A 56,912-nucleotide genomic window follows, 5' to 3' on the forward strand; every position below is an offset into this window, starting at 1 on the left:
ATCCGATCACACGCAGACGCGCCCGGCGAATGCCGCCTCCGTCCCGGCCCCGAGCCCGCCGCGTGGGCCATCCCCACGGGCTCGGGTGACGCGGTGCCGAGGGGCCTCGGCCGCGACGTCCCGACGAAGCCTGCCCAGGCCTCGGGCCGCGGCGCCGGCGATGCGGCTCCCGGTTTACACCCGGAAACAAAAATCCCGGCTTGAAACCTCGATTGCGTCGCGGCGTCACGGCTACAGAGGAACCGGTGGCATGCGACCACCGTGGTACACCAGCCTGAACGCGATCGCGTGGGAGCCGCATGGGCCTCGTCCAGTATGCTCTGAAGTTCCGCATCACGATCTACGTACTAGCCGTGCTGATGATGCTCGGCGGCGCGGCGGCGGTCGTGGTCGCGCCCAAGGACGTGCTGCCCACCGTGGATATCCCGGTGGTCGTGGTGGTGTGGACCTACAACGGCCTGTCGACCTCCGAGATGGAGCGTCGCATCACGACCTACGCGGAGTTCTCGCTCTCCAACAACGTTAACAACATCGCCCGGATGGAATCGACGACCCTGCAGGGCACGGCGATCCAGAAGATCTACTTCGACGGCGCGGTGAGCATCGATCTGGCCATCGCGCAGGTCGTCTCGGCGATGAACTCGATCCGCGCGACGATGCCGCCCGGGGTGCAGCCCCCCATCGTCCTGCGCTTCTCGGCCTCCTCGGTGCCGGTGATCCAGCTCGCGCTCTCCTCCGACCGGGAGAGCCTGACCAAGGTCTTCGACTACGCCCAGTATCGCATCCGCCAGCGCCTGACCCAGGTGCCGGGCTCGACCCTGCCCTCGCCCTTCGGCGGCACCCCGCGCCAGATCATGGTCGATCTCGACCTGCACGCCCTCCAGGCCCTCGGGCTCACGGCGCTGGACGTCACCAACGCGGTGACGGCCCAGAACCTGACGATCCCCTCCGGCCTCGCCAAGATCGGCGAGCAGCAATACCCGGTGCAGCTCAACGCCTCGCCCGAGGCGATCGAGGCCCTGAACCAGATCCCCATCAAGGTGGTGGGCGGCCAGCCGATCCTGGTGCGCGACGTCGCCAACGTGCGCGACGGCGGCCCGCCGCAGGTCAACATCGTGCGCGCGGACGGCCTGCATTCGGTGCTGATGCGCATCTTCAAGAACGGCACCGCCTCGACGCTGGATGTCGTCAACAACGTGAAGAAGGCGCTGCCCGACATCCAGGCCGCCGCCCCCGAGGGCATGAGCCTGAAGCCGCTGTTCGACCAGTCGGTCTTCGTCTCCGCCGCCATCGAGGGCGTGATCCACGAGGCGATCATCGCGGCGGGCCTGACGGGCCTCACCATCCTGCTGTTCCTCGGGTCGTGGCGCTCCACCATCGTGGTGCTGGTCTCGATCCCGCTCTCGATCCTGACCTCCCTGGCGATCCTGGCGGCGCTCGGCGAGACCATCAACGTGATGACGCTGGGCGGCCTCGCCCTGGCGGTCGGCATCCTGGTCGACGATGCGACGGTGGCGATCGAGAACACCTACCGGCTGTTTGAGGAGGGCGAGCCCTTCCGCAAGTCGGTGGTGGAGGGCGCGGCCGGCATCGCCAAGCCGGCGCTGATCTCGACCCTGTCGATCTGCGCCGCCTTCGTCTCGGTCTTCGCCCTCACGGACACGCCGAAATACCTGTTCACGCCCCAGGCCCTGGCGGTCGTGTTCGCCATGCTGACCTCCTACGTCCTGTCGCGCACCCTGGTCCCGGTGCTGATCGACGTGCTGGTGGCGCGGGAATACGACGCCAAGCACGGGGCGGGCACCACGCCGCGGCGGGGACGCGTCGCCCGCGCCCTCGCGTGGATCGGCGGCCCGGTCTTTCGGCTGGCCGGCTGGGTCCGCCACGGCTTCGAGGCGCGGTTCGCGCGCTTCCAACGCGGCTATCTCGGCCTGCTCCACGTCGTCGTCGCCCGCCGCGCCGCGACGCTGACCCTGGTGGCCGTCGTCTTCGCCACCACCGCCGGGCTCTTCGTCTTCGTGGGGCAGGACTACTTCCCGCAGGTCGCCTCGAGCCAGATGACCCTGCACCTGCGGACCCGGCCGGGGATGCGCATCGAGACGGCCGAGCAGGTCTTCGCCCAGGTCGAGAACGTGGTCCGCGAGGTGATCCCCGAGGGCGAGATCGACCAGATCCTCGACAATATCGGCCTGCCGGCGAACAACTACAATTTCGCGTTCTCGGACGGTTCGTTCGTCGCCTATAACGACGGCCAGATGCTCATCAACCTCAAAGAGGGCCACGGCTCGGTGGCGGATTACACCAAGCGCCTGCGCGAGGTCTTACGCGAGCGTTTCCCCGACGTGGTGTTCTACTTCCAGCCCTCGGACATCATCACCCAGATCCTGAACTTCGGCACCCTGGCGCAGATCGACATCCAGGTCTCGGGCCGCAACACCGCCAAGGACCTCGAGGTGGCCCAGAGCATCGTCCGCCGCCTGAAGGCGGTGCGCGGCGCCGTGGACGTGCACCTGCACCAGATCGTCGGCACGCCGCAATTCTTCGTCGACGTCGACCGGCGGCTCGCCTCGGAGCTCGGGCTGACCCAGCAGCAGATCGCCCAAGGGCTGAACGTCTCGCTGTCGGGCTCGTTTCAGGTGACGCCGAACTTCTGGACCGACCCGAAGACCGGCATCCCCTACCAGCTCTGGGTGCAGACGCCGGAATACCGCAACGACTCGCTCACCGCGCTCCAGAACACGCCGCTCCTCGTCAACGGCAATGCGGATGCGCCGGGCGTGCTGACGCTCCTCTCCAGCGTCTCGACCCTGCGCCGCGAGGGGTCGCAGACGGTGATCAACCACGTCAACACCCAGCCGACCTTCAACGTCTACGCAGCGGTGCAGGACAGCGATCTCGGCTCGGTGTCGAAGGCGATCCGCCGGATCGTCGCCGAGGAGCAGAAGGCCCTGCCGGCCCCCGACAAGATCACGGTCCGGGGCCAGATCGAGAACATGGAATCGGCCTTCTTCCGGCTTCAGGTCGGCCTCGCGATCGCGCTGGTAGCGGTCTACCTGCTGATGGCGGTGAACTTCCAGAGCTGGGGCGATCCCTTCGTGGTGCTGGCCGCCCTGCCGCTGGCCTTCTGCGGCATCGTCGCGAGCCTGTTCATCACCGGGACGACGTTCTCGATTCCCTCGCTCTTCGGGGCGATCATGTCGGTGGGCATCGCCTCCGCGAACTCGATCCTGCTGGTGACCTTCGCCAAGGAGCATCGCGAGGCCACGGGATGCGGCGCCGTCGAGGCGGCCCTGCTCGCCGGCGAGACCCGCCTGCGGCCGGTGCTGATGACCGCGAGCGCGATGTTCCTCGGCCTGATCCCGATGGCGCTGGGGACGGGGGAGGGCGGCGAGCAGAACGCGGCTTTGGCCCGGGCCGTCATGGGCGGCATCGCCATCGGCACGCCGGCGACGCTGCTCTTCGTGCCGTTCCTGTACACGCTCCTGCGCCGGGGCGCGGTCAAGCCGCTGGAGGATTACGCGTGAGCCGTTGGCGGGTCTGGAACAGGGATGGCAGGATGAGGCCCGGTTCGGCGATGGGACAGGCGTGATGCATCAGACCCACGATCCGTCCACCATCCCGCCGCCGCCCGGCAAGGCGCCCTTCCTGATCGCGGCCCTGGCCGCCCTCGGCCTGCTCGCCTGGGGCGGCTACGGCCAGATGCAGCGGCGCGCCGCCGCCTCCGAGACCCAGCGCAAGGTGAACAGCTTCGTGCCGGTGGTGCGGACCGCCACCGCGGAGCGAGCCGACAAGCCCATCGACATCACCCTGCCGGGGCAGACCGACGCCTTCGCCAAGGCGGCCCTCTACGCCCGCGCCACCGGCTACATCGCCGAGCGCCGGGTCGATATCGGCAGCCGTGTCCGCCAGGGCGACATCCTGATGCGCATCGCGGCGCCCGACCTCGACCAGCAGCTGGCTCAGGCGGAGGCGCAGACGGGACAGCTCGAGGCCGCGCTCCTGCAGGCCCGGTCCATGGTCGACCAGGCCAAGGCCAACGTGAACCTCGCCAACGTCACCAACAGCCGCACCTCCACCCTGGCGGGGCAGGGCTGGGCCTCGAAGCAGAACGCGGACAATTCCCAGGCCAGCGTGCTCAGCCAGGCCGCGACCCTCGCCTCGGCGGAAGCCGGTGTGAAGGTGGCCCAGGCCAACATCAAGGCCCAGGCGGCCACGGTGGAGCGCCTGCGGGCGCTCACCGGCTTCAAGGACATCATCGCGCCCTTCGACGGCGTGGTGACCCAGCGCGGCGTCGATGTCGGCGACCTCGTGCACGCCGACGGCACCGGGACCGCCCTGCTTTCCATGGACCGCGACGACATCCTGCGCGTCTCGGTCAACGTACCCCAGAACGTCGCCGTCGGGGTGAAGCCGGGGGTGGATGCGTCCATCAAGGTGCCGCAGATCGCCGACCGGACCTTCTCGGGCAAGGTCGAGCGCAGCTCGGTGGCGCTGCTGACCTCGTCGCGCACCCTGACGGCGCAGGTCGACGTCCCGAACACCGACGGCGCCCTGCGGGCCGGGCTCTACGTCTACGTCACCCTGAAGGTGCCGCGCACCGAACCGAACGTGCGGGTGCCGGCCGAGACCCTCGTCTTCAACCAGCGCGGCACCCAGGTGGCGGTGGCCCGCGACGACGGCACGGCGCAGTGGCGCACGGTGACGATCCGGCGCGACCTCGGCACCACGGTGGAGCTCGGCCAGGGCCTGGAGGGCGGCGAGGAGATCGTGCTCAGCCCCCCCGCCGACCTGCAGGACGGCCAGAAGATCGAGCGCAAGCCGCCGACCGCCGACGGCAAGCCGCTGAAATCGGCCGCGCGCTGAGGGCAGGCCCCCGGTTGCGCCGGCCCGCCCCGGCGTAGACAAGGCGGTCCCGGCGTCGCGCCAGCGACCCGCAGCGGACCCCTTCATGCCGGCCCCTCCCCACGCCGAGTCGCGCGACGGCTCCCGCTTCGCCTCGATCGCCGCGGCCATCACCTGCGTGGCGGTGGTCGGCATCGGCCTCAGCCTGACGATCCCGCTGCTCTCCATCGAGATGGCGCGTATGGGCGCGTCGAGCACCCTGATCGGGGTGAACACCGCCGTGGCGGGCCTCGCGGCCATCCTGACGGTGCCGTTCGTACCGCGCCTGGCGGCCCGGCTCGGCGTGCTGCCGCTCCTCGTGGGCGCCATCGTCCTCGGCGCCCTCTGCCTCGTCGCCTTCAAGCTCCTCCAGGGCATCGCCTGGTGGTTCGTGCTGCGCTTCGTGTTTTCCACGAGCCTCGGCGCCCTGTTCGTGCTCTCGGAGTTCTGGATCAACGCGGCGGCCCCGCCGGAGCGGCGCGGCCTGGTGATGGGCGTCTACGCCACGGTCCTGGCGCTGGGCTTCGCGGTGGGACCGACCCTGCTCACCGTCCTGGGGACGCAGGGCTACGCGCCCTATCTCGGCGGGGCCGGCCTGTTCCTCGTCGCCCTGGTCCCCCTCCTGCTGGCCCGGGGCCTGTCCCCGGTGATCGGGCACGGCGCGTCGCGCCCCTTCCACGCCTATCTGCGCCTCGCGCCCGCCGCCACCGCCGCGGCCCTGGTCTACGGGGCGGTGGAGACCGGCGGCTTCGCGATCCTGCCCCTCTACGGCCTGCGCCTCGGCTACGACGCCGAGACGGCGGCCGGCCTCGTCAGTGCGCTGGCGCTGGGCAACGTCCTCTTCCAGATCCCCTTCGGCTGGCTCGCCGACCGGGTCGACCGGCGCCTCGTCCTGCTCATGGCCGGGCTCGGCGGGGCCCTCGGGTCGATGCTGATACCCCTGGCGTCGACCTGGTTTCCGGCCCTCCTCGGATTGCTGTTCCTGTGGGGCGGCATCGCCGGGACGCTCTACACCGTGGGCCTCGCCCATCTCGGCGCCACCGTGCGGGGGCCGGAACTGGCGGGGGCCAACGCCGCCTTCGTGGTCCTCTACAATGTCGGTCTGATGCTCGGTCCGCCGCTCATCGGCGGGGGGATGGATCTGATCCCGCCCCAGGGGTTCGCCTACAGCCTCTGCCTGCTGTTCCTGGGCTACGCGATGGTCGTCGCCCTGGGCATCGTCCGCCATCCGACGTATGAGGCGCCTTGACGAATCCCGGCCGATGGGGCAATCACCCGCCGGTATTCAGCCGGCCACCGCCGGCCCTTTTGCGTTTCGCTGATGCGGAATGCCGCGATCACAGGAGCGCCGCGTCCATGGCCAAGGCCGTCACCGTTAAAGTCAAGCTGATCTCGACCGCCGACACGGGTTACTTCTACGTCACCAAGAAGAACTCCCGTACGCAGACCGAGAAGCTGTCGATGAAGAAGTACGACCCCGTCGTGCGCAAGCACGTCGACTTCAAGGAAACCAAGATCAAGTAAGCCCGCCGGCGCCTCGCGCCGCATCGGTGTCTTCTAGGCCGTTTCTCCGGGTGGGGAAGCGGCCTTTTCGTTTGCGCCGCGGGACGGTTGATGTGCCGCCCCGTTCGGGCGATGGAGAGCCCTCGGCGCTCCCACCCGCAGGATGAGTTCATGGCAGACGATCTGGACCGCACCTTCGACGTCGATCTGTTCGTCATCGGCGGCGGCTCCGGCGGCGTCCGGGCGGCCCGCATCGCGGCCGGCTACGGCGCCCGGGTCCAGCTCGCCGAGGAGTACCGGGTCGGCGGCACCTGCGTGATCCGCGGCTGCGTGCCGAAGAAGCTCATGGTCTATGCCGGGCGCTTCGCCGACGAATTCGAGGATGCCGCCGGCTTCGGCTGGTCGGTGCCCGAGCCGCGCTTCGACTGGCGCATCCTGAAGGCCCGGCGCGATGCCGAGGTGACGCGCCTGGAGGGCATCTACGACGCCAATCTCGGCCGGGCCGGCGTCACCGTCATCCCCGAACGGGCGGTGATCGAGGATGCGCACACCGTGCGCCTCGTCGGATCGGACCGCCGCGTCACCGCCCGCTTCATCCTCGTCGCGGTCGGGGCCCATCCGGTCAAGGAGCCGCTGATCCCGGGCGCCGAGCTCGCCATCACCTCCAACGAGGTCTTCGAACTGGAAACCCTGCCCGAGCGCATCCTGGTGGTGGGCGGCGGCTACATCGCCGTCGAGTTCGCCGGCGTCTTCGCCCATCTGGGCAGCCGCACCACCCTGCTGCACCGGGGCGACCGGCTCCTGCGGGGCTTCGACGACGAGCTCCGCGACGCCCTCGGCGAAGCCTATGCCAAGCGCATGGACCTGCGCCTCAACCGCACGGTGGAGCGCCTCGACCGGGCCGGGAGCGGCATCCGCGTCACCCTCGACGACGGCAGCACCCTGGAGGTCGATCAGGTCCTGACCGCCACGGGCCGGCGCCCGAACATCGCCGGCCTCGGTCTCGAGGCGGTCGGAATCGCCCCCGATGCCCGCGGCGCGATTCCGGTCGACGCCTTCTCGCGGACCCGCGTGCCGTCGATCTACGCGGTCGGCGACGTCACCGACCGGGCCGCGCTGACCCCGATCGCGATTCGCGAGGGCCACGCCTTCGCCGACACGGTGTTCGGCGACAAGCCGTGGTGCGTCGACCACGGCCTCATCCCCACGGCCGTCTTCTCGACCCCGGAGATCGGGGTCGTTGGCCACAACGAGGATGTGGCCCGTGACCTCTACGGCACCATCGACGTATACCGCTCGCATTTTCGCCCGATGAAGGCGACCCTGTCCGGCCGTGACGAGCGCGTGCTGATGAAGGTCGTGGTGGACCGCGCCAGCGACCGGGTCGTCGGCGTCCACGTCCTCGGCCACGATGCCGGCGAGATCATCCAGGCCGTGGGCATCGCCGTCACCATGGGTGCCACCAAGGCGGATTTCGACCGCACCATCGCGGTGCATCCCACGGCCGGCGAGGAACTCGTCACCATGCGCAGCCCCGTGGTGACGAAGCATCCGGTGGGCGTCGGCTAGCGCCCCGGGGGCCGAGAGCCCCGCGTCCGATCCGCCACCTGGACAGGCACGAGGATCGACCGCCGGTCAGCCCGGCGGCCACTTGAAGTCGTCGGCCCGGCCGGGCTGGGGCAGGGGGGCGGCGCCCCGCACCAGGGCGCGCTCGACGGTGCCCGAGGGATCGGCGTCGCGGGGGCGTCCGCTGATCAGCGTCCCCCCCGGCGTCACCTCGGCGCGGCCGAGGGGCACCACCGGGCCGGCGAGGGGCTTGACCGGCAGGGCCGGGATGCCGGGCGGCTCCGGCAGGCTCGGGAGCATCGCGGTGATCTGCCGGTCGATGGCGGCGGCATCGTCGAGCTTGGCCGCCTCGCCTTCCAGCGGCGGCTGCGGCGCCACCGCCACGGGGGCGGCGAGCGCCGGCTGGGCCGGCGGCGCACCCGTGCCCATCATCCGCTTCAGCTCGACGTCGGCGAAATGCGCCATCTTGCGCGCGCCCGCCTTGGTGAAGTGGACACCGTCGGCCGTGCGCAGCTTGGCTTCCTGACCTTCCAGGTCGGGCCCCGTCGCGGTGTAGCGGTTGCGGTCGTCGACGAAGCCGGGCCAGATATCGACGTAGGTCTGGCCGGCCTTGGCCACGCGCTCGCGGTAGATGTCGTTGATCGCGGCGATGTCCTTCGTCAGGGATTCGCTGCGCATGGGCGGAGCCCCGACCCAGATCAGCGGGATCTTCGCGTCCGTGAACACCTTGATCAGGGCGTCGACGCGCTCGGCATAGAGGGTGCGCCAGCGGTCGCTCAAGGGATCGAGGGTCTGGTCGCCCTCCCGGATGGGCTGGCGATCGTTCGATCCCATCATGACGAGGGCATAGGTGGTCTTCGGGTTGGCCTTCAGAAACTCCTCGGCGGCCTTCGGCCAGTCGACCACATCCTTCCGCACGAGGCCGCTATCGGCCTTCGAGCGATCGACCACGCCGATCTCCGTATTGTCCTCGAAGACGTTCGACAGGCCGCCGCCGAGGTGGCCGGCCAGGGTATCGCCGAAGACCGCGATCCGCGTCGTCGGCTCGGCCTTCGGCGCGACCGGCTTCGGCTGGGCCACGACCGGGGCCGGGCGGGGACGGCGCCGGACGGCGCGCCCGTCATCGTGGCTTGAGCGCCCGTCATCGGCATATCCCCGATTGCGCGGCGGCGCCGGGCGGGCGCTCGGCACGGGGGCGACCTGGGGCGGGGCGGGGCGATCCTCCCAGGGCCAGTAGAACTGGCGCGGCGCCTCCTGGGGCGGAGGCGCGTAGCGCCGGTTCGCCTGGCGGGCGGCGTAGCCGTCGTCGTCCCGGTAATAATCCCGGGCCCGGCGGCGGGGGGATTGGTAGTCGCCGCCCCGGGGCGCGTCGTAGGAATCGCCCCATTGCGCACAGGCCGGCCCGGCGCCGGCGAGGAGCAGGGACAGACCGGAGAGGAAACACCAGGCCGCGCGCGATGCCGGCAAGGTCATGGGACGCCTCGATCAATCGGACCGGAGGACCGGTCGGGTGGCCGACACCTTAGAGGAGGATGCCGCCGAGGTCTAAGGCCGCCCCCGCAGGTGTTCCAGCAACCGCGGCGTCGCGTAGCCGTCTGCCGGCAGGCCCTCGGCGATCTGGTACTGCCGCACCGCCTCCCGCAGCTTTGGTCCGGCGCGCCCGTCCGCCTCGCCCGCGTAGAGGCCGCGCTCCGTGAGGCCCGCCTGGAGGGCTTGCAGCCCCGCCTTGTCGAGGCGTGCGTCGCGGACCGGCCAGGGCGCGGCAAGGACCGGCCCGCCGGCCAGTCGGTCGGCGAGATGCCCCACCGCCAACGCGTAGGAATCCGAGGTGTTGTAGGCGCGGACCACCTCGAAATTGTCGGTGATCAGGAAGACCGGCCCCCGGAGGCCGCCCGGCAGGAACAGGCTGGCGGTGCCCGCATCCGGCAGGGCCTGACCGTCGGTGCGTCGAACCCCGCGCCGGGCGAAATCCGCGAGGCCGCCGCGATAACGGGCGAGATCGAACCCCGCCGGCAGGGTGACCGCGTAGCCCCAGGAGAAGGCCGGGTTCCAGCCCAGGGTTTTGAGGTAGGCGGCGATGGAGGCCAGGGCGTCCGCTTCCGATCCCCAGATGTCGCGGTGCCCGTCGCCGTCGAAATCCACCGCATGGGCCAGGAAGCTGGACGGCAGGAACTGCACCTGCCCCATGGCCCCGGCCCAGGAACCCTTCATATGCTCCGGCGTGACGTCGCCCCGCTCCAGGATGGTGAGGGCGGCCAGGAGTTCATCGCGGAACAGCGTGCCGCGGAACCGCGCCTCCGCCAGGGTCGCGAGGGCCCAGATCGTCGGGACGCTGCCGCCGCTTGCGCCGAAATCCGACTCGACGCCCCAGAACGCCAGCACGATCCAGCGCGGCACGCCGTAGCGCGCCTCGATCCGCGCGAGGACGGACGCGAGCCGCTTGGCGTGGGCCTGCCCCCGGGCGATCCGGCCGGGCGAGACTGCGCCGACGAGGTAGTCCCAGACCGGACGCCCGAACTCGCCCTGCTTGCGCGTGCGGGCGAGGATGTCGGGATCAGGTCCGGACATCCCCGCGAAGGCCGCCGAGAAGGTCCGGGCCGAGACGCCCCGCGCCTCGGCCTCCGGTCGCAGCGCGGCGATGAAGGCGGCGAAGCGGGACTGTGCTTCCGCCGTCGTTGCGGCCGGTACAGGCTGACCGCCCGCCGCCAGCACCGGGCCGGCCCCGAGCATGCCCGCAAGGGCGAGCGGCGCCCAGCCCCTCACAGACGGTTGCGCCGGGTCAGGGTCTCTTCCCAGGCGAAAGCCTGGGCGACGATCCGGTCGAGGTCGTCGTTCTGCGGCGTCCAGCCGAGATCGCGGATGCGCTGGGCCTCGGCGACGATCTGGGCCGGATCGCCGGGACGGCGCGGCGAGAGCCGAACCTCGAAGTCGCGTCCCGAGACCCGCTTGACCACGTCGATCACCTCGAGGACCGAGTAGCCGCGCCCGTAGCCGCAGTTCAGGGTCAGGCTCTCGCCGCCGGACCGCAGGTGGTTCAGGGCGACGCGATGGGCCTCGGCGAGGTCGGAAACCTGGATGTAGTCCCGCAGGCACGAACCATCCCGCGTCGGGTAATCGGTGCCGAAGATCTCGAGATGCGTCCGCTGCCCGAGGGCGGCCTGGGTCGCGACCTTGATGAGGTGGGTGGCGTTGGGCGTCGATTGCCCCGTGCGGCCCCGCGGGTCGGCCCCGGCCACGTTGAAGTAGCGCAGGATGACGTAGGAGAAGCCGTGGGCCTTGGCCGCATCGGCGATCATCCACTCGCTCATCAGCTTGGAGCGTCCGTACGGATTGATCGGCGACGGCCGCAGATCCTCCGGCACCGGCACGACCTCCGGCTCGCCGTAGACCGCAGCCGTCGAGGAGAAGATCACGTGCTTGACCCCGCAGCGAACCGCCGTTTCGATCAAGGCCCGGGTCTTGACGGTATTGGCCAAGTAATACTGCAGGGGATCCGCGACCGAATCCGGCACGACGATGCGCGCGGCGAAGTGCGCGATGGCGTCGATACGATGCTGGAGGATGACTTCCGTAAGGAGCGACTGGTCGGCGACATCGCCGATGACGAGCTTCACCTCAGGTGGAAGCGCCCAGTCGAACCCGGTTGAAAGGTCGTCGAGGACCACAACCTCCTCGTGCCCGGCGTCGAGCAGTGCCAGCACCATGTGGCTGCCGATATAGCCCGCACCGCCCGTCACAAGAACCGCCATGACACCTTCTCCCCAAACGTTTCACTGACGATATATCGGAAAACGAGCTTGTCGGTTATGCCCGTTACGTCGATGGCTCTATCGCCTTCCCTGGGCGGAGGCTGTACCGAGGCAACGTCAATCCACTCGGGGTCTTCCTCACCTCCCCTCGCTACCGGGTCTCGCTTGATGAAACCGATTCGCAAAGCCGTCCTGCCCGTCGCCGGCTTGGGCACCCGCTTCCTTCCGGCCACCAAGGCCGTTCCGAAGGAGATGCTCACCGTCGTCGACCGGCCGGTCGTTCAGCACGTCGTCGACGAGGCCCGCGAAGCGGGGATCGAGCACTTCATCTTCGTCACGGGACGCGGCAAGGCAGTCATCGAAGACCACTTCGACGTTGCCTTCGAGCTCGACCGGATGCTGCAGGAGCGGGGCAAGACCGAGGCCTACGAGGCCCTGAAGCGCGACCTCCCGGCCGCGGGCCAGACCAGCTTCACCCGCCAGCAATCGCCGCTCGGCCTCGGGCACGCCGTCTGGTGCGCCCGCGAGATCGTCGGCGACGAGCCCTTCGCGGTGCTGCTGCCCGACATGCTGAGCCGCGGCTGCATGCAGCAGATGCTCTCCGCCTACGAGCGCCACGGCGGCAACGTCATCGCGGTCGAGGAGGTGAAGCCCGAGGAGACGCACCAGTACGGCATCGTCGGCGTCGGCCAGACCTTCGGCCAGACCTTCGAGATCAACGGCATGGTGGAGAAGCCGAAGGCCGGCACCGCGCCCTCGAACTTCATCATCTCCGGGCGCTACATCCTCCAGCCCGAGATCTTCGACATCCTGTCGGCGGGGGAGACGGGCGCCGGCGGCGAGATCCAGCTCACCGACGCCATGATCAAGCTCGCCAAGGACCAGGCCTTCTTCGGCATGCACTACCAGGGCCGGACCTACGATACCGGCTCGAAGCTTGGATTCCTCACCGCGAACATCGCCTACGCCCTCGAGCGCAAGGACCTCTCGGAGGCCCTCAAGGCCGAGATCGCGCAGCTTCTGAGCGAGCACTGAGATCGCGCCCCGGCGCGGCCTGCTCGGTGCCTCAGGGAACGCCGAGCCCAAGCTCCAGAAAACGGGTTGAACGACGTGCAAAGGCCTTGATTTTTGTGCGTCGCACTTTAGATTGTGCGTTGCGGGACCGCGATGGCGTCGCGGTTCGGCAGCCCTTCTTGGGCGTTTCCTCCCTAGACTTCGGGCCGCTCTTCGGAGCGGCCTTTTTTTGTACCTGCTCCGGACGGTGCAGACGGACGCCCCAGGCACGACGCGCCTTGGGCTCCGCGCGCGACCCGGGGTTCGGGCGCGCGATCACGCGCGCACGCATGCCTGTGAAACGGGTGGAAGGATTTGCACGCGATCCGGCATTCGGGATCGCGGAGCGAGGGCTCGGCCTCAGGCCGCAGGATATCGGTGGAGGCGCCTCTGGAAGGCGCGCGAGCCGGCCGCGCCTAGGGCTGCGGTCGGCTCGCGGGACGACGGACGCGACGGCGCCGGCGGGTCGTTTCAGTTCAGGTAGGTCCGGATCCAGTTCGGCGACAGCACCTCGCCATCCTCCGTGATGATCCAGGGCTGCTTGGCCGGATCAGACAGGGCGCCGGCGGCAGCCTCGATGGCCTCACGCAGGGTCCGGTAGCGCGCGGGCTGAGCGAGGGGAGCCGGAACCGGAGCGGTACGCCAGATCGTCAGATCGGCGGGACGTTCCAGGGCTTGGGTTTCCATGTGTGTGTTCCTTTGATCGTGAGGGTCGTTCCCCGCGATGCCGGCTGCCCGGCGAAAGGTCTGTACGACCTCGAACCTGAACATTTGCTGCGGGACGTCTATCCGGGTGAATGGAAGCATCTCTAAGGCAGCTTTGAGGTCATTTCAGACAGGGATGAAATGCTCATCCGCACCTGAACGCTCCCCCCCTCATACAAAGCGCGCCGTTGCTGATCAGCGCGCAGAATATGGCTGCTTTTGGACGCCCTCTCGTTCTGTTTGTCGCCTCGGCTGACAATGTCGAGCCGTTGTTTATCTTTCGCCACAACCGGTTTCGGTGTGCTGACGCACCCTGGCCCGTCACGGTACCGAGCCAGTTGAAGGCTATTGCGTCACCGCCCAGTTAATGGCGATGCGACGCGATGCGGTTTTCGCAGCATGGTGAAGAGGATGACACATGCCCGATCGGTCTCCCCCGCGGCCGGCGGATCGCTTCCTGCGCTGGGCCGCGGCTGCAGCCCTTGGCCTGCTCGCGCTCTTCGTGGCGCAGCCCTACCTGACCGGCTTCCTGTTTTCGGCGGACACCGCGCGGGCGATCACCGCCCGCGGCGATCTGGCGCCCGCCGAGACGGCGACGGTAGAGCTTTTCGCCCGCGCCAGCCCGTCCGTGGTTCATGTCTTCGTGCAGGCCGCGGCCCAGGGGCGGGCCCTGATGGGGGTCGACAACGAGGGCGTTGAGCCGGGCGGCGGCTCGCAGACCGGGACCGGTTTCATCTGGGATGCGGCCGGGCACATCGTCACCAACAACCACGTGGTCGCGGCGGCTGCGCAGGGTGGGGGTGCCATCGCGGTCCGCCTGTCCTCCGGCGAGGTCGTATCGGCGAGCCTCGTCGGCGCCGCCCCGAGCTACGATCTGGCCGTCATTCGCCTGGGGCGCACCACCGCGGCCCTGCAGCCCCTGGCCATCGGCACTTCGGCCGACCTCAAGGTCGGCCAGTCGGTCTTCGCCATCGGCAACCCGTTCGGCCTCGACCACACCCTGACCACCGGCGTGATCAGCGCCCTGCAGCGTCGCCTGCCCACCAGCGCGGGACGCGAGCTTTCCGGCGTCATCCAGACCGATGCGGCGATCAACCCGGGCAATTCCGGCGGTCCGCTCCTCGACTCCGCCGGGCGCCTCATCGGCGTGAACACCGCCATCTTCTCGCCCTCCGGGGCGAGCGCCGGCATCGGCTTTGCCATCCCGGTCGATGTCGTGAACCGGGTCGTGCCCGAGCTCATCCGCAACGGACGGACGCGCAATCCCGGCATCGGCATCATCGCGGGGCAGGAGGCGACCGCGGCCCGCCTCGGAATCGACGGGGTGGTGGTCCTGCGCGTGCTGCGCGGCTCTCCGGCCGCTGCGGCCGGCCTGCAGGGCGTCGACGCGCAGACGGGCGAGATCGGCGACATCATCGTGGGGGCCGGCAACCGGCCGGTCCACCGCCTCGCCGATCTCACCGCCGCCATGGAGGCGGCCGGTCTCGGCGCCTCGGTCGACCTGATCGTGGAGCGGGACGGGCGCACGCGCCGGGTCCGCGTCACCACCACGGACGTGGCGGAGAGCCGGCTCTGAGGCCGGGCCCTCGTCACGCCGCGCAGCGCTCGCTAAAGCGACCCATCGCCCAGTGAAAGTGACCCATGGTCAGCCACCGCCCCTCCTGCGCCGTCCTGCTCTGGCTGGCCGGTGTCCTCGCCGCCGGTGCCGCCGAGCGTACAAAGCCCCATCTCTGCCCGGAGAATGCCCCCGAGGGCGTCCGCCTGCCGCCCCAGCCCGGCTGCGCCGCGGCGGGCCCGAAGCCGGCAGCGCCGGACAGCCAGGGGTTCCGTGACGTCGGCGGGGTGAAGCTGCGCGTCGGCGGCCGGATCGGTGCCGAGCACGGGTTCGCCCGGTGACGTTCCTTGCCGGAGCGGTCGCGCTCCTTCTCCTGTGGTGGTTCGGGCGGAACCTGAAGATCCGCCATCCGGCCCTGACGGCGCGCGTCCTGCGGCAGGTGGGGGGCTACGCCGCCCTCGCGCTGGCGGCCCTCTTCCTAGTGCGGGGCCGGCTCGAGTTCGCCATCCTGCTCGGGGGCGGTGCCATCTGGCTGCTGGAGGGGTCGGCGGGCTTGAACCGCCGGGTCCGGAGCCTTGCCGCCCGCTACGATCCGCGCCGGCTCTCGGGGGCCACCATCCGCTTCGATGCAGCGGGGGAGGGGATCGCCCTGGCAGGTCCCTATGCCGGCCAACCCCTGTCGGTGATTCCGCTGCCCGCCCTCGTCGCCCTGTTCGGACGCGATGCCGACACCGCCCGTCGGCTAGAGGCGTATCTCGACCGCCGGCATCCCGGTTGGCGTGTAGACGCTCAGGGCAATCCCGACCCGGGGCCGCGCCGCGCGGCGTATCCAGGGGCGATGACGGAGCAGGAGGCCTATGAGATCCTGGGGCTTGAGCGCGGGGCGTCCCTGGAGCAGGTCCGCGCGGCTCACCGGACGCTGATGAAGCGGCTGCACCCCGACCAAGGAGGCACGGCCGAGCAGGCGGCCCGCGTCAACGCGGCCCGTGACAGGCTTAACAACCGACATCGCTGATACTCCACGCGCGTTGTCAGACAGGGAATGTCGAGAGTACGGACGTCCGGCGATACGAACCGGGCGCCCGTGTCCTGAGCCGGAACGCCCGAAGGGGCGCCGGTCCCTTGCGAACCCGTCAGCGCGAACTCAGCTGCGGGTGGCGAAGCAATTGAAGCCGTTGCGCTTCAGCGCGTTGCAGGCATCCTGTGCGCTGTCCTGCTCGGCGAAGCCCGAGAACCGGGCGCGGAACAGGGTCGCGCCGCCATGCTCGACCTTCACCGTATAGGGCGAAGCCTTCGAGAGCGCGCCGCCGGCCCGGCTGCGGGCCTCGGACAGCATGGATTTCGCCTTGTCCTCGTCGTCCATGGCGCCGAGCTGGATGACCCAGGCCGTGGGGGTGATCCGCGCGCCGGAAACCGGTTTCGCTGCCTCGGCGCGAGGACCGTCGATGGACGCCAAGCGGGCATCGCTCTTGCCGCCGGCCGGGAAGGCGGCCTGGCCGCCCGCCGGCGCATAGGCCTGCGCCGAGGACGGGAGCGCGCCGGAGCGCCACTTCATGCCGGCGCTGCCGGGCGTCGTGGTGGCGGTGCGGGCGGGGCTGATATCGAGAGGCTGGCCAGCGCGCAGGGTCGACGCCGTGGTCTCAACATCCTCGTCGTCGGCGGAAGCCACCTGCGTCCGGGTGCGCGAGGCGCCGTCGGCGACCACGGCCGGGCGGGCGCGCTCCGCGACCTCGATGGTCGAGGGAGCCTGGCGGGCGCCGGCATAGGCGCGGGGCAGGGACTGGCGGACGAGGTCGGCCATGATCCGGTCGCGGCTGGCGCCGGATTTGCCGCCCAGCACGATCGCCACGATCTGACGGTCGTCGAGCTTGGCCGCCGTCATCAGGTTGAAGCCGGAATCGCGGGTGTAGCCGGTCTTGATCCCGTCCACGCCCTGGACATTGCCGAGGAGGCGGTTGTGGTTGCCGATGACCCGGCCGCGGAAAGCGAAGGAGCGGGTCTGGAAGTACTTGTAATAGCGCGGGAAGCGATCCTGGATCGCCCGAGCGAGGATCGTGAGATCGCGCGCCGTGGTGATCTGGTCGGCATCCGGCAGACCAGAGGCATTGGCATAGTGGGTGCGGCTCATGCCGAGGGCCTTGGCCTTCTGCGTCATCATTTCGGCGAAGCGGGGTTCCGAGCCGGCGATGTTCTCGCCGATGGCGCAGGCCACATCGTTGGCCGACTTCGTCACGATCGCCTTGATCGCGTCCTCGACCTCGATGGTGGAACCCGGCCGCAGGCCGAGCTTCGAGGGGGCCTGGGAGGCCGCGAAGGACGAGATGGTGAGCGGCGACTCGAGGGTGTAGCGTCCGCGCTCCAGCTGTTCGAACAGCATGTAGAGCGTCATCACCTTGGTGATGGAGGCCGGGTGGCGCAGCGAATCCTCGTTGATCGCGTGCAGCGTCTTGCCGGTCTTCACGTCCACCACCATGGCGGCGTAGGGCGGATTGTAGCCGCCACCGCCGCCACCGCGGTGATGATGGCCACGTCGCGCCTCGGCCGGGGAGGCGAGGGCGGCCAGGACGGCGGCTGCGGCGATCGCGGCCGAGAGGGCAGGCACCCGGCCGACGCGGGGAGTATGGCTACGCATCACGACTCACTGCCTCGACATGCACGACCCGCGGGCCGGCTTGCACCGCAACATCTCGGCGGGGGTGCGGCCGTGCCGCCGTAACCCCGCAACATCTGTCAATCAGGCTAGGTGGACGCAGTTACGGCCCGGTTAATGCAGCGAGACCAATTCGCCGGATCCGACTGTCATATTGCGGTGCAATATATCGCTTGACGTTTTATATTGCATCGCACACAAACGGCCCCGGCCGGTCTCGGCCTCGCGGGCAATGGCCCGACACATCAGGGTAAGCCCCGCGGGGGCGGAAGGATCGTCAGATGACGCAGATGTACGAGAAGGCCGCCGAGATGAACAAGGCCGGCCTCGCCACTGTGATGAAGAGCGTCTCCTCGCTCGCCAAGACCCATCAGACCGCCAGCATTGAGATGGCCGATTTCGCCAAGGAATCCTACAGCGCCGGCGCCGCGGCGATGAAGAAGCTCGCCACCGCGCGCACGCTCCAGTCCGCCCTGGCGATCCAGGCTGAGTACCTCAAGGCGTCCTACGAGCGCCTCCAGAACCAAGCCAAGGTGATGACCGACTTGTACCAGGGCCTCGCCCAGGAGGTCGGCGCGCCGCTCCAGACCAAGGCGCCGTTCGACCTCAAGATTTTCTTCGATCCGAAGACCTTGTTCGATCCGAAGACGTTCTTCAATCCGAAGGCCTTCGATCTCAAGGCTTCCCCAAAGCTTCCCGGCTTCTCCATGGCCGACCAGAAGGCAGCCTGACACACGGCTTTCCCGCGTCGGGCGAACGGTCCCGCCGCGAGCCCAGACGTTTTGCCAGTCCGGCCCCGTGCGATCGATCGCACGGGGCCATTTTCGTGTTCGGGACCGGGCGATCGCGGAACACCGTCCGGGCGGTTCGGAACGCCGGTCCGCGGCCGTCTCGGACAAGTGCGCGCAGCCGACTGGCGAAGCAGCCGATGGCCCTATAGATTACCAGCGATGCGAGCGCGCCTCGCCGGCGCGACCCGCGGATGAAGCAGCCACCAAGCAGCATGCCGCACCAAGGGGTCGATGCGATTCAGATGACCGACGTCCTGATACGGGGCAGCGAATCCTCACGCGCGGACGGCCCCGAGACCTTCACGCTCCAGCGTCGCGTCACCGATGTGCGGGCGACGGACGAGCCACGCGAACCGGGTGGTACGGATGACGGCCGGTCCGGAACCGCCATCATCACCCGCACCAAGCCGAAGACCAAGCGACCGAGCCTCTACCGGGTTCTCTTGCTGAACGACGACTACACTCCCCAGGAGTTCGTCGTCCACGTCGTCGAGAAATTCTTCAACAAGTCGCAGGAAGTCGCGTTTCAGATCATGATGCACGTACACCACAACGGTGTCGGCGAGTGCGGGATCTTCACGTACGAAGTTGCGGAGACCAAGGTGACGCAGGTCATGGACTTCGCCCGCAAACACCAACATCCTCTCCAGTGCGTTATGGAAAAGAAATAGGCACCCCACACAGAGGCCACGCTTTGCCCAGCTTCTCTCGCAGCCTAGAACAAGCTCTCCACCGCGCCCTGGCGCTCGCCGGCGAGCGCCGGCACGAATATGCGACGCTGGAGCATCTCCTGCTCGCCCTCGTGGACGATCAGGACGCGGCCGCGGTCATGCGGGCCTGCAACGTCGAGGTCGACACCCTCAAGCGCAGCCTCGTCGAGTACGTCGACACCGAGTTGTCGAACCTCATCGGGGACGGCCGCCAGGATGCCAAGCCGACGGCCGGCTTCCAGCGCGTGATCCAGCGTGCCGTGATCCACGTGCAGTCCTCCGGGCGCGAGGAGGTCACCGGCGCGAACGTGCTGGTGGCGATCTTCGCCGAGCGCGAGAGCCATGCCGCGTACTTCCTGCAGGAGCAGGACATGACGCGCTACGACGCGGTCAACTACATCAGCCACGGCATCGCCAAGCGCCCGGGCGCCTCCGAGGCCAAGCCCGTGCGCGGCGCGGACGAGGAATCCGCCTCCGAGCGTCCGAGCGGCGACGAGGGCGAGGGCCGCGCGAAAAAGAAGGGCGATGCCCTCGAGGCCTACTGCGTCAACCTGAACAAGAAGGCCCGCGACGGGCGGATCGACCCGCTGATCGGCCGCGAGGCCGAGGTGCAGCGCACGATCCAGATCCTGTGCCGGCGCCAGAAGAACAACCCGCTCCTCGTGGGCGAGCCCGGCGTCGGCAAGACCGCTATCGCCGAGGGCCTGGCCCGCAAGATCATCAACAAGGAGGTGCCCGAGGTCCTCATCGAGGCCACGGTCTTCTCCCTCGACATGGGCACCCTGCTGGCGGGCACCCGCTACCGGGGCGATTTCGAGGAGCGCCTGAAGCAGGTGATGAAGGAGATCGAGGCGCACCCGAACGCGGTGCTCTTCATCGACGAGATCCACACGGTGATCGGCGCCGGGGCGACCTCCGGCGGGGCGATGGACGCCTCGAACCTCCTGAAGCCCGCCCTGGCCAACGGCTCCCTGCGCTGCATCGGCTCGACCACCTACAAGGAGTACCGCCAGTACTTCGAGAAGGACCGCGCCCTGGTGCGCCGCTTCCAGAAGATCGACGTCAACGAGCCGTCGATCCCCGACGCGATCGAGATCGTGAAGGGTCTGAAGCCGTATTTCGAGGAGTTCCACAAGCTCAAGTACACCACCGAGGCCGTGAAGGCCGCGGTCGAGCTGTCGGCGCGCTACATCAACGACCGCAAGCTTCCGGACAAGGCGATCGACGTCATCGACGAGACGGGCGCCTCGCAGATGCTGGTGCCGGAGGCGCGCCGCAAGCGCACCATCGGCGTCAAGGAGATAGAGGCGACCATCGCCACGATGGCCCGCATCCCGCCGAAGACCGTCTCGAAGGACGACGCGGTGGTTCTCAAGAACCTCACCGAGAACCTGAAGCGCGTGGTCTACGGCCAGCCCAACGCCATCGACGCGCTGACCTCGGCGATCAAGCTGGCCCGCGCAGGTCTGCGCGATCCTGACAAGCCGATCGGCTCCTACCTGTTCGCGGGACCGACTGGCGTCGGCAAGACCGAAGCCGCCAAGCAGCTCGCCGCGTCCCTCGGCGTCGAGATGCTGCGCTTCGACATGTCGGAGTACATGGAGCGGCACACGGTCAGCCGCCTCATCGGCGCGCCTCCCGGCTATGTCGGGTTCGACCAGGGCGGCCTGCTCACCGACGGCATCGATCAGCATCCGCATTGTGTGCTGCTGCTCGACGAGATCGAGAAGGCGCATCCGGACCTGTTCAACATCCTGTTGCAGGTCATGGACCACGGCAAGCTCACCGACCACAACGGCAAGCAGGTCGATTTCCGCAACGTGATCATCATCATGACTACGAATGCGGGCGCCTCCGACCTCGCGCGCTCGGCCTACGGTTTCACCCAGGCCAAGCGCACGGGCGACGATGTCGAGGCGATCAACAAGCTGTTCGCGCCGGAATTCCGCAATCGTCTCGACGCGATCATCTCCTTCGGGCACCTGCCGAAGGATGTGGTGGCGAAGGTGGTCGACAAGTTCGTCCTCCAGCTCGAGGCCCAGCTCGCCGACCGCAACGTCACCATCGAGCTCTCCGACGAGGCGCGGGAGTGGCTGACCGAGAACGGCTACGACGACGCGATGGGCGCCCGTCCGATGGCCCGACTCATCCAGTCGACCATCAAGACCCCGCTGGCCGACGAGGTGCTGTTCGGGCGCCTGAAGGACGGCGGCGCAGTGCAGGTCGTCCTGCGCAAGGGCGAGGGCGCGGAGAAGGACGGGCTCGCCTTCGAGTTTCCGGCCGGTCCGGTCACGCCGAAGCCCGAGAAGGACGTGGCCAACGCAACCAAGAAGCACAAGCGCACCAAGGCCAAGGCCTCGGCGCGCAAGACGAACGACAAGCGCGACGACAAGGGCGGCCCCAGCGGCGGCTCCGGCGTCCGCACCGTTCCGAAGGTGCCGCTGGTCAAGGCCTGAAAGGTCGGGGCCTGAGATCCGCCAGGTCTGTTGGCTAGGCCAGACAGGCCCAGTCGAAGCGGCCCCTCCCCGACGGGAGGGGCCGTTCTTTCACGTCCTCAGGGTGGCGGAAAACCGCATCCGGCGGTCGACATGCGGGCGCCGGATGGTTAGCAAGCGCGGGAATGGAGAGCGGGCACTGCGAGAGACTGGCCGGATACGCTTCCCCATCGCTGAGATCGGTTGAGGAGGGGCGTCCCCGATGAACGACTTGCATGAGGGTCCCCTCACGCCCATCGCGACCAAGCAGGCCCCCTCACCGAAACTCACGACTCGGGAGCAGCGCCGGCTGCGGCGCCGGCGCCGGCGCCGCGGCGAGGAGATCCTGGGCTGGATCCTGGTTCCGCTGATCGTCTTCGGGATCTACTGGGGCGTGACCGCGAGCCTCGATTTCCTCGGGACTTCACCGGGCCAGCTCTGGGACCAGCTGATGCAGGTCAAGGCGATGATGGAGAAGCGAAGCTGATACGGACGCCGGTCGATCGAACCGGCGCCGGTATCCTCCTGACCTGCGCGGCGCTCGTGCGAAGCACCGACGCCGGCTTCCCGAGGGAATCGCCGGCATCGAGCTCGGGCGATCAGCTCCGCCGCAGGGCGTGGATCGAGAACAGCCGGCCGGGATCGGTCCAGACCGCCTCGGCGCGCCAGCCTGCCTCGGCCGCCAGGGCCCGGAAGCGCTCGACCGTATACTTGTAGCTGTTCTCGGTGTGGATCGTCTCACCCTCGGCGAAGGCGATGTCGCGGTCCGCGATGCGGATGGCCTGCGCCTTCAGACTGACGAGGTGCATCTCGATGCGGGAGGCCTCGGGGTTGAAGAAGGCGCGGTGGGCGAAGGCGTCGAGATCGACCTCGGCACCGAGTTCGCTGCGCATCCGCACGAGCAGGTTTCGGTTGAAGGCCGCGGTCACGCCTGCCGCATCGTCGTAGGCGGCATCCAGCACCGCCTTCTCCTTCACGAGGTCGACGCCGATGATCAGGGTGGCGCCGGCCCCGAGCACCCGCCCGAAATGCGCGAGCAGCCGGGTCGCCTGCGGTGGCTCGAAATTGCCGATGGTGGAGCCGGGGAAGAACCCGGCCACGGGGCCGTCCGACAGGCCGGCCGGCAGGGTGAAGGCGCGGGTGAAATCGGCCGCCACGGGGGTGATCGTCAGATTCGGGAAGTCCCGGGCCAGGGCCTCGGCCTCACTCCGGAGAAAGCTCTCCGAGACATCGACCGGAACGTAGGCGGCGAGATCCGGCCGGTGCACCATCAGGCGCCGGACCTTCACGGTCGAGCCGCTGCCGAGCTCGACGAGGTTCGCCCGGGCCGGGAGGGTCGCGGCGATGGCCGTCCCCTGGGCGTCGAGGATGCCGAGCTCCGTGCGGGTCGGATAATATTCCGGCTGCCGGGTGATGGCCTCGAACAGATCCGAGCCCGCCGCGTCGTAGAAGTACTTCGCCGACAGGAATTTCTGGGGTGCCGAGAGGCCAGCCAGGACATCGTCAAGGAACTGACGCTCGGCATCGATGGCCGCGATCGGGGTCGCGTCCGTGAAGACGGGGTTGATGGTCAAGGAACGTCTCCGGTTACGCGACGATTCAGGGACGGGTCTTGGATCAGGACCGGGCGTCCGACAGGCGCAGGCCCGTGAACTGCCAGCGCTGATGGGGATAGAAGAAGTTGCGGTAGCCGACCCGCGCATGGCCCTGCGGGGTCGCCACCGAGGAGCCGCGCAGGACGAACTGGTTCGACATGAACTTGCCGTTGTACTCGCCGAGCGCGCCGTCCACCGGGCGGTAGCCCGGGTAGGCGGTGTAAGCGCTGCGGGTCCATTGCCAGACCAGCCCGAAGGCGTCGGGCAGCAGGTCCTCACGGGCCGCCACCTCCCACTCGAACTCGGTGGGCAGGTCACGCCCGGCCCAGCGGGCATAGGCATCGGCCTCGTAGTAGCTGATATGGGTGACGGGCAGGTCGGGATCGACCGGCCGAATGCCGGCGAGCGTCATGCTCGCCCACCCGCCCTCGGCCTCGCGCCAGTAGCCCGGCGCCTCCCACCCTTCGGCCTGGGCGGCGATCCAGCCATCCGAGAGCCAGAGCTCCGGCCGCGCGTAGCTGCCATCGGCCATGAAGTCGCGCCACTGCCCGTTGGTGACCAGGGCCCGGTCGATGGTGCCGCCCTGGATCAGCGCATCGTGGCGCGGCGACTCGTTGTCGAAGGAGAAGCCCTCACCGGCATGACCGATGGGCACGATGCCCCGGCGCAGCTCCGCCCGCCCCCCTGCGCTCTGGAGCCGGGGAAAGCGCCAATCCGCGTCGTAGGCCGGTCCGAGGGGATTCTGGGCGAAGGCGTGCAGGATGTCGGTGACCAGCAATTCCTGGTGCTGCTGCTCGTGATAGAGCCCGATCTCGAGGACCGGAAGCACCGCCTCGAGGGCGCTGGCGGACGCCTGACTCAGGAGGGCGTCGACCGAGCGGTCGACATGCGCGCGGTAGGCGGCGACCTCGTCCGCCGTCGGGCGGGTGATCAGCCCGCGCATGATCCGCGGCTGACGGGGGCCGGCAGCGACGTAGTACGAGTTGAACAGGTAGTGCAGCCGCTCGTCGTAGATGGCGTAGCCCGGCAGGTGCTCGCGCAACAGGAACTGCTCGAAGAACCATGTCGTGTGCGCGCGATGCCACTTCGTCGGGCTGGCATCCGCCATCGACTGGACCTGCTGGTCCTCGGGCGAAAGCGGTGCCGCCCGTCGCTCGGTCTCGTCGCGGACATGGTGGAAGGCTGCGATCCAGGCCGCGCGATCCACCGGCGTCGCCGAGAGGGGCGGGGGCGGGAAGGCCGATTGAACGGCCTCGGCCGCAGAGGTCTCGCGAAACGCTGCCGTCGCTGCCATGGCGGCCACTCCCATATCCGAACCCGCAAACCTGAACGTGAGAGGGGAGATATGGCCGCGACGGCATTCGGCAACGGAGGCCGAGCGGGGTCCTTCGTCGCGGCCACGCTCGCACCGCCGGATCGATCGCCTTTTTCCGGCCACGGTGACCTCCCCTTAACCCTCCGGAGCCGACACTTCGCCGTTCACGCGGGACAGTCGGGCCGGACTCGGATGCGGATCGATCTCATGGCAGGAGCGACCACGGCGGCCGTGGCACGGAGCGTGGCGCCGGCGCCCACCATCCTGGTGTTCGACTCCGGGCTGGGCGGGCTGACGGTGCTGGAGCAGGTCCGGCGCGCCCGACCGGATGCCGCCTACGTCTACGCCGCCGACGATGCCGCCTTCCCGTATGGCCGCCTGTCCGAGCCGGTGCTGGTCGGGCGGGTACTTGGGGTCATGGAGCGCCTGATCGGCCTGCACGCGCCGGACCTCGTGGTGGTGGCCTGCAACACCGCCTCGACCCTGGTGCTGCCCGCCCTGCGCCAGCGCTTCGCCACCCCCTTCGTCGGCGTCGTACCGCCGATCAAGCCGGCCGCGGAGGCGACCCGCTCGCGGGTGGTCAGCCTCCTGGCGACCCCCGGCACCGTGGCGCGCGCCTACACCCACGAACTCGTCGAGACCTACGCGAATGCCTGCGCCGTCACCCTGGTGGGCGCGCCGAATCTCGCCGGTTTCGCGGAAGCGGAGCTGGCCGGCCAGCCCGTGGACGACGCGGCCCTGGCCCGCGAGATCGCACCCTGCTTCGTCACCCTGGAGGACGGCCGGCGCACCGACGTGGTCTGCCTCGCTTGCACCCACTACCCCCTGCTCCTCGCCCGGTTCCAGGCCCTCGCCCCCTGGCCCGTGACCTGGATCGACCCGGCCCCGGCCATCGCCCGGCGGGTGACGCAGCTGATCGGGCCGAGCCCCCGCGCCCTGGGCCGGGACGATGCGCCGGTGCTCGGGGCCTTCACGAGCGGCGCCGGCCTCACGGCGCCCCTGCGCCGCTCCCTCGAATCGCGCGGGATCGGACGCGTGGCGGTGGAGGCGATGCCGCTCGGCCTGCAATAGGCGATCGGCAGCCGGCTCGGCATTGACGACGGCGGCCTCGTGCTCTAACGAGACGCCGGTAACGGGGCTCCGACGAGGGGCCCCGATGCTTTTCAAGCGCACCCGTGGGCGGCCATGTCCGTCCTGTCGCTCCGCTCCAGGCTCCCGGGCCCGGCGGAGAGAGGAGGGCGCGTTCCTCGATAGATCTCCATTGCGAGAGGAACCGCGATGTCAAAACGCATTCAGGCGAAGCACAAGCTCGATCGCCGCATGGGCCAGAACATCTGGGGCCGCCCGAAGAGCCCCGTCAATCGCCGCGAGTACGGCCCCGGCCAGCACGGCCAGCGCCGCAAGGGCAAGATGTCCGACTTCGGCACGCAGCTGCGCGCCAAGCAGAAGCTCAAGGGCTACTACGCCAACATCACCGAGAAGCAGTTCCGCCGCTACTACGCCGAGGCGATCCGCCTGCGCGGCGATTCCGGCGAGAACCTGATCGGCCTGCTCGAGCGCCGCCTCGACGCCGTCGTGTACCGCGCGAAGTTCGTTCCGACCCCGTTCGCGGCGCGTCAGTTCGTCAACCACGGTCACGTCAAGGTCAACGGCCAGCGCGTCAACATCGCCAGCTACCTCGTGAAGCCGGGCGACTTGATCGAGGTCAAGGATTCCTCGAAGCAGCTCGAGATCGTCGTCGTGGCCGCGCAGCTCGCCGAGCGCGATGTGCCGGACTACATCGAGGTGGATCACTCCAAGATGACGGCCCGGGTCACCCGCGTGCCGAACCTCGGCGAGGTTCCCTACCCGGTCCAGATGGAACCGAACCTCGTGATCGAGTTCTACTCGCGCTGATCCCACCGGATCATCGTCGAAGATGCGAAAGGGCCGCCCGCGAGGGCGGCCCTTTCTCGTTGGGGCGACGGCTTCAGCGCAACGGCCGCCCCGTCTCAGCGGGGGAGGGCGCTACCCGGGGACGCGCGATTGCGCGACTGCAGGGCACGGGACGCATCCCGGGCGCTCGGCGGAAGTCCGGTGTCGGCGGCAGATCCCGGCGCGTCACCCGGCGCACCCGGCACGAAGCCGCGTCCGTCCCGCCCACCCGTCTCGAAGCCGTAGCCCGCATTCACGCCGGCATAGAAGCCGGTGAAGTCCTCGGCCGCGGCCGGCGCAGGCGCCGCCAGGCCGGCCAGGCCGATCAGCGCGAGGAGGGTGGTCCGCATCCCGATCTCCTGAGGCAAGGTCGTGTCTCGAAAGGTCATGTCTCAAAACGCGAAACGGCGGCCCGGAAGGGGCCGCCGCTTCAGTCATGCCGTGAAAGGTGGCCGCAGCGCGGCCAGCCCGGGTCGATCAATCGTCGACGTTGATGCTCTGGGCCTCGCGGCCCTTCTGACCCTCGACGACGCCGAGGACGACCTGCTGGCCTTCGGCCAGGGAGTCGAGGCCGGCGCGGGAGAGGGCCGAACGGTGCACGAACACGTCCTTGCCGCCGTCGTTGACGGAGACGAAGCCGAAGCCCTTGGCCGGGTCGTACCACTTCACCGTGCCGGTCATCTCGGTGGACGGGCCGCTGGCGAAGCGTCCGCCGCCACGGTCGCCACCGCGGTCGCCGTAACCACCGCCGCCACCGCCGCCGTAACCGCCGGCACCGCCACCGCCGAAGCGGTCGCCGCCACCGAAGCCGCCGCTGCGGGGCGGACGCGCGTCGCGCATGGGCGCGGCCTCGGCCGTGGAGGTATCCACGCTGGTGACGTCGGTCACCTGCGGACCCTTCTGGCCCTGGGCGGTGTGAACCGTCAGGCGCGTGCCGGGGAGGAGGTCGGCATGGCCGGCAGCTTCGACGGCGCGGATGTGGAGGAAGGCATCGCCCGAACCGTCAGCCAGCTCGACGAACCCGAAGCCTTTCTCCTTGTTGAACCACTTGACCGTCGCATCGCGCTCCGGTCCAGAGGGTGCCGCAGCGGCGCGCGACGGACCACGGTCGAAACCGCCGCCACCGCCGAAACCACCACCGTAGCCACCGCCGCTCGGAGGAGCCTGATCCGGCCAACGCGGCTCGGCTCCACCCTCATCGAAGCCGCGCTTCTGCGGCCCCCGAAAATCACGACCACGTCCCATAGAAAGCTCGCAAAAACCGTCCGCCGACCATCAGTTTCGATAACCGCGTGCGCGCCATCCCAGACAGCCCACGCTCCGCTCTATCATTACTCCCAGCAGCGGTGACCAAGAATAACGCCTTAGTCCTGACTGAAAGCCGCCTTGATCGCAAGATGCTTCTGCCCCGGTTGGCGAGAGTTCCGTAACTTTCCTGCGGCAAAATGCGTAGCTTTTTAGCGCATCCCGGCGGCGGGGGCGGCCCGCGCCCGCCGCCGAGGCCTGTCTCGCGCCCGACGATCGAATCGATTTGCGGGTCGATGTTAGCAAAGCGCAAAGTCCCGGGCGGTAGGGTGCCCTCGGGGCATGTCCGCCCCGAGCCGCCGGGCCCGACGCCGCATCCATGATCGCCACCCCGAGTTTTCCGGACCTCTCGGCACTGGTGGTCGACGAGAGTCTCTACATCCGCCGCATCGTGCGCGACATGCTCATGCGGGTCGGGATCAAGCGCGTGCTCGAGGCGCCGGACGGGGCCGAAGCCCTGGGCGTCCTGGCCGAGAGCAAGCCGGACCTCACCATCATCGACTGGGACCTGGCGATCCTCTCGGGCGAGGAGTTCATCCGCCTGGCGCGCACGCCCACCACCTCGCCGTCGCCCACCGTGCCGATCATCCTGATGCTGGCCCAGCCCCGCCGCAACGTGGTCGATCGGGCGATCTCCCTGGGGGTCAACGAGATCATCGCCAAGCCGTTCTCGCCCAAGACCCTGTGGTCGCGCCTCGACGAGGTGATCAACCGGCCGCGCCCGTTCTCGCAGGTCAAGAGCCTCCTCCGGCCCGTGCCGCGCATGGCCGCGGCCGGCAAGCTCGGGTGAAGCCCGCTCGGAGCAGGCCCGGCCGGCTCCGTTCGAGCCGCCGAAATCATCCCGGATCCGATCGTGTTCGCGATCGAGGCTTTGCAGTTTGCCGGGGAGACCTGTAGCGTCTCAAGCGACTGTTGGTCCGGCTGTCCGCCTGGGACCATGATCGAGGATTTCGGCTCAGCCGATGAGGGACGAGAGCGCCGCGACCATGCCGGCCCGCCCGAGCGGCGGGACAACGCCGCTGGCGGCACCGGTGGCACGCGCCGATGCGCCGGGTCCGGCCGGCCGTCCGAGCCGGCGCAGCGCCTATGCCGCCCTCGACCTCGGCACGAACAATTGCCGCCTCCTCGTGGCCGAACCGGCCTCGCACGGCTTCCGGGTGATCGATGCCTTCTCGCGGATCGTCCGTCTCGGGGAGGGGCTCGGCAACTCGGACCGGCTCAGCGAGGCCGCGATCGAGCGGACCATCGAAGCCCTCCGGGTCTGCAAGGCCAAGATGCAGGCCCGCGGCGTGGTGCGGGCCAAGATCATCGCCACCGAGGCCTGCCGCCTCGCGGTGAACGGGGCCGAGTTCGTCGAGCGCGTGCGCAACGAGGTCGGTCTCGACCTCGAGATCGTCGACCGGCAGACGGAGGCCTACCTCGCGGTGACGGGCTGCGCCGCCCTGGCGGACCCCTATTCCGAGTCGGTGGTCATCTTCGACATCGGCGGCGGCTCCACCGAGATCGCCTGGCTCGACGGTGCGGCGACGAACCCCTCGGCTGATCCGACCCTGCGCATCCGCGCCTGGGACTCCCTGCCCGTGGGCGTCGTGACCCTGGCCGAGCGCCACGGCGGTTCCGACGTCACCCGCCTGACCTTCGAGGGCATGGTGGAGGAGGTGGCCGACCTCCTGGCGCGCTTCGCCATCCGGGCCGCGCCCGCCGCGAATGCCCGGCACTTCCACCTGCTCGGCACCTCCGGTACGGTGACGACGCTGGCGGCGATGCACCTGCGTCTCGCCCGCTACGAGCGCCGGCGGGTCGACGGTCTCTGGATGAGCGACGCCGACGTGGGCGAGGCCATCGACGACCTCCTCGACACCCGGCTCGAACAGCGCGCGGACAATCCCTGCATCGGGCGCGACCGGGCCGACCTGGTTCTGGCGGGCTGCGCCATCCTGGAGGCGATCCGCCGGGCGTTTCCCTCCGACCGCCTGCGCATCGCCGACCGCGGCCTGCGCGAGGGTCTCTTGATGAACATGATGCGTGAGGACGGCGTCTGGCGCCGTGGGAGCTACCGGTGAGTGACAGGCGTGGTGCCGGCGCGGGTCTGCGCGGCGAACTCAAGCAGCGGGTGAAGACGGGGCGGGGCCGCACCGCCTCCCAGAAGCGCTGGCTGGAGCGCCAGCTCAACGATCCCTACGTGGCCCGGGCCAAGCGCGAGGGCTACCGCTCGCGCGCGGCCTTCAAGCTCATCGAGATCGACGAGCGCTTCAAGCTCCTGAAGCCCGGCCAGCGCATCGTCGATCTCGGCGCGGCCCCCGGCGGCTGGTCGCAGGTGGCGGCCAAGATCGTGGGGACCAGCGGCAAGATCGTCGGCATCGACCTCCTCGAGATCGAGCCGATGGTCGGGGTCGACTTCATCACCCTCGACTTCCTCGCCCCCGAGGCGCCAACGCTGCTCACCGACCTCCTCGGGGGTCCGGCCGACCTCGTGCTCTCGGACATGGCCGCCAACACCACCGGCCACAAGCAGACCGACCACCTGCGGATCATCGGCCTGGCCGAGACGGCGGCCGAATTCGCCCGCGAGATCCTGGCACCCGGCGGATCCTATCTCGCCAAGGTGTTCCAGGGCGGCACGGAAGGGACGCTGCTCGCCGACCTGAAACGCGACTTCGCCAGCGTGCGCCACGTCAAGCCGAATGCCAGCCGGGCCGATTCGAGCGAACTCTACGTGCTGGCGACGGGCTATCGAGGGCCGACCGGGGCCGCCGTCGAACCGCGGGATCCCTGAGCCGAGCTCCTCCCGGGCAGGGGAAGTTCCCAGGTTAGGGGAAGCGTGACCATAATGCACTGCGTGCAACGCAGCGTGAAGGCTGACGCAGACCTCTCTATTTCCGACGACTTTCTGTTCAAGATCCGTTGCGACGTTTTTAGAGTAAAATTTAGATTTATGCACTATAGGTTACGGATCTCGCCTGCCAAAGTAGAAATATAGTCCCGGACAGCAATCTTGCGCGCTGCAACATGAATGGTGCAGGACAGCATCTCCGCGAGATCGCTGCGAGCCATTTGAATGTCCGAGACGTTTCACCCTCAGTCCGGTGCCGAGACGGAAAAACTGTTCCACCGCCGCAAGTTCCTGGAGTTCCTGTCGGCCAGCCCGGTGGTGGCGCCCGGGATGGTGAGCGCGCTCGCCGGCCTGTCGGCCCTCGGCACCGACGCCGCCATGGCCCAGAGCTACGACGTCTTGCGGCAGTCCCCCGGCAATGTCGGTGAGATCATCGATTCGCCGAGCCAGGCCCTCAACGTCTTCGATTTCGAGCCCGCCGCGAAGAAGGCCCTGCCCCCGGCCCATTACGGCTACCTCGCCAGCGGCGTCGACGGCGACGAGACCCTGAAGGCGAATCGCGCGGGCTTCGAGAAGATCCGCATCCGTGCCCGCCGCCTCATCGACGTGCGCAAGATCGACACCACGGTGAAGATCTTCGGCGAGACCTGGGCAAGCCCGATCGTGCTCGCCCCGGTGAGCAGCCAGGCCGCCTTCCACCCCGAGGCCGAGTCGGCCGTGGCGCGCGGCGCCAAGGTCAAGGGTCACCAGATGATCCTGTCGACCGTGGGCAGCACGTCGATCGAGGACGTGATCAAGGAGCGCGGCGCGCCGGTCTGGTACATGCTCTATCCGACCGACGACTGGGCCGTGACCGAAGCCCTGGTGAGGCGGGCCGAGAAGGCCGGCGCCCCCGCCATCGTCCTCACCGTGGACCGCCAGGGCGGCCGCAACACCGAGACGCTGTTCCGGGAACGCCGCCTCGACACCCGCACCTGCTCGGATTGCCATACGCCCGGCTTCAAGAACGAGGTCAGCCGTAAGCCGATGTTCGACGACATCGACGTCTCGAAGGTGACGAACCTCTACGGCACCGGCATGACCTGGGACTACGTGAAGCGCCTGCGCGGCATCGTGAAGGGCAAGCTCGTCCTCAAGGGTATCGTCACCCACGAGGACGCCAGGAAGGCCCTCGATTACGGCGTCGACGCCCTGATCGTGTCGAACCATGGCGGCCGTGCCGAGGAGAGCCTCGAGGCGACGATCGATGCGCTGCCGGAGGTCGTCCAGGCGGTCAACGGCCGGGTGCCCGTGCTCATCGACGGCGGCTTCCGCCGCGGCACCGACGTGATCAAGGCCCTGGCCCTCGGCGCCAACGCGGTCTGCATCGGGCGTCCCTACGTCTGGGGTCTGGCCGCCTTCGGCGAGCCCGGCGTCACGGCGGTGCTGGCGATCATGCAGCGCGAGTTCGAGACGATCATGCGCCAGGTCGGCGCGACGAAGCTCGCCGAGATCACGCCTGCCAGCGTCAGCCGCGCCTGAGATCATCGACACGGCGGCGAAACCCGTGCGCCGCCCCCTCCGGATCGCTTCTCGGGCAGAACCGCCCGGGGAGCGATCCGCGTTCCAGGGCTCGGTTGGCGAACCGGCGGGACAGGTCGGGTAAGACTACGGCATCCATCGCGGTGCCCCGTCCGGCTCGCAGCATTGCGCCGAACGCTCAGGACGCCTTCGATCTTCAATCCCGGCCGACGCGGCGCTCCGTGAATCGAAGGATCGATGCGCAGCGCTCTCGCGCGGTTTCTTTGCGGAGCAGCAATTTTCCGATCTGCAGGGCCGGATCATTACGTTTTCATTAGCCCTGATCGCCACGATCACTCGGCGATGTCGCGGACTTCAACACATCCTCCATGTTCCGCAGTCCAGATTGCCGAACGCGATCCGGGCGCCTGCCCCGGACGGGCAGGCGGTGTGGAGTTGTCGATGGTCTTCCGGTGTCTGGTCTCCCTGTTCGCGGCCGGGATCGGCTTTGCCGCGACGGCGGCGACGGCCAAGGACGTCCCCTTCGCGAAGGTGGCGGATTGGGACATCAGCCGCAGCGGCGACGGCGCCAAGGCCAAGTGCATGATGGTGCGCGGCTACCAGGATGCGGACGACGAGAACGCCAGCGCGGTAGCGATCGGGACCTATCCGGGATTCCTGATCATCTCCCTGGGCTATCAGGGCTGGTCGCACGACAAGGGCGACCGCACCGTCGTTCTCCTGGCTGGCGGCAAGGTCGTCCTTCCGCGCTCCAAGTGGAAGGCCGACGATACCCAGTTGACCGGGGAGTTCCCGGACACACTCCTGCCGCACCTCCTGGGCGCCGACGCCATCGTCCTGCGATTCAAGGATGGCGACGCCGACTTCAAGATCCCGGCCTTCGCCGAAGCCTTCGAGGCCCTGAAGCGCTGCAGCGGACCGCCGGACGAAGTCGCGACGGAGCTTCCGTCGCAGGGCCGTATCGCCAACTACGCGAGCGGGCTCTTCTTCCAGAAAGCGCTGAAGGATTGCGACGTCGCGAGCACGGGCAAGCAGCGCGCCGAGCTCGAGGCCAAACTGGCGGCGATGCGTCCGGAGATGAGCCCGATCCAGGCGCTGATCGACATCGAACTCGGCAAGCGCTTCACGGACCCGAAGGCGCCGTTCTGCCCCAAGCCGGACGATGCGGCGGCTTTCGGCACAGCCCTGGGCCAGTACCTCGTCATGACTCCGGAAGCCTTCGCGGCCGAGACGGAGCGGCGCCAGAGTGAGAAGAAGGCGGCGGCGCGACCGCCGGAGACCCGGATCAAGGTCTACGGGATGGGCCTGATCTTCCAGAAGGTCCTCGCGAGTTGCGAGATTCCCACCACGGCGCGGCAGCGGGCCGACTTCGATGCCAAGCTCGCGGCCCTGGCGCCCGAGATGGCCCCGGTCATGGAGGAGATCCAGGCAAAGCTGCAGCCGACCTTCGCGAAGCCGGCGACGGAGCTCTGCGCGGCGTTCCGCGACCTGTCCGACGACCCGCAGCCCATCGTCGCCTTCTCGACCCGGACGCCCGAGGACTTCGCCACCTTCATGGATGCCCGCGAGGCCGCCAAGGCGCCCCCCAATCCGGCGGAGACGCCGGTGCCCGGCGCCAAGCTCTGAGCCGCGACCGTCCGCATTCCCACCAGAGAATCCCGTCATGAAGCGCCCGTCGCCCGCTCGGTCCTGCCTGTTCGGCCTCGTCGCCGGTCTGGTTTCCCTCGCGCCTGCGGAGGCCCAGGAAAGCCCTGTCCCGGAGCGCCTCCTGTTCGAGAGTCTGAACGGCTGGCAGGTCGAGCGTGCCACCAGCATCACGGGCAGTCCGTCCTGCGTGATCGTGCGGTCCTATGTCGACGAGGACGATGACGACGCCGACAATTCCATCACCTTCGCGCTGGAGAACAAGGCCCTCGTGGTGGTGCTGACCTACGGCAAGTGGCAGCACGACCGGGACGAAAAGATCACGGCCGCCACCGAACTCGGCGGTAAGACCGTGAACGCCAAATCGACCTGGACCGGCAACGGCACCCGGCTCGTCGGCACCCTGCCGGGCAACCTCGCCGAGAAGGCCGCGGAGTCCGAAGAGATCCTCATCAAGGGCAAGGGCTGGAAGGCGGCCTTCGACCTGAGCGGCGCCGCCGACGCCTTCGCGGCGATGAAGCGCTGCAATGCCGGCGGGGCGCCGAAGCCGCGCTCCTGACGCCTCAGAGCCGGCAGGCGCCCTCCAGCGCCGTGTTCTCGGCCTCGGTGAAGACCCGGGACCGGATGAGGAAGCGCTTGTCGCGCCCGTTCTCCAGGGAGAACATGCCGCCGCGGCCGCGCACCACGTCGAGGATGAGGTGCGTGTGCTTCCAGACCGCGAATTGCGGCCGGCTGATCCAGAAATCGGCGCCCGCCACGGTACCGAGATGAACGTCGCTGTCGCCGGTGAGGAAGTCGCCCACCGGATAGCACATCGGCGACGAGCCGTCGCAGCAGCCGCCGGACTGATGGAACATCACCGGACCGTGCTCGGCCCGCAATTCCGCGATGAGGTCGATGGCGGCGGGGGTCGCGGTGACGCGCAGGGGCGTCCCGTCGGCGCCGGCCTGGTCGGCGGTGGTCGGGTCGAGGGCGGTCTCGCTCATGGGGCGGTCTCCGGGAAAGGCCTTTCGGGAGAAATAGGGCGGAAGACTAAAAAGCCCCGGCCGTCATCCGGCCGGGGCAAGTCTCACGCGAGTCTGCGTGGCCTGAACGGGTCCTAGAAGAAGCCGAGCTTCTTGGCCGAGTAGCTCACCAGCATGTTCTTCGTCTGCTGGTAGTGGTCGAGCATCATCTTGTGGTTCTCACGGCCGATGCCGGACTGCTTGTAACCGCCGAAGGCCGCGTGGGCCGGGTAGGCGTGGTAGCAGTTGGTCCAGACGCGGCCGGCCTGGATGGCGCGGCCGAAGCGGTAGGCGCGGGTCCCGTCGCGAGTCCAGACGCCGGCACCGAGGCCGTAGAGGGTGTCGTTGGCAATGCTGAGAGCATCGGCATCGTCCTTAAAGGTCGTGACCGAGAGGACGGGGCCGAAGATCTCCTCCTGGAAGATGCGCATCTTGTTGTGGCCGCGGAACACGGTCGGCTTCATGTAATAGCCTTCCGCGAACTCGCCCTCCTTCACGTTGCGCTCGCCGCCGGTGAGGCACTGGGCGCCTTCCTGCTTGCCGATGTCGACGTAGCTGAGGATCTTCTCCAGCTGCTCCGAGGAGGCCTGGGCGCCGATCATCGTGGCGGGATCGAGGGGCGAGCCCTGGGTGATCGCCTCGACGCGCTTGATCGCCCGCTCCATGAAGCGGTCGTAGATCGACTCGTGCACCAGGGCGCGGCTCGGACAGGTGCAGACCTCGCCCTGGTTGAGGGCGAACATCGTGAACCCCTCCAGCGCCTTGTCGAAGAAGTCGTCATCCTCGTTGGCGACGTCGGAGAAGAAGATGTTCGGCGACTTGCCGCCGAGCTCCAGCGTCACCGGGATCAGGTTCTGCGAAGCGTACTGCATGATCAGCCGGCCCGTCGTCGTCTCACCCGTGAAGGCGATCTTGGCGATGCGGGGCGAGGAGGCGAGCGGCTTGCCGCATTCGAGGCCGAAGCCGTTGACGATGTTGAGCACGCCCGCCGGCAGCAGGTCGGCGATGAGCTCGGCCACCACGAGGATCGAGGCCGGGGTCTGCTCGGCGGGCTTGAGCACGACGCAGTTGCCGGCCGCCAGCGCCGGGGCGAGCTTCCACACCGCCATCAGGATGGGGAAGTTCCACGGGATGATCTGGCCGACGACGCCCAGCGGCTCGTGGAAATGGTAGGCCACGGTGTCGTGGTCGATCTCGGAGATCGAGCCCTCCTGCGCGCGGACGCAGCCGGCGAAGTAGCGGAAATGGTCGATGGCGAGCGGGATGTCGGCGTGGGTCGTCTCGCGGATCGGCTTGCCGTTGTCCCAGGTCTCGGCCAGCGCGATCAGGTCGAGGTTCTCCTCCATCCGGTCGGCGATCTTGTTCAGGATGCGGGCGCGCTCGCCCGGCGCGGTGCGGCCCCAGGCCTCCTTCGCGGCGTGGGCGGCGTCGAGCGCCTTGTCGACGTCGGCGGCGTCCGAGCGGGCGACTTCGCAGATCACCCGGCCGGTGATCGGGGACGTGTTCTCGAAGTAGCGGCCGGCCACGGGCGCGACCCACTGGCCGCCGATGAAGTTGTCGTAGCGCGCCGAGAACGGCGCCTTCGTACCCTGGTCGAGAAATTCCGGCTTGTTCATCGCGTATCCTCCTGATTGTTCTTATGGGCAGCAGCCAAAGCCAGACGCAGCGTCAAATCAAGATGGACTTTTGGCCAACGGTCGGTCGCGCGAGCGCACGGCCCGGATGATCGGCGCGCCCGATGGCGTCGTGGCGCGGGGGCGATGTTAGACCCGTTCGGGCGGGTTGGCGACCCGGGCGGCGCTCAGCGCGGCCCGAGGCGCGCCAGACGGCGGCTGCCGATCCGCCGGGCCGTCTGCGCGTCGATCCGGGGACCCGAACGCGCGCCGCCGGGCAGGTCGAGGAGGAGGCCCGTCGCCCGGCCGTCCGGCTCGATGTCGAGGGCGAGGCGGGTGCCGTCCTCGGCCACGAAGACGCGGTCGCTCTCCGGTGTCAGGGCAAGGCGCGCGGGACCGGCCCCGCGAGCGACGAGGCGGTCGCCCTCCCGGACGAGGGCGACCACGGCGCGCGGCCCCGTCCGGTAGAACCCGACATAGCGGTCGAGCACGGTGGCCGGCACCGCGATCTCGCTGACCTCCGGCTGCCCGAGGGCAAGGGCGCCGAGGCGGCGGGACACGGTCTGGGCCGGCGTGGTCTCGGTGTTGCCGAGGACCACGACCGTCAGGCCGAGATCCGGGTAGCTGTCCTTGATCGCCGAGAACCCGTCGAGGAAGCCCCCGTGGGACAGGAGCCGCTGGCCGTAGGCGCGGCCGACATAGAGGCCGAGCCCGTAGCCGTGGCCGCCGTCGCGGACCATCTCGGCCAGGGAGGCCGGTCGCAGGACCCGGCCGGAGAACAGCGCGGCGTCCCAGGCCAGGAGGTCGTCGAGCGTCGAGACGAGGCCGCCGGCCCCGAGGACGGCCGCTGGAACCTCGGGGGGCGCGTTGTGCCACTGCCCGGCGGCCCGGTGGTAGCCGGCGGCCCGCTGCGGGATCACCGCCGCCGGATCGGCGTCCCCGGTCTCGGCGAGGCCGGCGGGGGCGAGGACTAGGCGGTGCAGCGCGGCCGCGAAGGGCGCGCCGGTGATCCCCTCCACGATCGCCGCCAGGAGGATGTAGCCGGTGTTGCTGTATTCCTGCGCCGAGCCCGCCGGGAACAGCAGCGCCTCGCGATAGAGGCGGCCCACCACGTCCATGGGCGTCCGGGCGGTCCGGGCGAGGAGGGTCGGGTAATCGGGCAGGGCCGTCACGTTGGGCAGGCCCGCGGTGTGGTCGAGGAGCATCCGCAGGGTGATCGGCGCCCAGGTCGCCGGCAGGCCGGGCATGTACCGCGCGGCCGGGTCGTCGAGCCGGAGCCGCCCGGCCTCCTGCAGCTTCAGGATCGCGGCGGCGGTGAACTGCTTCGTCAGGGAGGCGATCCGGAAGCGGGTCTCGGGCGTGTTGGGCACCGACCATTCGCGCTGGGCAACGCCGTAGGCCCGCCGGAACAGCACCGCGCCGTCGCGGGCCACGATGACGGCGCCGGAGAAGATCCCGGCCCGGGCGTAGGGCCGCACCAGGGCGTCGGCCCGGGCGGCGAAGTCGGGCGGGGTGATCTCGGGCGAGGCGATCGAATCGGCGCCGGCCCGGGCCGGACGGCCCGGCAGGAGGGCCCCGAGGAGCCCGAACTGAACGATGCGGCGACGCGTCTCCTGCATGCTGCCGCCGTTCCGCTCCCCGACCCGCCGCGATCCCGGCATCCGGTCACGGTTCTCCGAAATTGTGGCGCGAGCGCGCCGAGGACCCCGCGCGGCTGCCATGCAGCGCCCCCGATGGCCCCGCCGCGCCGAAGGCACCAAGAGCCGGACGAAACGTTCTGGCTCGACTGATGATCCGCCGCGCCGCCCCAGCCCCCGAGGACCGTCCCAGGTGAGCACCACCCCGGCCAAAATCGCGCAGGCCCCCGCCGCGCACGCCCCGGCCGCCCCCATCCCCGTCACCGTCTCCGAACCGGCCGCCCGGCCGTGGACAGGCCCGGGCTTCGGCGAGTTCGTCGGCATCGTCGCGCTGATGATGGCCGTCACGGCGATCTCGATCGACAACCTGCTGCCTGCGTTTCCGGCGATCCAGGCCCGCTTCGGCGTGGTCGATCCGAACAGCCTGCAGCTCCTCATCTACGTCTACATGATCGGCTTCGGCACGGCGCAGATCGTGTACGGGCCGCTCTCGGACACCTACGGGCGGCGCTCGGTGCTGCTTGCGGGCCTGGCGATCTACGTCGTCGGCACCGGCCTCGCCATGGTGGCCCCGTCCTTCGGCTGGCTCCTGGCGGCGCGCATCATCCAGGGCATCGGCGCCGCCAGCGGGCGCGTCCTCTCGACGGCGATCGTGCGGGACCGCTTCGCGGGGCGCGAGATGGCGAGCGTGATGTCGCTCATCATGATGGTGTTCCTGATCGTGCCGATGATCGCGCCGGCCATCGGCGGCGCGATGCTGCTGTTCGGCTCGTGGGTCTACGTCTTCGTCTCGATGCTGGCGCTCGCCGGCATCCTGGTGATCTGGTTCGCCTGGCGGATGCCCGAGACGCTGCATCCGGAATACCGGCGCCCCTTCTCCCTCGCGGCGGTGGCCCAGGCGGTGGCCATCACCTTCCGCAACCGCGTGGCGGTGGGGTACGCCACGGCGCTCGGCCTGCTCACCGGCTGCATCATGGGCTATGTCGGCTCGGCCCAGCAGGTCTTCGACACGGGGCTCTACCATCTCGGGGGCCTGTTCCCCCTGGCCTTCGGCCTCGTCGCCGGCGCCATGGGGGCCGCCACCCTGGTGAATGCCCGCCTCGTCCGGCGCCTCGGCATGCGCCCGCTGTCCCATGCGGGTCTGAGCCTGTTCGTCGTCGTGGCGGTGGGGCAGGTGGTGGCGGGGCTCGCCTATCACGGTCACCCGCCCCTGGGGCTGTTTCTCGCGATCCTGGCCGCCAACCAGTTCCTGATCAGCTTCGCCATGCCGAACTTCAACGCCCTGGCGTTGCAGCCCCTGGGCGAGATCGCCGGTACGGCCTCGTCCTTCCTCGGCTTCTACACCACGATCCTGGGCGCCTTCTGCGGCTTCCTGATCGGGCACGCCTTCGACGGCTCGGTGCTGCCCATCGGCATCGGCTACGCCCTCCTCGGGGGCCTGGCCCTCGCGGTGGTGGCCTGGACGGAGCGGGGCCGCCTCTTCCGCGGCGGCGTCTCCGGTTGAGGACACCGCAGCCTTAACGCCGTCTTCAGGCGGTCGCGACAAAGCTCGGTCTCCCAGGATCCCTGACGGAGCCCCAGACGTGACCGGCCGTGCCCAAGACGGACTGCTCTTCCTCGCCCGGCTGCTGCTCGCCGCCGCGCTGCTGCCCACGGGGGTCGCCCGGGCCCTGAACGTCTCCGGCTTCGCCGTCACCCTCGCGGCCACAGGCCTGCCGTCCCCGAACGCCGTCGCCACCGCGGCCGTGATCCTCCAGGTGTTCGGCCCCGTCGCGCTGATCCTCGGCGTGCTGCCGCGCCTCAGCGGCCTGGCGCTCGCCGTCTTCGTCGGCGTGATGGCCGTGCTCCTGCACCCGTTCTGGCAGTTCTCCGGGCCGAGCGCGGTGGCCGAGCGCACCCTGATGCTGGCCGATTTCGGCCTCGCCGGCGGCTTCCTCATCTACGCGATGACCGGCCCCGGCCGTTGGAGCTGGCAGGGCTGGCGCCAGGGCGCACGCGCGTCGGCGGGCGCGGGCAAGGCATCGGCCAAGGCACCGGCCACTTCCTCGGCCGCCGCGCGGGGCGGATCGAAGCCGAAGCGCGCCCCCGGGCGGAATCCGGCCCGGGCCGCCGCCTGAGGTCCCGGACGCCCCCGCGTTCGACGGCATCGCGTCCTACGGCATCGCGTTGCGCGGGGCGGCGGCGGCGAGCCGGTGCCCCGAGACCTCGGCGCCGGCCTCCGGGTTGAGCCGCCGGAAGGAGAAGAAGGACATCACCGAGATCAGCGCCACCGCCAGGAAGGCCGGGGCGAAATCCTGCGCCACGATCTCGGTGCGGCCGTGGAACGCCGCGGCGCCCTCCAGGGCCAGCGCCCCGAAGGACACTCCGAGGCTGAGCGAGAGCTGCTGGGCCACGCTCGCGAGGCTCGTGGCCGCGCTCATCTCCCGGGTCTCCAACTCGGCATACGCGATGGCGTTGACGCAGGTGAATTGCAGGGAGCGCACGCAGCCGCCGATCAGCAGGACGCAGATGATGATCGCGTGCGGGGTCTCGGCGGTGAACAGGCCGTTCACCGCGAGGAAGGCCGAGGCGACCAGCGCGTTGACGAGCATCACCCGCCGGAAGCCGTAGGCGCGCAGGATGCGGGGGCCGACGAGCTTGATCAGGAGCGCGCCCGCCGCCGCCGCGAAGGTGATGAGGCCCGAGCGCAAGGGATCGAGGCCGAAGCCGATCTGGAGCATCAGCGGCAGCAGGAAGGGGATCGCCCCGGTGCCGATCCGGAACAGGCTGCCGCCAGTCACGGCCGCGCGGAAGGTCGGGTAGCGCAGCAGGTCGAGGCGGATCACCGGGTTGGCCAGGCCGCGCGAATGCCGGAAATACAGCCCCAGGAGGATCGCTCCGGCGGCGAGGCAGCCCCAGGAGACGCCCTCCGGGAGGAGGGGGCGGCCGGTGGAGGCGAGGCCGAGCATCAGCGTGGCGAGCCCCAGCCCGGAGAGCAGGAAGCCGAGGACGTCGAGGGGTGGGCGCTCGGATTCGCGGATGTTCTCGAAGTAGAGCGTCGACAGCACGATGCCGGCGATCCCGATCGGAATGTTGATGAAGAAGATCCAGCGCCAGTCGAAATAGGTCGTGATGAAGCCGCCCAGCGGCGGACCGAAGATCGGCCCGATCAGGGCGGGGATGGTCAGGTAGGCCAGCGCGCTGACGAGTTCGCTCTTGGGCACGCTGCGCAGGATCACGAGGCGCCCCACCGGCACCATCATGGCGCCGCCGAGCCCCTGGAAGAACCGTGCGGCGACGAAGCCTGCCAGGGAGTTCGAGGCCGCGCAGGCCAGCGAACCGGCCATGAACACCCCGAGGGCGACCCGGAACACCGTGCGGGCCCCGAACCGGTCCGCCATCCAGCCGCTGATCGGAATGAAGATCGCCAGGCTGACGAGGTAGGCGGTGAGGGCGAGCTTGAGGGCGATCGGGTCCTCGTTCAGGCTCTGGGCGATGGCCGGGAGCGCGGTGGCGATCACGGTGGAATCGGTGTTCTCCATGAACAGCGCGGTGGCGACGACGAGGGGGACGATCTGGGACGTGCGCATCGGCGAGACATAGGTCCGGTCGGGCGTTTCGGATGCCTCATACCGACAAAAAGCGATGCCGCGGCAAGCGCGTATGCAATGACGAATGTCTCCGGATGAAAGGGACATGCCGCACGTGCAGGGCCCGGGCCTTTCGACGGCGTGGCCCTGCGGCCACATCGGCCCAGCATCGAACCGGCGACGGCCTCGCTCACCTTTCCACAATGTTGCTGGAGCCGCTAAGCTCGACGGCATGATCGGGTGCCGCTCGACTCCGCTTCGGAGCCGTGCCGGGCGCTCCCCACCGTGTCCCCAAGAAAGTCACCGATGCTTCCGAGGTTCGAACATCGACGCAGGCTGGCGGGCTTCGTCTCCTGCCTCGCCCTGTCGGCTGCCGTCGCCGGCTGCGGGACCGTGGTGCTCACGGAATCCGGCGCCCTGACCCGGTACGACCGCCTCGCCGGCAGCGACGAGACGGCCAGCTCTTCGCGGATCTTCGTCGATCCGGCGGCCCTCGCGGCCACCCGGACCGTGCGGATCGTCCCCACCGCCTTCTCCGAGGTCGTGGCCCCGGGCCTGACGCCGGCCGAGCGCAAGCTCGTGGCCAACGCGGCCGACCGGGCGCTCTGCTACGAACTCTCCCTGCGCTACGACGTGGTCTCGGGCCGGAAGGCGGACCTCACGGTGCGCTCGGCCGTGACCCGGATCGATCTCACCAACGTGCCGGCGGCCGGCGCCACGGTGGCGACCTCGGCGGGCATCACCATCGCGTCCCAGCTCGGCGCCGGCTTCGCGACGGCCGTCGGCCGCGTCCCGATCCCCCGCATCCCGATCGGTCTCGGCAGCCTGACCGTCGAGGCCGAGGCTCTCGACAGCCGCAACGTGCAGCGGGCCGCCATGGTCTGGGGCGGGGCCAGCAACGCCTTCACCAACCAGGCCCGGTTCTCCCCGGCCAGCGACGCCTACGACCTCGCCGGCGAGTTCGGCCAGGATTTCGGCTTCTACCTCGCCACCGGCCAGGACCCGTTCAAGGCGCCGCTCACGCTGCCGACCTACGACCGCGTCCGCATCACGACCCTCGGCGAAGCGCCCCTCGACCCCGATTGCGAGGCGTTCGGCCGTGCCCCCGGCCTCGACGGCATCCTCGGCGATTACGTCGGCGCGCCGCCGGAATGGACCGACAGGGGGCCGGCCGAGGGCCTGCCGGGCGCGCCCCGAGGCGTGCGCTAGGCGCAACCCCCACCGGAGAACGGCGTCCCGGGCGCATTTTCCTGTCGGACGCGCGCACCGGCGGCTTTGCGCCGGTTCCCCGTGCATGATACTGGCCCGTGCCAACCCAGTGACGTCGGAACGCCCGCGAGCGCCCGACGCAGCACCCGTTCCGGAGTTGGTTCATGGCCCGCATCACCGCTGATTCCATCATCGAGGGCCTGACCTTCGACGACGTCCTGCTGCGCCCCGCGGCCTCCTCGGTGATGCCCAGCGACGTCAAGATCGCGAGCCGGCTCACCCGCTCGATCCACCTGAACCTGCCGATCCTGGCTTCGGCCATGGACACCGTCACCGAGGCCCCGATGGCCATCGCCATGGCGCAGAACGGCGGCATGGGCGTCATCCACCGCAACCTCGAGCCGGCCGAGCAGGCCGAGCAGGTCCGCCTCGTCAAGAAGTACGAGTCGGGCATGGTGCTAAACCCCATCACCATCCACCCGGACGAGACCCTGGCGGATGCGTTCTCGCTGATGAAGCAGAACCGCATCTCCGGCATCCCGGTGGTGGAGCGCGGCCCCAACGGCTCCCGCGGCAAGCTCGTCGGCATCCTCACCAACCGCGACGTCCGGTTCGCCACCAACTCGTCCGAGACCGTCGCCGACCTGATGACCCGCGATCGGCTCATCACCGTGCGCGAGGGCGTGAGCCAGGACGAGGCCAAGCGCCTGCTGCACCAGTTCCGCATCGAGAAGCTGCTCGTCGTCGACGACCACTATCGCTGCATCGGCCTCATCACGGTCAAGGACATCGAGAAGCAGGTCGCCTATCCGGGGGCGGTCAAGGACGAGCAGGGCCGCCTGCGGGTCGCGGCCGCCACCACCACGGGCGACAGCGGCTTCGAGCGGGCCGAGCGCCTCATCGATGCCGGCTGCGACGTCATCGTGGTCGACACGGCCCACGGCCACTCGATCAAGGTGCTCGACGCCGTGCGCCGCGTGAAGCAGCTCTCCAACACCGTGCAGATCGTCGCCGGCAACGTCGCGACCCGCGACGGCGCCCAGGCGCTGATCGATGCCGGCGCGGACGCGATCAAGGTCGGCATCGGCCCGGGCTCCATCTGTACCACCCGCATCGTCGCCGGCGTCGGCGTGCCGCAGCTCACCGCCCTGATGGAGGCCGTCGAGGCGGCGCAGAGCGCCGACGTGCCGGTCATCGCCGACGGCGGCATCAAGTACTCGGGCGACCTCGCCAAGGCGATCGCGGCCGGCGCCTCCGTGGCCATGCTCGGCTCGCTCCTCGCCGGCACCGACGAGGCCCCCGGAGAGGTGTTCCTGCACCAGGGCCGCTCCTACAAGAGCTACCGGGGCATGGGCTCGGTGGGCGCCATGGCCCGCGGCTCCGCCGACCGCTACTTCCAGGCCGAGGTCAGCGACACCCACAAGCTCGTGCCCGAGGGCATCGAGGGGCAGGTGCCCTACAAGGGCCCGGTGGCGGCGGTGCTCCACCAGCTCGCCGGCGGCCTGCGGGCCGCCATGGGCTATGTCGGCGCCCCGACGATCCCCGAGTTCCAGGAGAAGGCGCAGTTCATCCGCATCACCAATGCGGGCCTGCGCGAGAGCCACGTCCACGACGTGACCATCACCCGCGAGAGCCCGAACTACCCCGGCCGCGCCTGACCCGCGCCGCGCGCGCCCGTGCCGGACGTCCGGCACGGGTCGCCGCCCGATAGGAATCGCCGTGACCGTCCAAGCCATCCTGGCGCCCGTCTTCGCCCAGGTCCTCCTTACCTTCGCGCTGCTGTTCTGGACCGGGCGGATGCGCCTCTCGGCGGTGCGCGGCGGCGCCGTGAAGGACCGCGCGTTGACACTGGGCCAGCGCGACTGGCCGGCCCCGGCCCAGCAGGCCGCCAACACCTTCTCGAACCAGTTCGAGATCCCGGTGCTGTTCTACGTCCTCGTCGGGTTCGCCCTGGCCACCCGCAAGGCCGACCTCCTGTTCGTGATCCTGGCCTGGGTCTTCGTGGCCACGCGCGTTGTCCATGCCGGCGTCTATCTCACCACGAACCACATCCCGCACCGCTTCCGCGCCTATGCCGTCGGCACGCTGGTGCTGCTGGTGATGTGGATCCTCTTCGCGTTCCGGATCTTCCTGGCGCCGATCGGCGTCTGACCCGGGACGATGACGCGGCCTGACGGATGGGTGGCCGCATCGGGCCGCGATCCGCGAACGACGAAAGGGATCAGACCATGCGCGTGCTCGTTGTCGGCGCCGGGGCCACCGGCGGATACTTTGGCGCACGCCTCGCCGAGGCCGGCCGCGACGTCACCTTCCTGGTCCGTCCCGCCCGCGCGGCGAAGCTCGCCGCGGCCGGGCTGAGGGTCGAGAGTCCCGCCGGCAACCTGCATATTCCGGCGCCGCAGACCGTCACCGCCGCCGACCTCGCCGCCGGCAAGGGCGGCGCCTTCGACCTCGTGCTGTTCTCGTGCAAGGCCTACGATCTCGACAGCGCCATCGCCGACGTCGCGCCGGCCGTCGGACCCGACACCGCGATCCTGCCCCTGCTCAACGGGATGCGCCACCTCGACGCGTTCGACGTGGTATACGGTGCGGACCGCGTGCTCGGCGGCGCCTGCGCCATCGTGGCGACTCTCGGCCCCGCGGGCGAGATCCGCCAGATGAACCCGCTCCATACCTTGACCTACGGGGAGCGCGCCGGCGGCCGCTCCGCCCGCGTCGAGGCCATCGAGGCCCTGATGCAGGGCGTGAACTTCCAGCCCCGCCTCAGCGAGCATATGCTGCTGGAAATGTGGGAGAAATGGAGCTTCCTGGCGACCCTGGCCGGGGCCACCTGCCTGATGCGCGCCACCATCGGCGACATCATGGCCGCTCCGGGCGGGCTCGCCTTCATCACGGTGCTGATGGAGGAGTGCCGCGCCATCGCCGAAGCCGCCGGCTACGCACCGCGGTCGACCGTGATGGACAACACGCGCAGGACGCTCACCGCCGAGGGCTCGGCCTTCACCGCCTCGATGCTGCGCGACATCGAGGGCGGCGCCCGGATCGAGGCCGACCACATCATCGGCGACCTGATCGCGCGGGCCCCCGATGCGGCCGGGCATCCGGTGCTCGACCGCGTCTACACACACCTGAAGGCCTACGAGAACCGCCGCGCCCGCGAGTCGGCGGCCGCGAACCCTCAGTAGCGCGGGCCGGGCGGCGGGGGCGGAGGCGCGCCGTATTCGAGCTGGGTCTTGGCATCGAGCCGGCGCGGGGGCGGCGCCGACAGGTCGGGGGCGTCCGGCGTCGTGGAACAGGCGGCGACCGCCAGCATGACGAGGCCGGCGAGGCTGAGATGGATGACGGGAGACATGGGGTTCTCTAAAGCTCCAGGCGTCCGCTCTGCGCGGCACCGTGGCGCAAGCTGAGCCGTAAACGCGCCGGAAGCTCGACTGTATTGTGTCCGGCCGCCGCCCGAAGCGTGGCCGTATCGCGGCGCCCGCCGAAAGCGACTGCCCAGAACCCGAGGATCTTGCCCTGACGCCCCCCGCCCGCCTCTCCGCCGCCATCGAGGTCCTCGCCGATATCGCCGCGCGCCGCCGCCCCGCCGCCGATGCCCTGAAGGATTGGGGCCTCGCCCATCGCTTCGCCGGATCGGGCGACCGGGCCGCCATCGCCAGCCTCGTCTACGACACCCTGCGCCGGCGCGCCTCCGCCGCCTGGATCATGGCCGACGAGAGCCCGCGCAGCCTCGTCATCGGCATGCTGCGGCTCCAATACGGTCTCGCTGCCCCGACCATCGCGGAGATGTTCAGCGGCGAACGCTTCGCCCCGGAGCCGCTGACCGCAGACGAACGGACGCGCTTGACGGACGGCACCCTGGTCGACGCCCCGCTCCATGTCGCCGGCGATGTTCCCGAATGGGTGCTCCCCTCCCTCGAGGCGACCTTCGGATCCGCTATCCTCGACGAACTACGGGCCCTCGGCCGACGCGCGCCCCTCGACATCCGTGTCAACACCCTCAAGCGCAGCCGCTTGGAGGCCCAGGCGGGCCTCGCCCACCTCGCATCGGAACCGACCCCGCACGCGCCCAATGGCCTGCGCATCCCCATCGGCGACGACGGACGCGGCCCCGCCCTGCATGTCGAGCCGGAATTCATCGACGGCTGGTACGAGATTCAGGACGAGGGCTCGCAGCTCGCAAGCCTTCTCAGCGGCGCACGGCCCGGCGAAACCGTCATCGATCTCTGCGCCGGCGGCGGGGGAAAGACCCTGAGCCTCGCCGCGATGATGGAGAACTCCGGCCGTTTGATCGCCAGTGACGACGATCCGCGCCGGCTCGCCCCGATGCACGAGCGCCTACGGCGCGCCGGCGCCGTCGCGGAGATCCGCACGCCCCGTGCCGGCAAGGCCCGCACCGACGTCCTCGCAGACCTCGACGGCCGCGCGGACCGCGTCCTCGTCGATGCCCCCTGCACCGGCTCCGGCACGTGGCGGCGTAATCCCGATGCCAAGTGGCGGATGCGCCCGAATGCCCTGAGCACACGCGTCGCCGACCAGGCCACGGTACTCGACCGGGCCGCAAGGCTGGTGCGCCCCGGCGGTCGCATCACCTACATCACCTGCTCGCTGCTCCCCGAGGAGAACGACGCGGCCGTCGCTGGCCTCCTCGCGCGTCGGCCTGACGACTTCGCGGTGGTCTCAGCCTCCAAGATCCTTTCCGCGCACGCCCCCGAACTCGGCTCGGCCATCCGCCTGACCCGGTACGGCCTCCAGATGAGTCCCGCCCGGACCGGCACCGATGGCTTCTACGTCGCCACCCTGGAGCGGCTGGCCTGAAACGAGGAATGGCCCCACATGGGGGCCATTCCAGACATCTGCTCAGGAGGAGCGGCGCAGTTTTAGAAGCAGCGGCGCTTCCGCACCACGACCATCCGGCCCATCGGCCCACGGCGCTTGGTGACGACGGTCTTGCAACGGGGGCCGCGGATCACCGTGCGCTCGACGACGCGGACCTGCTGGATCCCGCTGGTGGGTGCGATGCCGGCCGGAACGGGCAAGGCGGAGGCCGAGGTGGCTCCGAAGCCGGCGAGGGCGAGGGTGGCGATCCCGAAGATGGTGGCTCTCATGGCTGAGGCTCCTGTTCGTTGCTGGGGGCGCACGGTGTCGACGCCCGGCGGTGAACACCGGGTTAACGGTCTTCAGCGCCGCATCCCCAGCCCGATGCCGGCCGCGGGGCGGCTCTGCGGGGTGATCCGTTGCACCGGACCGAGGCCTCGTCTAACTCCGGTTCCATGACTACAGAGCACGATAAGATCCTCATCGTCGATTTCGGCAGCCAGGTGACGCAGCTCATCGCGCGCCGCGTTCGCGAGGAGGGCGTCTACTGTGAGATCGTCCCCTTCACCAAGGCGGCCGAAGCCTTCGCCGAAACCAAGCCCAAGGGCGTGATCCTCTCGGGCGGTCCCGAATCGGTGACGACCGACGCCTCGCCCCGGACCCCGCAGATCGTGTTCGATTCCGGCGTGCCGGTCTTCGGCATCTGCTACGGTCAGCAGACCATGGCGGCCCAGCTCGGCGGCGAGGTCGAGGGCGGGCACCACGCGGAGTTCGGTCGGGCCGAGATCGAGATCCTGTCGGATTGCCCCCTGTTCAAGGGCGTCTGGCACGTGGGCGAGCACTACCCCGTCTGGATGAGCCACGGCGACCGCGTCACGAAGCTGCCGGACGGTTTCACGACCGTCGCCATGTCGAAGAACGCCCCCTTCGCGGCGGTCGCGGACGAAGCGCGCAAGTACTACGCGGTGCAGTTCCATCCGGAGGTGGCGCACACGCCGCATGGCGCCCTCCTGATCCGCAACTTCGTGCGCGACATCGCCGGCTGTTCCGGCGACTGGACCATGGGCGCCTACCGCGAGGAGGCGATCGAGAAGATCCGAGCGCAGGTCGGCAAGGAGCGGGTGATCTGCGGCCTGTCCGGCGGCGTCGACTCAGCGGTGGCGGCGGTGCTGATCCACGAGGCGATCGGCGAACAGCTCACCTGCGTCTTCGTCGACCACGGCCTCCTGCGCATGGGCGAGGCCGAGGAGGTCGTGCGCCTGTTCCGCGACCACTACAACATCCCCCTCGTCCATGTGGAGGCGCAGGACCTGTTCCTCGGCGAGCTGACCGGCGTCAGCGACCCGGAGCAGAAGCGCAAGACCATCGGGCGCCTGTTCATCGACGTGTTCGAGGCCGAGTCGAGGAAGATCGGCGGCGCCGCCTTCCTGGCCCAGGGCACCCTCTACCCGGACGTGATCGAGAGCGTCTCGTTCACCGGTGGTCCCTCGGTCACGATCAAGTCCCACCACAATGTCGGCGGCCTGCCCGAGCGCATGAACATGCAGCTCGTCGAGCCCCTGCGCGAGCTGTTCAAGGACGAGGTCCGTGTGCTCGGCAAGGAGCTCGGGCTGCCGGAGGCCTTCGTCGGACGCCACCCCTTCCCGGGTCCGGGCCTTGCCATCCGCTGCCCCGGCACGATCACCCCCGAGAAGCTCGAAGCTCTGCGCAAGGCCGATGCGATCTACCTGGAGGAGATCCGCAACGCGGGCCTCTACGACACGATCTGGCAGGCCTTCGCGGTGATCCTTCCCGTGAAAACTGTCGGGGTGATGGGCGATGGACGCACCTACGACCACGTCTGCGCCCTGCGCGCCGTGACCTCGGTCGACGGCATGACCGCCGATTTCTATCCGTTCGACATGACGTTCCTCGGTCGGGTGGCAACGCGGATCATCAACGAGGTCAAGGGGATCAACCGCGTGACCTACGATATCACCTCGAAGCCGCCCGGAACGATCGAGTGGGAATGAAGGGCAGGGGGGACCGATGAAAAAGATTTCTCTGCGCCCCGCAGTGTCGCTGGCAGGATAAATCGTCATGGCGCACGATACCCCTTGCTGCGCCCTAATTGGCATGTAGTATACCAAAGGTCCCTCCCAGGGATTCATGTGACGCAACTTTAACCCCGCAGGCCTTAGGGTCCGCGGGGTTTTCTCGTCCGAACTTTCAGCTCCCACACGGGCCGAACGACGGGCGCCAGCCCAATATTGGAAAGCCGCGCGATCTGTCGGAGCGACCCGTTTCTCTGGGTTGGGAAGTCACACCGATCACGCGATGGACGACGCGACCAAATCGTGAATGGGCCACGCTTGTATCTCAGGTGACGGCCTTCTACAGACCGACGCACCATCCGGCTGGACCGGATGAGTGCACAAATGCGAAGACATGCGAGATTGATTCGATGATTGAGCCTCAGGGTTCGTTCGCTCCACTCGTCGGGTTGAAGCATCGCACTCAGGTTTCCATTCTCTTAGTCGCCTCAAGTCTTTGCGTTGCTGGCTTCTTGTGGCTGCCCAGTACGCTCGCGGGTGCTGCAACGACGCCGACGCCGGCAGCCGTCACGGTCACACCACCGAGCAACGGCGATTTCGTCCTCAGCCCGGACCAGCTGGCCGCCATCGACACTGAGACGGTGGAGCAGCGCCTCTTCTACGAGGAGATCACCACCGAGGGTAAGATCGGCGTCGACGAGTATCAGGCCACCCCGGTGTTCTCCCCCTATCCGGGTCGGGTCATCGCCATCTTCGCGCGCACCGGCGAGCAGGTGCAGAAGGGTGAGCGCCTCTTCTCGATCCAGGCCAACGAGATGGTCCAGGCCCAGAACGATTATCTTGCGGCCTTGAACGTCCTGGCCAAGGCACGGTCGCAACTCGGCTACGCCCAGGCCGCCGAGAAGCGCCTGCACGATCTCTATGATTCACGGGTCACCACGCTGCGCGAGCTCCAATCCGCGCAGAACGATCTGAACACGGCCACCAACGATGCCCGGACGGCCGAGGTCGGTCTGGAGGCCGTGCGCAACCGGCTGCGCATCCTGGGCCTGCGCGACGACGAGGTCGCCAATCTACAGAAGGGCTCGATCAACCCCGAAACGGCGATCAACGCGCCCCTCAAGGGAACGATCATCCAGCGCAAGATCGGACCGGGTCAGTATGTCGGCACCGGGGGCAGCGACCCCTCGTACATCATCGGCGACCTGTCCAAGGTCTGGCTCATCGCGCAGCTGCGTGAGCCGGACGCGGCGAAGGTCGATCTCGGCGATCGGCTCAAGTTCCGCGTACTCGCCTATCCCGACAAGGTCTTCGAGGGGCGGATCAACTTCATCGGATCGTCCGTCGACCCGACGACCCGTCGCATCACGGTTCGGGCCGATATCGACAACACACAGAATCTGCTGAAGCCCGAGATGTACGCCACCGTGCGCATCATCAACGAGCGCGAAACCCTGTCGCAATCGGTCCCCCGTGCAGCGGTCGTGCTGGAGGGCAGCAAGGCGAGCGTCTGGGTGTTGAAGGCCGACAACACGGTCGAGAGCCGCCGGGTCAAACCCGGCATCATCGACGGAAGCAAGATCGAGATCCTCGAAGGTCTGGCGACCGGCGAGCGCGTGATCTCGCGCGGCTCCCTCTTCATCGACCGGATGGTGACCCGGGGCTGATCCGTCGGCTCCCGTCAGCAGGAACCCAACGCATGACCGGCCTCGTCCATCTCGCGCTGCGCCAGCGTGCCCTGGTGGTTCTCGCGTTCGTTCTGCTGCTGGCCTGCGGGCTGGTCGCCTTCCGAACCCTGAACATCGAGGCCTATCCGGACCCGACCCCGCCGATGATCGACGTGATCACGCAAGCGAACGGTCTGTCGGGCGAGGAGATCGAGCGCTACGTCACCGTGCCGATCGAGGTGATCACCTCCGGCTTGCCGAACCTGAAGCAGGTCCGCTCGGTCTCCCTCTACGGGCTGTCGGACGTGAAGCTGCAGTTCGGCTTCGAGTTCAGCTACCGCGAGGCCGAGCAGCAGGTGCTGAACCGGCTGGCCCAGCTCGACGCCCTTCCCAACGGCGCCAAGCCGACCATCTCGCCGGTGAGCCCCATCGGTGAGATCTTTCGCTACAAACTGACGGCGCCGGCCGGCTACAGCGTCCTCGACCTGAAATCCCTGCAGGACTGGGTGCTGCGTCGGCGCTTCCGCGCCGTGCCGGGCGTCATCGACGTCATCGGCTGGGGCGGCAAGACCAAGACCTTCGACATCGCCGTCGACCTCGACCGGCTCACCGCCTACGGGTTGACCCTGTCGGGCGTCGTAAAGACCCTTAACGACAGCAACCTGAACGTCGGCGGCAACCGGATCAATCTCGGCACCCAGTCGGCGGTGGTGCGCGGCGTCGGCCTGATTCGCTCCACCGACGACATCGGCGAGACAGTCCTGACGCAGTCGGGCGGCGCACCGGTGCTGGTCAACGACGTCGCCACCGTCACGATCGGGCACCAGCCACGCCTCGGCATTGCCGGCATGAACGACGACGATGACATCGTCCAGGGCATCGTGCTGATGCGGCGGGGCGAGGAGAGCACGCCGACCATCGCTGCCGTGCAGGCGGAGGTGGGGCGCATTGAGGCCATGGGCCTGCTGCCGCCGGGCGTCCGGATCGAGCGGATCTACGACCGGGCCGACCTCATCGCGGTCACCACGCACACCGTGCTGCACAACATGCTGGTCGGCATCGTGCTGATCCTCATCGTGCAGTGGCTCTTTCTCGGCAATCTGCGCAGCGCCCTCATCGTGGTGGCGACCATCCCCTTCGCGCTGTTCTTCGCCGTCATCATTCTGGTGATGCGCGGCGAGTCGGCGAACCTGCTCTCCGTCGGCGCCCTGGATTTCGGACTGATCGTCGATGGCACGGTGATCATGGTGGAGGCGATCTTCCGGCGGCTCTCCGGTCACGGGACACCGACAGGGGAGGTGGTCCGGCCGGGCCTCGCAGGCAAGCTCCTGCGGATCCGACAAGCCTCCGGGGACGTCAGTCGCTCGATCGTCTTCGCGGCAATCATCATCGTCACGGGCTTCCTGCCGCTCTTCACCCTGACGGGGGTGGAAGGCCACATCTTCGGGCCGATGGCGCAGACCTACGCCTACGCGCTGCTCGGCGGGCTCATCGCCACCTTCACGGTGACGCCAGTCCTCTCCGCCTACCTCCTTCCAGCCCATGTCGAAGAGGTCGAGACGATCCTCGTGCGGACCCTGGACCGGCTCTACCGGCCCGCCATCCGCGCCGCCCTGGGCAATCGCATCCTAACCCTCGGCCTCGCGCTGCTGCTCACCGCCGGAGTCGGCGTGGCGGGGCGCCAGCTCGGCCTGGAATTCCTGCCCAAGCTCGAGGAGGGCAATCTCTGGCTGCGTGCCACCATGCCGGCGACGATCTCGCTGGAGGAGGGAAACCTCTACGTCAACCGGATCCGCCGCATCATCGCAGCGGTGCCGGAGGTCGAGAGCGTCGTCTCGCAGCACGGCCGCCCGGATGACGGCACCGATGCCGCCGGCTTCTTCAACGGCGAGTTCTTCGCGCCGCTCAAGCCGGCCGAGAAGTGGCGGCCGGGCATGACCAAGGACCGGATGGTCGGCGATCTCCTAGACCGGCTGCGCACCGATTTCCCCGGCGTGGAGTTCAACGTCTCGCAGTACCTGCAGGACAACGTCGCCGAGGCGGTTTCCGGCATCAAGGGCGAGAACTCGTTCAAGGTGTTCGGATCCGACCTTGAAACCTTGACGGCGGTTGCCAACCGCGTCGAGGCCGTGCTCCGCAAGGTGCCCGGCGTCACCGATCTCGGCGTGTTCACGTCGCTCGGTCAGCCCACGGTGCAGATCGACGTCGACCGGGTCCGTGCCGCACGCTACGGCCTCACCCCCGGCGACATCAATGCCACGGTCCGCACCGCCATCGGCGGCGACAGCGCCGGCGACCTCTACGACAGCGGCTCGGATCGTCACTATCCGATCGTCATCCGCCTCGCCGAGCAGTTCCGCCAGAGCGTGGCCTCCATCCGCAACCTGCGCATCTCCGGGCAGGGGCCGAACGGCACGCTGATGCAGGTGCCCCTGAGCGAGGTCGCCCAGGTCGCCCTCGTCTCAGGGCCGGCCTACATCTACCGGGAGGGCCAGGAGCGCTACCTTCCGGTGAAGTTCAGCGTCCGCGACCGCGACCTCGGCAGCGCGATCCTGGAGGCACGTGAGCGCGTGAACGCCGAGGTGGCCCTGCCGCGGGGCTACCGCCTCGAACTCGTGGGCGAATTCAACAACATGCAGGGTGCCCTGGCGCGCCTGTCGGTGACGGTCCCGATCGCCATCGGCCTCATCGCGATCCTGCTGTTCATGAACTTCGGCTCCGCGATCGACATGCTGCTGGCGCTCAGCGTCATCCCGATGGCAGCGGCCGGCGGCGTGCTCGCCCTGGTGATCACCGACACACCGTTCAGCGTCTCGGCGGCGATCGGATTCATCGCGCTTCTCGGCATCGCCGTGATGGACGGCATCATCGTGCTGTCGCACTTCAACGGTCTGATCATCGAGGGAGAGGAGCGGGTGCGGGCGATGCTGCGGACCTGTCACACGCAGCTCCGGCCGGTGGTGATGACCTGCGTGGTCGCCGGCGTCGGCCTCCTGCCGGCCGCCTTCTCGAATGGTGTCGGATCGCAGGTTCAGAAGCCCCTGGCGCTGGTCGTCGTCGGCGGCATGAGCCTGGCGCCGCTCCTCATCCTGCTGATCCTGCCGGTGCTCATCCTCACGCTTTCGCGGCGAAAGCCCGGACTGGCCGAGGAGGAGGATGGTGACCCGCGATCGACCGCGGCTTTGCAGTCGGCTTCGGTCACCGCTTGACCCGGCCTAACCGCGCGTCGACACCCAGCCGTTGACTGGGCTCAGAACGCGATCAGGGAACCTTAGAGGGGGCAGTTGAAAGGTGCCGATCGTCTCGCACATCAAGGGATGACGCGACCGGCGAACAACGATCTCACGATGTTGAGGTCGTTCCGAAGGAGGGGTCGATCCCGCCGCCGCGACGAATAAGCGGGCGGCCTCACGACCCGCTCGGGAGCGGGTCGGTCATGCGACTGGCACGAAAAGCGCTCAGTTGTTGATGGTCAGCGTGGCCTTCGTCACCGGCATGTCCGGCGGCGTCGCGTCCGCGATCTGGTTTGTGGTCGGATGCGGGGTTCGAGCGTTCATCCAATCCGCACAGATCTGCACCGACAGGAGAAGCAGGAGCGCCGCCATAAGGGCGTTCGCAGCCCGCTGGAAGGGACGAACGGACAGCCGCACAGTCGCTTCCAGTCGATCGGCATCCGTCGTCGCGGCGTCCATTCGGTCCGAGATCGGGAGAAGCCACGGCTCACTCGGTAGGGCCTGAAGCCCTCCCATTTCATGAGCGCCCGGCAGGTTCTGGAACAGTCCGCTGGACATATCCGTACTCCTGGTTGGTGAATGGCAGCCGAGTGTGGAAGGCTGTTCGTTCATATTCAGTTAATCTGACTTTTTGTTCATTTCAAGTTCAGGGATGGCGAGCGCTTAGCTTCCAACGGTCGCCCAGGGTCCGATCGCAGCCTCAAGGGGCTGTCCGTACGACAATTCCTCCTCCACGCGCTGCCTGCAGGCTCGTGATGAGAGCGAGGTCGACCTGTCCGCTGCGAGCCAGCATCGGATCAGCCAGAACGCCGGCCGCCCCATCGCGTCGACCATCAGCTCCGCAGTCCCGGCGCCTCCTGACCCGTGCGTGCGACGTACTCGGTGTAGCCGCCGCCATACTGATGGATTCCGTCCGGCGTGAGTTCGAGGACGCGGTTCGACAGGGCGGCGAGGAAGTGGCGGTCGTGGCTCACGAACAGCATCGTCCCCTCGTAGTTCGCAAGGGCGGCGATCAGCATCTCCTTGGTGCCCATGTCGAGGTGGTTGGTAGGCTCGTCGAGGACGAGGAAGTTCGGCGGGTCGTAGAGCATTCGCGCCATCACGAGGCGGGCCTTCTCGCCACCTGAGAGCACGCGGCAGCGCTTCTCCACGTCGTCTCCCGAGAAGCCGAAGCAGCCGGCCAGCGCCCGGAGAGAGCCCTGGCCCGCTTGCGGGAAGGAATCCTCCAGGAACCCGAACACCGTGCGGTCGCCGTCCAGCACGTCCATGGCGTGTTGCGCGAAGTAGCCGAGCTTGACGCTGCCACCAACCGCGACGTTGCCGTCGTCGGGCTTGGCGGATCCGGTCACGAGCTTGAGGAGCGTCGACTTGCCGGCCCCGTTGATGCCCATCACGCACCAGCGCTCGCGCCGCCGGATCGAGAAGTCGAGGCCCTCGTAGATGGTGCGGCTGCCGTAGCGCTTGTGCACGTTCTTGAGCATCACGACGTCGTCGCCGGAGCGGGGGGCGGGCAGAAATTCGAAGGCGACGCTCTGGCGGCGCTTGGGCGGCTCCACCCGCTCGATCTTGTCGAGTTTCTTCACCCGGCTCTGCACCTGGGCAGCGTGGGAGGCCCGCGCCTTGAAACGCTCGATGAACTTGATCTCCTTGGCGAGCATCGCCTGCTGGCGCTCGAATTGGGCCTGTTGCTGCGTCTCGTTGAGCGCCCGCTGCTGCTCGTAGAACGCGTAGTCGCCCGAGTAGGTGGTGAGCTGTCCGCCGTCGATCTCGACGATCTTCGTGACGATGCGATTCATGAACTCGCGGTCGTGCGAAGTCATCAACAGGGCGCCCTCATAGCCCTTGAGAAAGGCTTCGAGCCAGATCAGGCTCTCCAGATCCAGATGGTTGCTCGGCTCGTCGAGGAGCATGACGTCGGGGTTCATCAGGAGAATGCGGGCGAGCGCCACGCGCATCTTCCAGCCGCCCGAGAGCTTGCCGACGTCGCCGTCCATCATCTCCTGAGAGAAGCTCAAGCCCGCCAGCACCTCGTAGGCACGCCCCTCCAGGGCATAGCCGTCGAGCTCCTCGAAGCGGGCCTGGACCTCGCCGTAGCGCTCGATCAGCGCCTCCATCTCGTCGGCCCGGTCGGGGTCGGCCAGGGCCTGCTCGACCTCCTTCAGCTCGGCGCCGATCTCGCTGACAGGGCCGGCGCCGTTCATCACCTCGGAGACGACGGTACGGCCGGACATCTCGCCGACGTCCTGGCTGAAATACCCGATAGTGATGCCGCGATCCGCGGCGACCTGGCCCTCGTCGGGCTGCTCCTCGCCGGTAATCATCCGGAACAGAGTGGTCTTGCCGGCACCGTTGGGGCCGACCAGAC

General features: G+C 69.0%; 48 protein-coding genes (1 of these 48 only partly in view). 31 read left to right on the forward strand and 17 right to left on the reverse strand.

All coding sequences use genetic code 11. The annotated features are described in order from the left end of the window. Window positions 1–299: 299 nt before the first annotated feature. From ASF18_RS19785 to gor, 5 genes are all read left to right on the forward strand, one after another. On the forward strand, window positions 300–3,524 hold the full coding sequence (locus ASF18_RS19785; RefSeq protein ID WP_056354308.1) for an efflux RND transporter permease subunit: 3,225 nt from the start codon (window positions 300–302) through the stop codon (window positions 3,522–3,524). A gap of 64 nt (window positions 3,525–3,588) precedes the next feature. Further along, window positions 3,589–4,863, forward strand: coding sequence for an efflux RND transporter periplasmic adaptor subunit (locus ASF18_RS19790; RefSeq protein WP_056354311.1), 1,275 nt, complete (start codon window positions 3,589–3,591; stop codon window positions 4,861–4,863). Window positions 4,864–4,948: 85 nt separating this feature from the next. After that, window positions 4,949–6,130, forward strand: a complete 1,182-nt coding sequence (locus tag ASF18_RS19795) for an MFS transporter (RefSeq protein WP_056212829.1) — start codon at window positions 4,949–4,951, stop codon at window positions 6,128–6,130. Window positions 6,131–6,237: 107 nt separating this feature from the next. Next, entirely contained in the window at window positions 6,238–6,405 is a 168-nt protein-coding gene (gene rpmG / locus ASF18_RS19800) for a 50S ribosomal protein L33 (protein WP_018044575.1), read from the forward strand. 150 nt (window positions 6,406–6,555) lie between these two features. Continuing rightward, window positions 6,556–7,953 carry a glutathione-disulfide reductase gene (gene gor, locus ASF18_RS19805; RefSeq protein ID WP_056354314.1) on the forward strand — a complete coding sequence of 466 codons (1,398 nt, stop codon included), beginning with the start codon at window positions 6,556–6,558 and terminating at the stop codon, window positions 7,951–7,953. Window positions 7,954–8,019: 66 nt separating this feature from the next. On the opposite strand, the gene ASF18_RS19810 is transcribed toward gor, so the two are convergent. The 3 genes from ASF18_RS19810 to galE all read right to left on the reverse strand — a co-directional run bounded on the left by ASF18_RS19810 (window position 8,020) and on the right by galE (window position 11,699). Next, the gene (locus ASF18_RS19810) at window positions 8,020–9,423 is read right to left on the reverse strand and encodes an SGNH family hydrolase (RefSeq protein ID WP_056354317.1); all 1,404 of its coding nucleotides are present in this window, start codon (window positions 9,421–9,423) and stop codon (window positions 8,020–8,022) included. Between the two features lie 72 nt (window positions 9,424–9,495). Beyond that, window positions 9,496–10,713 (reverse strand): lytic murein transglycosylase, encoded by a 1,218-nt coding sequence (locus tag ASF18_RS19815; protein ID WP_244472761.1) that lies wholly within the window; start codon window positions 10,711–10,713, stop codon window positions 9,496–9,498. Next, window positions 10,710–11,699: a UDP-glucose 4-epimerase GalE gene (gene galE / locus ASF18_RS19820; RefSeq protein ID WP_056354320.1), complete on the reverse strand. Its 990-nt coding sequence runs from the start codon at window positions 11,697–11,699 to the stop codon at window positions 10,710–10,712. Before galE ends, ASF18_RS19815 begins: the two co-directional genes overlap by 4 nt. 168 nt (window positions 11,700–11,867) lie before the next feature. Here galE and galU point away from each other — a divergent pair, with 168 nt between their 5' ends. Beyond that, window positions 11,868–12,734 (forward strand): UTP--glucose-1-phosphate uridylyltransferase GalU, encoded by an 867-nt coding sequence (gene galU, locus ASF18_RS19825; protein WP_056272316.1) that lies wholly within the window; start codon window positions 11,868–11,870, stop codon window positions 12,732–12,734. 489 nt (window positions 12,735–13,223) lie between these two features. Here galU and ASF18_RS19830 read toward each other — a convergent pair whose 3' ends face one another. Further along, a complete protein-coding gene (locus ASF18_RS19830) occupies window positions 13,224–13,439 on the reverse strand; it encodes a hypothetical protein (RefSeq protein ID WP_055953370.1) in 216 nt (71 codons plus the stop codon). Window positions 13,440–13,875: 436 nt separating this feature from the next. On the opposite strand from ASF18_RS19830, the gene ASF18_RS19835 reads away from it, so the two are divergent. The 3 genes from ASF18_RS19835 (at window position 13,876) to ASF18_RS19845 (ending at window position 16,027) form a co-directional block, all read left to right on the forward strand. Next, the gene (locus tag ASF18_RS19835; RefSeq protein WP_056354323.1) at window positions 13,876–15,033 is read left to right on the forward strand and encodes a trypsin-like peptidase domain-containing protein; all 1,158 of its coding nucleotides are present in this window, start codon (window positions 13,876–13,878) and stop codon (window positions 15,031–15,033) included. A gap of 65 nt (window positions 15,034–15,098) precedes the next feature. After that, window positions 15,099–15,353 carry a hypothetical protein gene (locus ASF18_RS19840; RefSeq protein WP_056354326.1) on the forward strand — a complete coding sequence of 85 codons (255 nt, stop codon included), beginning with the start codon at window positions 15,099–15,101 and terminating at the stop codon, window positions 15,351–15,353. Beyond that, a complete protein-coding gene (locus ASF18_RS19845; protein ID WP_056354329.1) occupies window positions 15,350–16,027 on the forward strand; it encodes a DnaJ domain-containing protein in 678 nt (225 codons plus the stop codon). Before ASF18_RS19840 ends, ASF18_RS19845 begins: the two co-directional genes overlap by 4 nt. A 129-nt stretch (window positions 16,028–16,156) precedes the next feature. Here the strand turns inward: ASF18_RS19845 and ASF18_RS19850 are convergent, their stop codons facing one another. Then, a complete protein-coding gene (locus ASF18_RS19850; RefSeq protein ID WP_056354332.1) occupies window positions 16,157–17,644 on the reverse strand; it encodes a D-alanyl-D-alanine carboxypeptidase in 1,488 nt (495 codons plus the stop codon). A 299-nt stretch (window positions 17,645–17,943) separates the two neighbouring features. Between ASF18_RS19850 and ASF18_RS19855 the strand changes: the two genes are divergently transcribed. The 4 genes from ASF18_RS19855 to ASF18_RS19870 all read left to right on the forward strand — a co-directional run bounded on the left by ASF18_RS19855 (window position 17,944) and on the right by ASF18_RS19870 (window position 22,124). Next, the gene (locus ASF18_RS19855) at window positions 17,944–18,393 is read left to right on the forward strand and encodes a phasin family protein (protein ID WP_082487750.1); all 450 of its coding nucleotides are present in this window, start codon (window positions 17,944–17,946) and stop codon (window positions 18,391–18,393) included. A 386-nt stretch (window positions 18,394–18,779) separates the two neighbouring features. Beyond that, window positions 18,780–19,124, forward strand: coding sequence for an ATP-dependent Clp protease adapter ClpS (gene clpS / locus ASF18_RS19860; protein WP_055953857.1), 345 nt, complete (start codon window positions 18,780–18,782; stop codon window positions 19,122–19,124). Window positions 19,125–19,147: 23 nt separating this feature from the next. After that, the gene (gene clpA / locus ASF18_RS19865; RefSeq protein ID WP_056354335.1) at window positions 19,148–21,619 is read left to right on the forward strand and encodes an ATP-dependent Clp protease ATP-binding subunit ClpA; all 2,472 of its coding nucleotides are present in this window, start codon (window positions 19,148–19,150) and stop codon (window positions 21,617–21,619) included. A gap of 241 nt (window positions 21,620–21,860) precedes the next feature. Next, window positions 21,861–22,124, forward strand: coding sequence for a hypothetical protein (locus ASF18_RS19870; protein ID WP_056272301.1), 264 nt, complete (start codon window positions 21,861–21,863; stop codon window positions 22,122–22,124). Window positions 22,125–22,236: 112 nt separating this feature from the next. On the opposite strand, the gene egtD is transcribed toward ASF18_RS19870, so the two are convergent. Continuing rightward, window positions 22,237–23,205: an L-histidine N(alpha)-methyltransferase gene (egtD, locus tag ASF18_RS19875; RefSeq protein WP_244472778.1), complete on the reverse strand. Its 969-nt coding sequence runs from the start codon at window positions 23,203–23,205 to the stop codon at window positions 22,237–22,239. A gap of 49 nt (window positions 23,206–23,254) precedes the next feature. Then, on the reverse strand, window positions 23,255–24,526 hold the full coding sequence (egtB, locus tag ASF18_RS19880) for an ergothioneine biosynthesis protein EgtB (RefSeq protein ID WP_056354614.1): 1,272 nt from the start codon (window positions 24,524–24,526) through the stop codon (window positions 23,255–23,257). 213 nt (window positions 24,527–24,739) lie between these two features. Here egtB and murI point away from each other — a divergent pair, with 213 nt between their 5' ends. Both murI and rpsD read left to right on the forward strand, forming a co-directional pair. Beyond that, the gene (gene murI, locus ASF18_RS19885) at window positions 24,740–25,618 is read left to right on the forward strand and encodes a glutamate racemase (RefSeq protein ID WP_056354341.1); all 879 of its coding nucleotides are present in this window, start codon (window positions 24,740–24,742) and stop codon (window positions 25,616–25,618) included. Between the two features lie 207 nt (window positions 25,619–25,825). After that, the gene (gene rpsD / locus ASF18_RS19890) at window positions 25,826–26,443 is read left to right on the forward strand and encodes a 30S ribosomal protein S4 (protein WP_055953400.1); all 618 of its coding nucleotides are present in this window, start codon (window positions 25,826–25,828) and stop codon (window positions 26,441–26,443) included. Between the two features lie 95 nt (window positions 26,444–26,538). Here the strand turns inward: rpsD and ASF18_RS19895 are convergent, their stop codons facing one another. Beyond that, the gene (locus tag ASF18_RS19895) at window positions 26,539–26,811 is read right to left on the reverse strand and encodes a hypothetical protein (RefSeq protein ID WP_056212803.1); all 273 of its coding nucleotides are present in this window, start codon (window positions 26,809–26,811) and stop codon (window positions 26,539–26,541) included. Between the two features lie 127 nt (window positions 26,812–26,938). Continuing rightward, window positions 26,939–27,706 (reverse strand): cold shock domain-containing protein, encoded by a 768-nt coding sequence (locus tag ASF18_RS25110; protein WP_056272289.1) that lies wholly within the window; start codon window positions 27,704–27,706, stop codon window positions 26,939–26,941. A gap of 379 nt (window positions 27,707–28,085) precedes the next feature. Between ASF18_RS25110 and ASF18_RS19905 the strand changes: the two genes are divergently transcribed. The 6 genes from ASF18_RS19905 to ASF18_RS19930 all read left to right on the forward strand — a co-directional run bounded on the left by ASF18_RS19905 (window position 28,086) and on the right by ASF18_RS19930 (window position 34,323). Then, window positions 28,086–28,556, forward strand: coding sequence for a response regulator (locus ASF18_RS19905; protein WP_056189093.1), 471 nt, complete (start codon window positions 28,086–28,088; stop codon window positions 28,554–28,556). A gap of 172 nt (window positions 28,557–28,728) precedes the next feature. Then, complete coding sequence (locus ASF18_RS19910) at window positions 28,729–29,829, forward strand: Ppx/GppA phosphatase family protein (RefSeq protein WP_056212799.1); 1,101 nt, start codon at window positions 28,729–28,731, stop codon at window positions 29,827–29,829. Then, on the forward strand, window positions 29,826–30,542 hold the full coding sequence (locus ASF18_RS19915; RefSeq protein ID WP_056212797.1) for an RlmE family RNA methyltransferase: 717 nt from the start codon (window positions 29,826–29,828) through the stop codon (window positions 30,540–30,542). Before ASF18_RS19910 ends, ASF18_RS19915 begins: the two co-directional genes overlap by 4 nt. Window positions 30,543–30,824: 282 nt before the next feature. Further along, entirely contained in the window at window positions 30,825–32,120 is a 1,296-nt protein-coding gene (locus ASF18_RS19920; RefSeq protein WP_056272280.1) for an alpha-hydroxy acid oxidase, read from the forward strand. 441 nt (window positions 32,121–32,561) lie between these two features. Then, window positions 32,562–33,746: a hypothetical protein gene (locus ASF18_RS19925; RefSeq protein ID WP_056354344.1), complete on the forward strand. Its 1,185-nt coding sequence runs from the start codon at window positions 32,562–32,564 to the stop codon at window positions 33,744–33,746. Between the two features lie 37 nt (window positions 33,747–33,783). Further along, window positions 33,784–34,323 (forward strand): hypothetical protein, encoded by a 540-nt coding sequence (locus ASF18_RS19930; protein WP_056354348.1) that lies wholly within the window; start codon window positions 33,784–33,786, stop codon window positions 34,321–34,323. Window positions 34,324–34,327: 4 nt separating this feature from the next. Here ASF18_RS19930 and ASF18_RS19935 read toward each other — a convergent pair whose 3' ends face one another. The 3 genes from ASF18_RS19935 to ASF18_RS19945 form a co-directional block, all read right to left on the reverse strand. Continuing rightward, complete coding sequence (locus tag ASF18_RS19935) at window positions 34,328–34,750, reverse strand: DUF779 domain-containing protein (protein ID WP_056272271.1); 423 nt, start codon at window positions 34,748–34,750, stop codon at window positions 34,328–34,330. Between the two features lie 113 nt (window positions 34,751–34,863). After that, entirely contained in the window at window positions 34,864–36,384 is a 1,521-nt protein-coding gene (gene adh, locus ASF18_RS19940; RefSeq protein WP_056212788.1) for an aldehyde dehydrogenase, read from the reverse strand. A gap of 185 nt (window positions 36,385–36,569) precedes the next feature. Further along, a complete protein-coding gene (locus tag ASF18_RS19945) occupies window positions 36,570–38,000 on the reverse strand; it encodes a serine hydrolase (RefSeq protein ID WP_082487814.1) in 1,431 nt (476 codons plus the stop codon). A gap of 352 nt (window positions 38,001–38,352) precedes the next feature. On the opposite strand from ASF18_RS19945, the gene ASF18_RS19950 reads away from it, so the two are divergent. After that, complete coding sequence (locus ASF18_RS19950) at window positions 38,353–39,522, forward strand: multidrug effflux MFS transporter (protein ID WP_082487816.1); 1,170 nt, start codon at window positions 38,353–38,355, stop codon at window positions 39,520–39,522. 79 nt (window positions 39,523–39,601) lie between these two features. Next, complete coding sequence (locus ASF18_RS19955) at window positions 39,602–40,135, forward strand: DoxX family protein (protein ID WP_056354350.1); 534 nt, start codon at window positions 39,602–39,604, stop codon at window positions 40,133–40,135. A 36-nt stretch (window positions 40,136–40,171) separates the two neighbouring features. On the opposite strand, the gene ASF18_RS19960 is transcribed toward ASF18_RS19955, so the two are convergent. Beyond that, window positions 40,172–41,821, reverse strand: coding sequence for an MDR family MFS transporter (locus ASF18_RS19960; RefSeq protein WP_348271403.1), 1,650 nt, complete (start codon window positions 41,819–41,821; stop codon window positions 40,172–40,174). A gap of 72 nt (window positions 41,822–41,893) precedes the next feature. On the opposite strand from ASF18_RS19960, the gene ASF18_RS19965 reads away from it, so the two are divergent. From ASF18_RS19965 to panE, 4 genes are all read left to right on the forward strand, one after another. Next, the gene (locus tag ASF18_RS19965) at window positions 41,894–42,796 is read left to right on the forward strand and encodes a DUF3313 domain-containing protein (protein ID WP_056354353.1); all 903 of its coding nucleotides are present in this window, start codon (window positions 41,894–41,896) and stop codon (window positions 42,794–42,796) included. A gap of 164 nt (window positions 42,797–42,960) precedes the next feature. Beyond that, the gene (guaB, locus tag ASF18_RS19970) at window positions 42,961–44,454 is read left to right on the forward strand and encodes an IMP dehydrogenase (RefSeq protein WP_056272260.1); all 1,494 of its coding nucleotides are present in this window, start codon (window positions 42,961–42,963) and stop codon (window positions 44,452–44,454) included. Between the two features lie 61 nt (window positions 44,455–44,515). Further along, window positions 44,516–44,947: an MAPEG family protein gene (locus tag ASF18_RS19975; protein ID WP_056212774.1), complete on the forward strand. Its 432-nt coding sequence runs from the start codon at window positions 44,516–44,518 to the stop codon at window positions 44,945–44,947. 77 nt (window positions 44,948–45,024) lie between these two features. Further along, window positions 45,025–45,981 (forward strand): 2-dehydropantoate 2-reductase, encoded by a 957-nt coding sequence (panE, locus tag ASF18_RS19980; protein ID WP_056354621.1) that lies wholly within the window; start codon window positions 45,025–45,027, stop codon window positions 45,979–45,981. On the opposite strand, the gene ASF18_RS24355 is transcribed toward panE, so the two are convergent. Further along, a complete protein-coding gene (locus ASF18_RS24355) occupies window positions 45,975–46,148 on the reverse strand; it encodes a hypothetical protein (RefSeq protein WP_200917654.1) in 174 nt (57 codons plus the stop codon). The genes panE and ASF18_RS24355 overlap by 7 nt on opposite strands. Before the next feature lie 164 nt (window positions 46,149–46,312). Between ASF18_RS24355 and ASF18_RS19985 the strand changes: the two genes are divergently transcribed. After that, complete coding sequence (locus tag ASF18_RS19985) at window positions 46,313–47,614, forward strand: RsmB/NOP family class I SAM-dependent RNA methyltransferase (protein WP_056354626.1); 1,302 nt, start codon at window positions 46,313–46,315, stop codon at window positions 47,612–47,614. 62 nt (window positions 47,615–47,676) lie between these two features. On the opposite strand, the gene ASF18_RS19990 is transcribed toward ASF18_RS19985, so the two are convergent. Beyond that, window positions 47,677–47,904: a hypothetical protein gene (locus ASF18_RS19990; RefSeq protein WP_056212771.1), complete on the reverse strand. Its 228-nt coding sequence runs from the start codon at window positions 47,902–47,904 to the stop codon at window positions 47,677–47,679. A 165-nt stretch (window positions 47,905–48,069) separates the two neighbouring features. On the opposite strand from ASF18_RS19990, the gene guaA reads away from it, so the two are divergent. From guaA to ASF18_RS20005, 3 genes are all read left to right on the forward strand, one after another. Further along, entirely contained in the window at window positions 48,070–49,626 is a 1,557-nt protein-coding gene (gene guaA, locus ASF18_RS19995; protein ID WP_056272257.1) for a glutamine-hydrolyzing GMP synthase, read from the forward strand. Between the two features lie 533 nt (window positions 49,627–50,159). Then, window positions 50,160–51,314, forward strand: a complete 1,155-nt coding sequence (locus ASF18_RS20000; RefSeq protein WP_244472763.1) for an efflux RND transporter periplasmic adaptor subunit — start codon at window positions 50,160–50,162, stop codon at window positions 51,312–51,314. A gap of 32 nt (window positions 51,315–51,346) precedes the next feature. After that, on the forward strand, window positions 51,347–54,523 hold the full coding sequence (locus tag ASF18_RS20005) for a CusA/CzcA family heavy metal efflux RND transporter (RefSeq protein ID WP_056354357.1): 3,177 nt from the start codon (window positions 51,347–51,349) through the stop codon (window positions 54,521–54,523). A gap of 249 nt (window positions 54,524–54,772) precedes the next feature. On the opposite strand, the gene ASF18_RS20010 is transcribed toward ASF18_RS20005, so the two are convergent. Continuing rightward, window positions 54,773–55,105: a hypothetical protein gene (locus tag ASF18_RS20010; RefSeq protein WP_056354362.1), complete on the reverse strand. Its 333-nt coding sequence runs from the start codon at window positions 55,103–55,105 to the stop codon at window positions 54,773–54,775. A gap of 275 nt (window positions 55,106–55,380) precedes the next feature. Next, window positions 55,381–56,912 carry the 3' portion of an ABC-F family ATP-binding cassette domain-containing protein gene (locus ASF18_RS20015; protein WP_056354365.1) on the reverse strand. The gene runs 91 nt beyond the window's last position, so the window shows 1,532 of its 1,623 coding nt (coding positions 92–1,623); the start codon falls outside the window, past its right edge; its stop codon occupies window positions 55,381–55,383.

The sequence above is a fragment of the Methylobacterium sp. Leaf89 genome, assembly GCF_001422215.1.
Lineage (GTDB): Bacteria > Pseudomonadota > Alphaproteobacteria > Rhizobiales > Beijerinckiaceae > Methylobacterium.

What these genes read in the sequence shown, in the direction of transcription:
- ASF18_RS19785 (WP_056354308.1), top strand. Translation starts at nt 300, where the DNA reads ATGGGCCTCGTCCAGTATGCTCTGAAGTTCCGCATCACGATCTACGTA.
- ASF18_RS19790 (WP_056354311.1), top strand. Translation starts at nt 3,589, where the DNA reads ATGCATCAGACCCACGATCCGTCCACCATCCCGCCGCCGCCCGGCAAG.
- ASF18_RS19795 (WP_056212829.1), top strand. Translation starts at nt 4,949, where the DNA reads ATGCCGGCCCCTCCCCACGCCGAGTCGCGCGACGGCTCCCGCTTCGCC.
- rpmG (WP_018044575.1), top strand. Translation starts at nt 6,238, where the DNA reads ATGGCCAAGGCCGTCACCGTTAAAGTCAAGCTGATCTCGACCGCCGAC.
- gor (WP_056354314.1), top strand. Translation starts at nt 6,556, where the DNA reads ATGGCAGACGATCTGGACCGCACCTTCGACGTCGATCTGTTCGTCATC.
- ASF18_RS19810 (WP_056354317.1), bottom strand. Translation starts at nt 9,423, where the DNA reads ATGACCTTGCCGGCATCGCGCGCGGCCTGGTGTTTCCTCTCCGGTCTG.
- galE (WP_056354320.1), bottom strand. Translation starts at nt 11,699, where the DNA reads ATGGCGGTTCTTGTGACGGGCGGTGCGGGCTATATCGGCAGCCACATG.
- galU (WP_056272316.1), top strand. Translation starts at nt 11,868, where the DNA reads ATGAAACCGATTCGCAAAGCCGTCCTGCCCGTCGCCGGCTTGGGCACC.
- ASF18_RS19830 (WP_055953370.1), bottom strand. Translation starts at nt 13,439, where the DNA reads ATGGAAACCCAAGCCCTGGAACGTCCCGCCGATCTGACGATCTGGCGT.
- ASF18_RS19835 (WP_056354323.1), top strand. Translation starts at nt 13,876, where the DNA reads ATGCCCGATCGGTCTCCCCCGCGGCCGGCGGATCGCTTCCTGCGCTGG.
- ASF18_RS19840 (WP_056354326.1), top strand. Translation starts at nt 15,099, where the DNA reads ATGGTCAGCCACCGCCCCTCCTGCGCCGTCCTGCTCTGGCTGGCCGGT.
- ASF18_RS19850 (WP_056354332.1), bottom strand. Translation starts at nt 17,644, where the DNA reads ATGCGTAGCCATACTCCCCGCGTCGGCCGGGTGCCTGCCCTCTCGGCC.
- ASF18_RS19855 (WP_082487750.1), top strand. Translation starts at nt 17,944, where the DNA reads ATGACGCAGATGTACGAGAAGGCCGCCGAGATGAACAAGGCCGGCCTC.
- ASF18_RS19870 (WP_056272301.1), top strand. Translation starts at nt 21,861, where the DNA reads ATGAACGACTTGCATGAGGGTCCCCTCACGCCCATCGCGACCAAGCAG.
- egtB (WP_056354614.1), bottom strand. Translation starts at nt 24,526, where the DNA reads ATGGCAGCGACGGCAGCGTTTCGCGAGACCTCTGCGGCCGAGGCCGTT.
- murI (WP_056354341.1), top strand. Translation starts at nt 24,740, where the DNA reads ATGCGGATCGATCTCATGGCAGGAGCGACCACGGCGGCCGTGGCACGG.
- rpsD (WP_055953400.1), top strand. Translation starts at nt 25,826, where the DNA reads ATGTCAAAACGCATTCAGGCGAAGCACAAGCTCGATCGCCGCATGGGC.
- ASF18_RS19895 (WP_056212803.1), bottom strand. Translation starts at nt 26,811, where the DNA reads ATGCGGACCACCCTCCTCGCGCTGATCGGCCTGGCCGGCCTGGCGGCG.
- ASF18_RS25110 (WP_056272289.1), bottom strand. Translation starts at nt 27,706, where the DNA reads ATGGGACGTGGTCGTGATTTTCGGGGGCCGCAGAAGCGCGGCTTCGAT.
- ASF18_RS19905 (WP_056189093.1), top strand. Translation starts at nt 28,086, where the DNA reads ATGATCGCCACCCCGAGTTTTCCGGACCTCTCGGCACTGGTGGTCGAC.
- ASF18_RS19910 (WP_056212799.1), top strand. Translation starts at nt 28,729, where the DNA reads ATGAGGGACGAGAGCGCCGCGACCATGCCGGCCCGCCCGAGCGGCGGG.
- ASF18_RS19920 (WP_056272280.1), top strand. Translation starts at nt 30,825, where the DNA reads ATGTCCGAGACGTTTCACCCTCAGTCCGGTGCCGAGACGGAAAAACTG.
- ASF18_RS19925 (WP_056354344.1), top strand. Translation starts at nt 32,562, where the DNA reads ATGGTCTTCCGGTGTCTGGTCTCCCTGTTCGCGGCCGGGATCGGCTTT.
- ASF18_RS19930 (WP_056354348.1), top strand. Translation starts at nt 33,784, where the DNA reads ATGAAGCGCCCGTCGCCCGCTCGGTCCTGCCTGTTCGGCCTCGTCGCC.
- ASF18_RS19935 (WP_056272271.1), bottom strand. Translation starts at nt 34,750, where the DNA reads ATGAGCGAGACCGCCCTCGACCCGACCACCGCCGACCAGGCCGGCGCC.
- adh (WP_056212788.1), bottom strand. Translation starts at nt 36,384, where the DNA reads ATGAACAAGCCGGAATTTCTCGACCAGGGTACGAAGGCGCCGTTCTCG.
- ASF18_RS19945 (WP_082487814.1), bottom strand. Translation starts at nt 38,000, where the DNA reads ATGCAGGAGACGCGTCGCCGCATCGTTCAGTTCGGGCTCCTCGGGGCC.
- ASF18_RS19950 (WP_082487816.1), top strand. Translation starts at nt 38,353, where the DNA reads ATGATGGCCGTCACGGCGATCTCGATCGACAACCTGCTGCCTGCGTTT.
- ASF18_RS19960 (WP_348271403.1), bottom strand. Translation starts at nt 41,821, where the DNA reads ATGCCGTCGAGCTTAGCGGCTCCAGCAACATTGTGGAAAGGTGAGCGA.
- ASF18_RS19965 (WP_056354353.1), top strand. Translation starts at nt 41,894, where the DNA reads ATGCTTCCGAGGTTCGAACATCGACGCAGGCTGGCGGGCTTCGTCTCC.
- guaB (WP_056272260.1), top strand. Translation starts at nt 42,961, where the DNA reads ATGGCCCGCATCACCGCTGATTCCATCATCGAGGGCCTGACCTTCGAC.
- panE (WP_056354621.1), top strand. Translation starts at nt 45,025, where the DNA reads ATGCGCGTGCTCGTTGTCGGCGCCGGGGCCACCGGCGGATACTTTGGC.
- ASF18_RS24355 (WP_200917654.1), bottom strand. Translation starts at nt 46,148, where the DNA reads ATGTCTCCCGTCATCCATCTCAGCCTCGCCGGCCTCGTCATGCTGGCG.
- ASF18_RS19990 (WP_056212771.1), bottom strand. Translation starts at nt 47,904, where the DNA reads ATGAGAGCCACCATCTTCGGGATCGCCACCCTCGCCCTCGCCGGCTTC.
- guaA (WP_056272257.1), top strand. Translation starts at nt 48,070, where the DNA reads ATGACTACAGAGCACGATAAGATCCTCATCGTCGATTTCGGCAGCCAG.
- ASF18_RS20005 (WP_056354357.1), top strand. Translation starts at nt 51,347, where the DNA reads ATGACCGGCCTCGTCCATCTCGCGCTGCGCCAGCGTGCCCTGGTGGTT.
- ASF18_RS20010 (WP_056354362.1), bottom strand. Translation starts at nt 55,105, where the DNA reads ATGTCCAGCGGACTGTTCCAGAACCTGCCGGGCGCTCATGAAATGGGA.